54 protein-coding genes, 2 tRNA genes and 1 other RNA gene (2 of these 57 cut by a window edge) are annotated in these 57,671 nt (G+C 36.0%); 50 read left to right on the forward strand and 7 right to left on the reverse strand.

Annotation, left to right across the window (positions count from 1 at the left end; translation table 11 throughout):
* The 3 genes in view from E4O01_RS03725 to E4O01_RS03735 are tightly spaced (at most 19 nt apart) and all read right to left on the reverse strand, a layout consistent with a single transcriptional unit that may run on beyond the window.
* Window positions 1–430: the 5' portion of a FecR family protein gene (locus E4O01_RS03725; RefSeq protein ID WP_253694513.1), read on the reverse strand. The gene continues 266 nt to the left of window position 1, outside the view; only the first 430 of its 696 coding nucleotides appear in the window; its start codon is at window positions 428–430; the stop codon falls past the left edge of the window.
* 19 nt (window positions 431–449) lie between these two features.
* Window positions 450–1,610, reverse strand: a complete 1,161-nt coding sequence (locus E4O01_RS03730; RefSeq protein WP_253694514.1) for a hypothetical protein — start codon at window positions 1,608–1,610, stop codon at window positions 450–452.
* Entirely contained in the window at window positions 1,611–2,057 is a 447-nt protein-coding gene (locus E4O01_RS03735; protein WP_253694515.1) for a hypothetical protein, read from the reverse strand.
* A gap of 146 nt (window positions 2,058–2,203) precedes the next feature.
* Here E4O01_RS03735 and E4O01_RS03740 point away from each other — a divergent pair, with 146 nt between their 5' ends.
* From E4O01_RS03740 to E4O01_RS03810, 15 genes are all read left to right on the forward strand, one after another.
* Window positions 2,204–3,967 (forward strand): ATP-binding protein, encoded by a 1,764-nt coding sequence (locus tag E4O01_RS03740; RefSeq protein ID WP_253694516.1) that lies wholly within the window; start codon window positions 2,204–2,206, stop codon window positions 3,965–3,967.
* 111 nt (window positions 3,968–4,078) lie between these two features.
* Window positions 4,079–4,534, forward strand: coding sequence for a transcriptional regulator NrdR (nrdR, locus tag E4O01_RS03745; RefSeq protein WP_253694517.1), 456 nt, complete (start codon window positions 4,079–4,081; stop codon window positions 4,532–4,534).
* 37 nt (window positions 4,535–4,571) lie between these two features.
* Window positions 4,572–6,698: a ribonucleoside triphosphate reductase gene (locus E4O01_RS03750; RefSeq protein WP_253694518.1), complete on the forward strand. Its 2,127-nt coding sequence runs from the start codon at window positions 4,572–4,574 to the stop codon at window positions 6,696–6,698.
* Window positions 6,699–6,742: 44 nt separating this feature from the next.
* Window positions 6,743–7,699 (forward strand): FtsH protease activity modulator HflK, encoded by a 957-nt coding sequence (gene hflK / locus E4O01_RS03755; protein ID WP_253694519.1) that lies wholly within the window; start codon window positions 6,743–6,745, stop codon window positions 7,697–7,699.
* A gap of 4 nt (window positions 7,700–7,703) precedes the next feature.
* Window positions 7,704–8,759: a protease modulator HflC gene (gene hflC / locus E4O01_RS03760; RefSeq protein WP_253694520.1), complete on the forward strand. Its 1,056-nt coding sequence runs from the start codon at window positions 7,704–7,706 to the stop codon at window positions 8,757–8,759.
* Between the two features lie 114 nt (window positions 8,760–8,873).
* A complete protein-coding gene (locus E4O01_RS03765) occupies window positions 8,874–9,500 on the forward strand; it encodes a periplasmic-type flagellar collar protein FlbB (protein WP_253730173.1) in 627 nt (208 codons plus the stop codon).
* 30 nt (window positions 9,501–9,530) lie between these two features.
* Window positions 9,531–10,991, forward strand: coding sequence for an MBOAT family O-acyltransferase (locus tag E4O01_RS03770; RefSeq protein WP_253694522.1), 1,461 nt, complete (start codon window positions 9,531–9,533; stop codon window positions 10,989–10,991).
* A 13-nt stretch (window positions 10,992–11,004) separates the two neighbouring features.
* Window positions 11,005–12,360: a DUF459 domain-containing protein gene (locus E4O01_RS03775; RefSeq protein WP_253694523.1), complete on the forward strand. Its 1,356-nt coding sequence runs from the start codon at window positions 11,005–11,007 to the stop codon at window positions 12,358–12,360.
* A gap of 97 nt (window positions 12,361–12,457) precedes the next feature.
* Entirely contained in the window at window positions 12,458–13,312 is an 855-nt protein-coding gene (gene ispE / locus E4O01_RS03780; RefSeq protein WP_253694524.1) for a 4-(cytidine 5'-diphospho)-2-C-methyl-D-erythritol kinase, read from the forward strand.
* A gap of 65 nt (window positions 13,313–13,377) precedes the next feature.
* Entirely contained in the window at window positions 13,378–13,665 is a 288-nt protein-coding gene (spoVG, locus tag E4O01_RS03785) for a septation regulator SpoVG (protein ID WP_253694525.1), read from the forward strand.
* A 76-nt stretch (window positions 13,666–13,741) separates the two neighbouring features.
* Window positions 13,742–13,814, forward strand: a tRNA-Gln gene (locus E4O01_RS03790).
* A gap of 71 nt (window positions 13,815–13,885) precedes the next feature.
* A complete protein-coding gene (locus E4O01_RS03795) occupies window positions 13,886–14,515 on the forward strand; it encodes a 50S ribosomal protein L25 (RefSeq protein WP_253694526.1) in 630 nt (209 codons plus the stop codon).
* A 111-nt stretch (window positions 14,516–14,626) separates the two neighbouring features.
* A complete protein-coding gene (gene tilS / locus E4O01_RS03800; protein WP_253694527.1) occupies window positions 14,627–15,991 on the forward strand; it encodes a tRNA lysidine(34) synthetase TilS in 1,365 nt (454 codons plus the stop codon).
* Between the two features lie 2 nt (window positions 15,992–15,993).
* On the forward strand, window positions 15,994–18,030 hold the full coding sequence (locus tag E4O01_RS03805) for a tetratricopeptide repeat protein (RefSeq protein ID WP_253694528.1): 2,037 nt from the start codon (window positions 15,994–15,996) through the stop codon (window positions 18,028–18,030).
* Window positions 18,023–19,726: a S1C family serine protease gene (locus tag E4O01_RS03810; RefSeq protein WP_253694529.1), complete on the forward strand. Its 1,704-nt coding sequence runs from the start codon at window positions 18,023–18,025 to the stop codon at window positions 19,724–19,726. The genes E4O01_RS03805 and E4O01_RS03810 overlap by 8 nt, the downstream gene beginning before the upstream one ends.
* Window positions 19,727–19,739: 13 nt before the next feature.
* On the opposite strand, the gene E4O01_RS03815 is transcribed toward E4O01_RS03810, so the two are convergent.
* Entirely contained in the window at window positions 19,740–20,984 is a 1,245-nt protein-coding gene (locus tag E4O01_RS03815) for a S41 family peptidase (RefSeq protein ID WP_253694530.1), read from the reverse strand.
* A 133-nt stretch (window positions 20,985–21,117) separates the two neighbouring features.
* Between E4O01_RS03815 and E4O01_RS03820 the strand changes: the two genes are divergently transcribed.
* The 13 genes from E4O01_RS03820 to E4O01_RS03880 all read left to right on the forward strand — a co-directional run bounded on the left by E4O01_RS03820 (window position 21,118) and on the right by E4O01_RS03880 (window position 33,940).
* Window positions 21,118–21,573, forward strand: a complete 456-nt coding sequence (locus E4O01_RS03820) for a PepSY-like domain-containing protein (RefSeq protein ID WP_253694531.1) — start codon at window positions 21,118–21,120, stop codon at window positions 21,571–21,573.
* Window positions 21,574–21,730: 157 nt separating this feature from the next.
* Window positions 21,731–23,518: a DNA primase gene (gene dnaG, locus E4O01_RS03825; protein ID WP_253694532.1), complete on the forward strand. Its 1,788-nt coding sequence runs from the start codon at window positions 21,731–21,733 to the stop codon at window positions 23,516–23,518.
* Window positions 23,511–25,373 (forward strand): RNA polymerase sigma factor RpoD, encoded by a 1,863-nt coding sequence (gene rpoD / locus E4O01_RS03830; RefSeq protein WP_253694533.1) that lies wholly within the window; start codon window positions 23,511–23,513, stop codon window positions 25,371–25,373. Before dnaG ends, rpoD begins: the two co-directional genes overlap by 8 nt.
* A 29-nt stretch (window positions 25,374–25,402) precedes the next feature.
* Window positions 25,403–26,233 (forward strand): zinc ribbon domain-containing protein, encoded by an 831-nt coding sequence (locus tag E4O01_RS03835; RefSeq protein ID WP_253694534.1) that lies wholly within the window; start codon window positions 25,403–25,405, stop codon window positions 26,231–26,233.
* 8 nt (window positions 26,234–26,241) lie between these two features.
* An RNA gene (rnpB, locus tag E4O01_RS03840) (RNase P RNA component class A) lies at window positions 26,242–26,587 on the forward strand.
* 18 nt (window positions 26,588–26,605) lie between these two features.
* A complete protein-coding gene (locus tag E4O01_RS03845; RefSeq protein ID WP_371819612.1) occupies window positions 26,606–27,541 on the forward strand; it encodes a tetratricopeptide repeat protein in 936 nt (311 codons plus the stop codon).
* A 17-nt stretch (window positions 27,542–27,558) separates the two neighbouring features.
* A complete protein-coding gene (locus tag E4O01_RS03850; protein WP_253694536.1) occupies window positions 27,559–28,593 on the forward strand; it encodes a rod shape-determining protein in 1,035 nt (344 codons plus the stop codon).
* Between the two features lie 9 nt (window positions 28,594–28,602).
* Complete coding sequence (gene mreC / locus E4O01_RS03855; RefSeq protein ID WP_253694537.1) at window positions 28,603–29,466, forward strand: rod shape-determining protein MreC; 864 nt, start codon at window positions 28,603–28,605, stop codon at window positions 29,464–29,466.
* A 2-nt stretch (window positions 29,467–29,468) separates the two neighbouring features.
* Window positions 29,469–29,978, forward strand: coding sequence for a rod shape-determining protein MreD (gene mreD, locus E4O01_RS03860; protein WP_253694538.1), 510 nt, complete (start codon window positions 29,469–29,471; stop codon window positions 29,976–29,978).
* Window positions 29,975–31,834 carry a penicillin-binding protein 2 gene (gene mrdA / locus E4O01_RS03865; RefSeq protein ID WP_253694539.1) on the forward strand — a complete coding sequence of 620 codons (1,860 nt, stop codon included), beginning with the start codon at window positions 29,975–29,977 and terminating at the stop codon, window positions 31,832–31,834. The genes mreD and mrdA overlap by 4 nt, the downstream gene beginning before the upstream one ends.
* Window positions 31,831–33,132: a rod shape-determining protein RodA gene (gene rodA, locus E4O01_RS03870; protein ID WP_253694540.1), complete on the forward strand. Its 1,302-nt coding sequence runs from the start codon at window positions 31,831–31,833 to the stop codon at window positions 33,130–33,132. Before mrdA ends, rodA begins: the two co-directional genes overlap by 4 nt.
* Before the next feature lie 75 nt (window positions 33,133–33,207).
* Window positions 33,208–33,384 (forward strand): hypothetical protein, encoded by a 177-nt coding sequence (locus E4O01_RS03875; RefSeq protein WP_253684850.1) that lies wholly within the window; start codon window positions 33,208–33,210, stop codon window positions 33,382–33,384.
* Window positions 33,371–33,940, forward strand: coding sequence for a hypothetical protein (locus E4O01_RS03880; RefSeq protein ID WP_253694541.1), 570 nt, complete (start codon window positions 33,371–33,373; stop codon window positions 33,938–33,940). The genes E4O01_RS03875 and E4O01_RS03880 overlap by 14 nt, the downstream gene beginning before the upstream one ends.
* A gap of 55 nt (window positions 33,941–33,995) precedes the next feature.
* On the opposite strand, the gene E4O01_RS03885 is transcribed toward E4O01_RS03880, so the two are convergent.
* Window positions 33,996–34,068 (reverse strand) — tRNA-Met (locus tag E4O01_RS03885).
* 52 nt (window positions 34,069–34,120) lie between these two features.
* Window positions 34,121–35,116, reverse strand: a complete 996-nt coding sequence (locus tag E4O01_RS03890) for a phosphate/phosphite/phosphonate ABC transporter substrate-binding protein (RefSeq protein ID WP_253694542.1) — start codon at window positions 35,114–35,116, stop codon at window positions 34,121–34,123.
* Between the two features lie 76 nt (window positions 35,117–35,192).
* Between E4O01_RS03890 and E4O01_RS03895 the strand changes: the two genes are divergently transcribed.
* Window positions 35,193–36,248 (forward strand): aldose epimerase family protein, encoded by a 1,056-nt coding sequence (locus E4O01_RS03895; RefSeq protein ID WP_253694543.1) that lies wholly within the window; start codon window positions 35,193–35,195, stop codon window positions 36,246–36,248.
* Here E4O01_RS03895 and E4O01_RS03900 read toward each other — a convergent pair.
* Window positions 36,245–37,672, reverse strand: coding sequence for a hypothetical protein (locus tag E4O01_RS03900; protein WP_253694544.1), 1,428 nt, complete (start codon window positions 37,670–37,672; stop codon window positions 36,245–36,247). The two genes, E4O01_RS03895 and E4O01_RS03900, sit on opposite strands and share 4 nt — an antisense overlap.
* A 138-nt stretch (window positions 37,673–37,810) precedes the next feature.
* On the opposite strand from E4O01_RS03900, the gene E4O01_RS03905 reads away from it, so the two are divergent.
* The 21 genes from E4O01_RS03905 to E4O01_RS04005 form a co-directional block, all read left to right on the forward strand.
* A complete protein-coding gene (locus tag E4O01_RS03905) occupies window positions 37,811–39,115 on the forward strand; it encodes an NCS2 family permease (RefSeq protein WP_253694545.1) in 1,305 nt (434 codons plus the stop codon).
* Window positions 39,116–39,540: 425 nt separating this feature from the next.
* Window positions 39,541–40,818 carry an integron integrase gene (locus E4O01_RS03910; RefSeq protein WP_253694546.1) on the forward strand — a complete coding sequence of 426 codons (1,278 nt, stop codon included), beginning with the start codon at window positions 39,541–39,543 and terminating at the stop codon, window positions 40,816–40,818.
* Window positions 40,819–41,252: 434 nt separating this feature from the next.
* A complete protein-coding gene (gene comJ / locus E4O01_RS03915) occupies window positions 41,253–41,687 on the forward strand; it encodes a competence protein ComJ (RefSeq protein WP_253687609.1) in 435 nt (144 codons plus the stop codon).
* 107 nt (window positions 41,688–41,794) lie between these two features.
* On the forward strand, window positions 41,795–42,469 hold the full coding sequence (locus tag E4O01_RS03920; protein WP_253694547.1) for a hypothetical protein: 675 nt from the start codon (window positions 41,795–41,797) through the stop codon (window positions 42,467–42,469).
* A 119-nt stretch (window positions 42,470–42,588) separates the two neighbouring features.
* Entirely contained in the window at window positions 42,589–43,386 is a 798-nt protein-coding gene (locus E4O01_RS03925) for a TM2 domain-containing protein (RefSeq protein ID WP_253694548.1), read from the forward strand.
* Between the two features lie 121 nt (window positions 43,387–43,507).
* A complete protein-coding gene (locus tag E4O01_RS03930) occupies window positions 43,508–44,203 on the forward strand; it encodes an aspartate/glutamate racemase family protein (RefSeq protein WP_253694549.1) in 696 nt (231 codons plus the stop codon).
* A gap of 164 nt (window positions 44,204–44,367) precedes the next feature.
* Complete coding sequence (locus E4O01_RS03935; protein WP_253694550.1) at window positions 44,368–44,976, forward strand: hypothetical protein; 609 nt, start codon at window positions 44,368–44,370, stop codon at window positions 44,974–44,976.
* A gap of 738 nt (window positions 44,977–45,714) precedes the next feature.
* Window positions 45,715–46,107 (forward strand): VOC family protein, encoded by a 393-nt coding sequence (locus E4O01_RS03940; protein ID WP_253687589.1) that lies wholly within the window; start codon window positions 45,715–45,717, stop codon window positions 46,105–46,107.
* 171 nt (window positions 46,108–46,278) lie between these two features.
* Window positions 46,279–46,596 (forward strand): TfoX/Sxy family protein, encoded by a 318-nt coding sequence (locus tag E4O01_RS03945; RefSeq protein ID WP_253687590.1) that lies wholly within the window; start codon window positions 46,279–46,281, stop codon window positions 46,594–46,596.
* Window positions 46,597–46,912: 316 nt separating this feature from the next.
* Window positions 46,913–48,253: an InlB B-repeat-containing protein gene (locus tag E4O01_RS03950; RefSeq protein WP_253694551.1), complete on the forward strand. Its 1,341-nt coding sequence runs from the start codon at window positions 46,913–46,915 to the stop codon at window positions 48,251–48,253.
* 1,058 nt (window positions 48,254–49,311) lie between these two features.
* On the forward strand, window positions 49,312–49,647 hold the full coding sequence (locus E4O01_RS03955) for a TM2 domain-containing protein (RefSeq protein ID WP_253694609.1): 336 nt from the start codon (window positions 49,312–49,314) through the stop codon (window positions 49,645–49,647).
* Between the two features lie 50 nt (window positions 49,648–49,697).
* A complete protein-coding gene (locus E4O01_RS03960) occupies window positions 49,698–49,958 on the forward strand; it encodes a DUF2752 domain-containing protein (RefSeq protein WP_256484110.1) in 261 nt (86 codons plus the stop codon).
* Window positions 49,959–50,064: 106 nt separating this feature from the next.
* Complete coding sequence (locus E4O01_RS03965; RefSeq protein ID WP_253694612.1) at window positions 50,065–51,057, forward strand: hypothetical protein; 993 nt, start codon at window positions 50,065–50,067, stop codon at window positions 51,055–51,057.
* Window positions 51,058–51,855: 798 nt separating this feature from the next.
* Window positions 51,856–52,395 (forward strand): ClbS/DfsB family four-helix bundle protein, encoded by a 540-nt coding sequence (locus E4O01_RS03970; protein ID WP_253694556.1) that lies wholly within the window; start codon window positions 51,856–51,858, stop codon window positions 52,393–52,395.
* 164 nt (window positions 52,396–52,559) lie between these two features.
* On the forward strand, window positions 52,560–52,724 hold the full coding sequence (locus tag E4O01_RS03975; protein WP_253694557.1) for a hypothetical protein: 165 nt from the start codon (window positions 52,560–52,562) through the stop codon (window positions 52,722–52,724).
* A complete protein-coding gene (locus tag E4O01_RS03980) occupies window positions 52,724–53,125 on the forward strand; it encodes a type II toxin-antitoxin system VapC family toxin (RefSeq protein ID WP_253694558.1) in 402 nt (133 codons plus the stop codon). The genes E4O01_RS03975 and E4O01_RS03980 overlap by 1 nt, the downstream gene beginning before the upstream one ends.
* Before the next feature lie 1,030 nt (window positions 53,126–54,155).
* The gene (locus tag E4O01_RS03985; protein WP_253694559.1) at window positions 54,156–55,070 is read left to right on the forward strand and encodes a restriction endonuclease; all 915 of its coding nucleotides are present in this window, start codon (window positions 54,156–54,158) and stop codon (window positions 55,068–55,070) included.
* A 257-nt stretch (window positions 55,071–55,327) separates the two neighbouring features.
* Entirely contained in the window at window positions 55,328–55,948 is a 621-nt protein-coding gene (locus E4O01_RS03990) for a hypothetical protein (protein WP_253694560.1), read from the forward strand.
* 350 nt (window positions 55,949–56,298) lie between these two features.
* Entirely contained in the window at window positions 56,299–57,075 is a 777-nt protein-coding gene (locus tag E4O01_RS03995) for a hypothetical protein (protein ID WP_253694561.1), read from the forward strand.
* A gap of 142 nt (window positions 57,076–57,217) precedes the next feature.
* Window positions 57,218–57,574: a hypothetical protein gene (locus E4O01_RS04000; protein WP_253694562.1), complete on the forward strand. Its 357-nt coding sequence runs from the start codon at window positions 57,218–57,220 to the stop codon at window positions 57,572–57,574.
* Window positions 57,575–57,588: 14 nt separating this feature from the next.
* Window positions 57,589–57,671, forward strand: the beginning of a protein-coding gene (locus tag E4O01_RS04005; RefSeq protein ID WP_253694563.1) for an HNH endonuclease. 199 nt of this gene lie beyond the right edge of the window; the window shows 83 of its 282 coding nt (coding positions 1–83); it begins with the start codon at window positions 57,589–57,591; its stop codon lies off the right edge, out of view.

Consider the following 57,671-nt stretch of genomic DNA (forward strand, 5'->3'; position numbering starts at 1 on the left):
TTCCGACTAAAAGACCGTCTGAGCTGATTTCTCCCGATGTTCCTCGAACTGAAGCCGTTGCAACCGGAGTTTTTACCTTAAATTCTACTCTTTTTGTAGAAGCCGGTTTTACATCAGCCTTTACTGAGCCTACATTCAAGTATACTTCTGAAGAAACTGCCTCATTTTTTTGGGTTATTTCTTCAATGGTAAGCCTTGTCATAGGTCTTACTGTAATGACCGATCCGTCAATCTGTAAAGTCAATTCCGATTTAAAGCCCGTCGAAATCATACTTCCTGATGTAATTATATTTCCTGCTGCGGCAGGAACCCATCTTCCGCCTTGTTTAATTTCCGCTTTTCCTTTTACGGCAATAACCTTACCGTCCAATGCTAAAAGGGAGCTTGATATAAAACAAAATAAACCGATAACAAAAAAAATCTTTTTCATATTTTTCTCCTTAAATATCTTAGAATGAAATGATACCTTTTAATCCGAGCCGGGTATCAATCTTTCCTGTTTTTTCTACAAACATACCAAAGTCCGCATTTAATGCAATATCTTGAAGTATTGTGTAATTTACTGAGGTATTCCATTCGAAGCCCGCAAAATTACCTACCTTTTTGGGTTGACTTGATGTATAGGTCATAAAAGAACATTCCGTGCTCAAAAACAAATTTTTTACGGGTTTTATACTTCCGTTTAAGCTTGTTTTCCATAAATCTTTTGCTTCCATGAACTTGACTTTTGAAGCATTTGACAGGGTAAAAGATGTAAATTCTCTTCTTCCTCCGCAAAATATCTGAGTTTTTAAACCTGCTTTTGAATCATACTTGTTAAAATAATAGTTAAGTTCTCCCGATACAAAAACTCCTATCCCGATCTTCTTTTTTTCTCTTGTCAGTATTGAAACGGATCCCGAAACAAGATAGAAAAGTCCTTTTGCTATAGGGCCGTTTAATGAGATAGAAGCATAGTTGTTTGAGGCTTTTGGAGTATTTGTGGCTACAAAAGAATTTATATCCAAGTCTACTGCATGACGTAAAGCTCCAAAGGGTATATGGAATAAGGCCGACATATGAACAAAAGAAGGGGCAAGATTGTAAATCTTGGTATCTTTTTTTGATATGGATTTTATACCGGTTGCGGTGGTTGGGTTTGCGTAAGAATTTAAAAGTCCCGTATATCCTAAATTAAAAAATGTTGAAAATTTAGGCATTTCGTATGCTATATAAATACCGTCAATGTTTTGGTTTAAAATAACCGATGTAATGTCAGCTGCATTGTATCTTCCGGCATCAATACTCAAACTATTACTGCCTATAGGGATCAGGAATGAGAATTTAAACATATCCAGGTTAGCAATATGATTTATATCTAATTTTCCATTGGGTTTGATAGGCTTTTTTAAATTCATCAGGTACGAGGATTGGACAGCAAAGTTATAATTTCCATCTTTATCAAGGTTTTGCTTTGCCCAAAGAGATAAGCTGTCAAAATGAGTTAAACTTATATCGCTTTTTTGGGAATTAAGATTAAGACCTGTTTTTAAGATTCCTCCTCCCTCAAAAGCAGAGAGATTCAACGAAACAATTAAAAATATAAATATAAAAGCTCTTATTTTTTTCATTTATTTCTCCTTATCGGCTTTGGGCATTATTTTTGACAATAAATTGATGCCGTTGAAGGGGCTGATTGTTGAAGACGGCACGGATTTTTGAGGTATTATCTTCATAATTTTAAGCTGCCTAAAAGCATAATGCGGATTTTTTGCAGCCCTGTACCATAAGCCTTGCTCTATAGCAGAGTATTGTAATGCCAAATTGGAAAATTCATCCAGCCTAATAGGCTCGTCATGTTTTTTGTTTTTAAACATTTTAAGACCCTTAAATTTATCGAAAGCTGCCGCATAAGAATCATTCTCATTGACCTTTTCGGCTGCTGTTCCTACAAGATAGCAGGCCTGTCCTTTCGTTAAAACTTCGGATGATAAAATTTCATCGACTTTTTCTGCCGATTGTGCAAAAATGATAATTCCGAAACTTAAACATATTAAAATAAAGCATATCTTCTTCATACAATACCTCCCAAATTCATCTCAACTTCTACTAATTATATCACAAAAAAGTAAAAATAACAATCTAATTGTAAATTAAAAAATGCAATTATTTTCTTCTTGAAATTTTATTTTTTTTGTTGTATTGTGATATAGCGGGAGGGGTTATGGCAGCCGGAAAACAGCTTATTAAAGAAAACAGTGCATATATTGACAATTTACCTGATTGGGCGCAAGAACTTTCGGTAAAATATTGTTCAAAAACGGCGAACCTTTATTTTGTACATGGAAATATAAGAGATTTTTTACCTCATCATGTAACAGAGTACGGTCACAATTTTCTTTTTGTGAAGATAAGGGATTATATTTCGGAAGTGCTTTTCGGAAATCAAAATATAATAGTCTATTATGATAAATCGGGAGGTATTTCCTTTTGCTCCTCTGATATGGAAAAAGATTATCTTGAAACCATGCATAAATACTATCCCGATGTTCCGGCTGAAGATTTTTTGTCGAGAAATCCGGAAGAAGCTTTTTCTTATCTGGAAAGGTATTTTGTCCTTAATTTCGGAAAAAATTTGCGTATTGTTCTGATAATAGACTATGCCGAAACCATAATTCCGGCCGATGAGATAGGAAATTTAGATGAAACGGACAGGTACTGTCTTGTTACTCTAAATAGATGGTCGCATGAACCTTCTTTTACCCGTGAGGATATTTCGATAATAATGCTTACCGAAAACCTTACCGATTTAAATCCCCGCCTTACGGCTTCTCCTTCAACAATAAAGGTGAGAATACCTCTTCCTGAAGCTTCAGTAAGGGTAAACTTTTTAGAATATTTAAGGCAGACTGAAGGGATTCTTTTGACCGAAAGAGGCCTGTCCCCTGAAAGAATGGGAGCTTTAACCTCAGGTTTAAACCTTCTAAACCTCTATCAGCTTGTAGCCGAGTCCTATCAGGATGATAAGCCCATAAGTTTGGACTATTTGGCAACCAAAAAGAGGGAAATCATTGAAAATGAAGCCGGAGGTCTTTTGGAATTTATAGATATAGATTATGATCTTTCCCTTGTTTCAGGGCATGATTTTGTAAAGAAAAGGTTTAAATTTGCAGCAAAGGCCTTAAAGGCTGCAAGAACGGATGTTTTACCGATGGGCTATCTTATTTCAGGTCCCATAGGAACGGGCAAAACCTTTATAGTGTCTGCCTTTGCAGGCGAAATAGGTATTCCCATGGTGAGACTGCGAAACTTCCGTTCCCAGTGGCAAGGTGCTACCGAATCGAATCTTGAAAAAGTCTTAAATATTTTGCGTGCAATGTCGCCTGTGGCCGTAATGATAGATGAGGCTGACGTTGTGCTGGGAAACCGGACTTCAAACGATATTTCCGGTACTTCAGGAAGAGTTTTTGCTCAAATAGCAAATTTTATGGGAAATACGGCTTACAGGGGAAAAATAATTTGGTTTTTGATTACCTGCCGCCCCGATTTGATTCCTGTGGACTTAAAGAGGCAGGGGAGAGCAGAAGAACATCTTGCTCTTTTCTATCCTGAAAATGATGCAGAAAGATTGGATCTCTTTGAAACCCTTCAAAGAAAACTCAGGATTAAACTTCATGAGGTAAATTTAAACTCGGTAATAAAAAAGATTAAATTCGATGTATCGGGTGCAGACATAGAAGCTATTTTGGTGCGCGCAAAGATGAATGCAACAGTAGAAGGCCGGGCCATGGTCATTCAAAAAGACTTGGAGGAAACTATAGCTGATTTTGTTCCTCCTTCTTATCCTTATGAGATAGAATTACAAAATTTGGTTGCCGCAATAGAGTGCACAAGTAAGGAGATGGTTCCTAAAAAATACCAATCCATGCAGCGCTCTGCAATGTCCTCGGAAATTTTCGAGTTAAAGCAGCTTTTAGGCGAAAAATAATTAGATATCGGCTTGACACGCTATATATAGTGTGATATCTTGTATCGTATATACAGATACGCTATTTTTGGGAGCTGGGATGCATTTTAAAGTCATCCTGTAATTTTAAGTATGAGATGTCCGCATTGCGGTAACTGTGACGACAAGGTTATGGAATCAAGAACTCTGGCTCAAGGGGATTGTATAAGAAGAAGACGGGAGTGTATCGCCTGCGGTTACCGCTTTACAAGCTATGAACATATTGAAGAAAAGCCGTTTATGGTGATCAAAAAAGACGGCCGAAGGGAGCCTTTTGACCGCAAAAAACTTGAAAAGGGTATTGAGCGGGCTCTTGAAAAACGGCCCGTTTCTTTAAATGCCATAGAAAATATCGTTACCGAAATTGAAGATCAAGCGGTTTTAAGTTCAGGTCTTAATAAAGAGATTGAGACCACCGCTTTAGGCGAAATGGTTTTATCCCGCCTTTATTCCGTGGATAAGGTAGCGTATATACGGTTTGCTTCCGTTTATAAACAATTCAGCAATTTGGATGAATTTGTAAACGAGGTAAAAAAAGCCCGAAAATAATTAAACGATGTAAATAAATTGGGAGGTAGTAAAAGTTATGGAGGAAAAAAACACAAATCAAACGGTTTTTCCTGAATGGAGGTCCTTTTTAGGAACAATGGAGAAGGCAAAACCCAAAATTTTGTGTTCGGTTGTAAAACGTTCAGGAGAAATTGAGGCTTATAACCGCAAAAAGATAGAAAAAGCCATCAATAAGGCTGTGACTGCCGTTGAAGGATGCTCAAATGATGAAAAGGCTGCTTTTTTAACCGATAAGGTTGAAGAAAAGTTAAAGTCGATTATGGCATCGCGTTATGCGCATTCAATTCCGGCAATTGAAGAAATTCAGGATGTGGTAGAGCTTGTTTTAATAGAACAGCAGGAAGCCCGGCTTGCAAAGGCTTATATCCTTTACAGGGCAAAGAGGGAGGCTGTGCGCGATGCGGAAAGCCTCATGCTCAATATCAATAGTACTATGGACGGATATTTGAGTCAGTCCGACTGGCGCGTAAAAGAAAATGCCAACGTAAACTTTTCTTTGGGCGGTCTTATTCTTCATAACTCCGGAACCATTACTGCAAACTATTGGCTTAAAAATATTTATACACCGGCTATTGCCGAAGCCCATGTTACGGCTGCCTTTCATATCCATGACCTTTCAATGTTTTCGGGCTACTGTGCAGGCTGGTCTTTGCGTCAGCTAATTCAAGAGGGCTTGGGCGGTGTTCCCGACAAGATTACCTCAAAGCCTCCAAAGCACCTGTCTACTCTGATTCAGCAGATAGTCAACTTTTTAGGCATCATGCAAAACGAATGGGCCGGAGCTCAAGCCTTCAGCTCCTTTGATACGTACTTGGCTCCTTTCGTAAAAAAAGATAATATGAGCGAAACAAGCGTAAAGCAGTGCCTTCAAAGCTTTGTTTACGGCGTAAATACGCCCAGCCGCTGGGGCTCTCAAGCTCCCTTCACAAATATAACCTTGGACTGGGTATGTCCTCCCGACCTTGCAAATCAAAAAGCCATTGTCGGAGGCGAAATGCAGGATTTTACCTACGGCGAATGTCAAAAAGAAATGGATATGATAAATAATCTCTTTATTGAGCTCATGCTTGAAGGGGATGCTGCAGGAAGAGGTTTTCAATATCCCATTCCGACCTATAACATAACCACAGATTTTGACTGGTCAAGTCCGAATGCAAAATTGCTTTTTGAGATGACTGCCCGGTACGGTACGCCTTATTTTCAAAACTTTATAAATTCCGACTTAAACCCGGGGGATGTGCGCTCCATGTGTTGCCGGCTTCAACTGGATAAAAGGGAACTGCGTAAAAGAGGAGGCGGTCTTTTCGGTTCGGATGAGTTTACAGGCTCCATAGGGGTTGTTACCATCAACATGCCTCAAATAGGATATCTCGCAAAAACCGAAAAGGACTATTTTGACCGATTGGACTATCTTATGGATATAGCAAAGCAAAGCCTTGAGATGAAGCGTAAGGTAATCGAAAAGCTCTTGGAAGGCGGCCTTTTCCCTTATACAAAAAGATATTTACATCATTTAAATAACCACTTTTCGACTATAGGAATTTGCGGTATGAACGAGTCCTGCTTAAACTTTTTGGGAGAGGATATTGTGAGTGCAAGAGGAAAGGCCTTTGCCGAAAAGGTTTTAACATACATGAGAAACCGCCTTGCCGACTTCCAGGAAGAAACAGGCAGCTTGTTCAACCTTGAAGCCACTCCGGCAGAGAGTACCTCTTACAGACTCGCACGCCACGATAAAAATCAGTTTCCCGATATAATTACTTCAGGGGATGCCGAACCCTATTACACCAATTCAAGTCAGCTTCCCGTTGCCTACACTACCGATGTTTTTGAAGCCTTGGATCATCAAGAAAGTTTACAGCGTAAGTATACGGGCGGTACGGTTTTTCACATCTTTTTGGGAGAGGCTATCAAGGATTGGGAATCATGCAGGGATCTGGTTAAGGCTGTTGCAAACAATTACCGCATTCCTTATTTTTCCATTTCGCCGACATTTTCGATATGCCCTGTTCACGGTTATCTTGAAGGCGAGCATTTTGAGTGCCCTTATTGCAAGCGTGAAAAGCAGGCGAAGCTTGAATTAAAATTGGCTGAACTTGAAAAAGAAAAATCTGAAGTGTTAAGTACGGTTTCTAAAAATTAAGGTTTTTAGAAAGAAAAAAAATAAATTCTTCATGGAGGAAAAAAATGAAGCAAAAAAAGGTTGACCCTTCAAGGGTTTTTGGAGCTTTACGTACAATAATAATATTGATAGTGATAGCTCTTATAGCCTTTTCGGGGATAAAGGTTATCCCTACAACAGATAACGGAGTTGTTACCCGTTTCGGTAAATATACAAGGACCCTTGCTCCGGGGCTTAACTTTGTAATTCCCTTTGTAGATCAAGTTTATAAGGTTCCTATTAAGACCGTTCAAAAGGAAGAATTCGGATTTAGAACATCGCGGTCGGGAGAAAGAAGCGAATATCAAAATTCAATGCTTCACGAATCTTCGATGCTTACAGGAGACCTAAACATTATAAATGTTGAATGGGTTATTCAGTATAAAATAGTTGATCCTAAGGCCTGGCTTTTTAATGTAGAAGAATCTCAAAGAAATAAAACAGTCAGAGATGTTTCAAAATCCGTTGTCAACAGTTTGGTAGGGGATAGGGCTATTATGGACATAATCAGCTTGGACCGCGACAGCATCGCAGTTTTGGCTCAAGAAAAAATGAATGAAAAATATAAGCAGATGGGACTTGGGATTTCCGTTTCATCGGTTCAGCTGCAAAACATTGTTCCGCCTGAGGAAGTTCAAGCTGCCTTCGAGGACGTAAACATCGCAATTCAAGATATGAATAGGCTAATAAACGAAGGAAAAGAAGCCTATAATAAGGAAATTCCTAAGGCAAAGGGTGAAGCTCAAAAGATGATTGAAGAAGCAAGAGGTTATGCTTCCGAAAGGATAAACAAGGCTAAGGGTGATGTTGCCCGATTTAATGCCGTTTATTCCGAATATGTAAAGGCTCCCGACATTACGAGAAGAAGGCTCTACCTTGAGACTTTGGATTCTATTTTTAAAAATAATGAAAACGTTACGCTCATAGATAAAAACTTAAAAAGCTTTTTACCTTTAAAAGATTTAAATAAGGGAGGAAATTGATTTTATGGAAAACTATGAAAATGTAAATACCGAAGATGTTCAATATGAAAAATCTTCTTCCAAAAATAAGATAAAGCCCGAAAAAACAAAAAAAGATAAAAAAGGACTCGGATGGTTTTTCTTTGCAGTTATTATAATTGTTTTATTTTTATTCTTAAAGCCTTTTTATATTTTAAATGAGGGAAATGTTGCCATCATCACAAAATTCGGTGCTGTTGTAAAGACCGAAAAAGAAGCCGGCCTTCATTTTAAAATGCCCTTAATTCATACCGTAAACAAGTATACGGCTAAGCTCCTGCGCTTGGACGGTGATCCTCAAAAAATTCTTACTTTAGAAAAACAATATCTCAAAGTAGATACCACCAGCCGATGGCGTATAGTTGACGTAAAAAAGTTTTATGAATCTCTTACCACCTATGAAAGTGCTTATTCCCGCCTTTCGGATATTGTAGATTCATCGGTTAGAGACATTATTTCGGTGAACAGTCTTGCCGACGTTGTTCGAAGTTCCAATATTATAAATGAAAGCAAAAACAATGAAGAGTTTAACCTTGAAAATGCCGAAGTTGATCTAGGCTCGATAAAAACCGAAAAGGTAAATTTTCCCGTGATAAAAAAAGGCCGGGAAGCTCTTGCAGATGAGATTTTAAAAAGGGCAAACAGTCAGCTTGGAGAATTCGGTTTGGAAGTGGTTGACCTGATTTTTAAAGGAATTAAGTATTCGGATGAGCTTGAAAATTCCGTGTTCAGCCGAATGATAAAGGAAAGAAACCAGATTGCAGGAACTTTTAGATCGACGGGCGACGGCGAAAAACTTAAAATCTTAGGAGAATTGGAAAACGAAAAAAGGACTATTTTGTCTCAAGCTTATGCCGAGTCAGAAAGGATAAAGGGCGATGCGGACGCAAAGGCTGTTGCAATCTATGCAGAAAGCTACGGCAAGTCTCCCGAATTTTACAGCTTTTGGAAGAGCATGGAAATTTATAAAAATTCCTTGCCCGAAACCGAAAAGATTTTGTCCACTGATATGGAATATTTTCAATATCTTTATAAGCATTAACCTTAGAAAAAGTTTTTCCGATACTGTATAGGAGGTTTGATAAACAGTTCGGCACAAATGGTGCCTTGCTGTTTATCTGACGAGTTTTAAAAAATTTTTATGGGGGTAAAAGTTTTGAGAAGAAGCGGAACTATAGGAAGAATTATTGTTCTTTTAATATTGATTATTTTACTCATATTCGGAGGCCTATTGTGGTTTGATTATTTAGGCCTAATCAGCTCAAGGAGCCTTTTTTCTCCCGTTTACTCCCTTTTCGGTCTAAAAACTGCTGAGGGCATTGCTCCATTAGATGCCGATGATATGGCAAATTTAGAAAATGACCGTTACGAAAAACGCCTTTTAGCTTTAGAAGTGCGTTCGCAAGAATTGGATAAACGGGAAGAAGATGTTCAATCCAAAGAAAATGAACACAAACAAATAGCTGAGGAACTGGATGACCGCAGGGCTGCTATTGAAGAAAAAGAAAAAAATTATAACCTTTTAGTGGTGGAACGGGATGCCCGTGAGGCAAACATAGTTCAAATAGCCAAATATATAAACGGTATGGTTCCCGAAAAAGCTGTTGACAATCTTCTTTCCATGGATGATCAGGATGTAATAGATGTGCTTAGGGCTGTAGAAAGGTTAGCTGCAGAAGAAGGTAAAAATTCTTCAGTAGCTTATTGGTTTTCTTTGATGCCTCCTGCACGTGCAGCTGAGATTCAGCGTAAGATGGCAAACAAACCGGTAACATTTCCGTAATGGAAATTTGTTGATTTATAAAAAGTAAAGATGTTTTTCCCGACAATTTCTTTTGCCGTTTTTTTTCTCTCAGTCTTTTTTTTGTATTGGTATGTTTTTAGGCAAGAAAAAGAGCGTAAAATTCTTTTGACTGCTGCTTCTTATTTCTTTTATGCAATGTGGGATTGGCGTTTTTGTATCCTGCTTTTTATTTTTACTCTTGTAAACTATTTTTACGGCTTTCTCCTCGATAAAGAAAAAAATTATGCGCCCAGAAAAGCTATCGTTATTATAATCTGCGTGCTGGACATTTTATATCTCGGATTTTTTAAATATCTATACGGATTACTTTCATACTTAAACCAATTTTTCCCCGGTATGTATGAAGCTTCTCCTTTTTTAGCATGGTCTCTTTTGATTCCTGTCGGAATTTCTTATTATACATTCCGTTGTATGAGTTATGTATTCGATATCTATCTTTGTAAGATAAGGCATGTCAAATCTTTTTGGGACCTTTTACTTTATGTATCGTTTTTTCCCCAATTATCTTCAGGCCCAATTGTTCAGGCCGAATATTTTTTTAAAGATCTGCCAAGAGCTCTCAACTGCGATAATGAAAAAGGGGTAAAACCTATAGCCTTTGATCATGCAATCGTTCTTTTAATTTCAGGTTTATATAAAAAAATGATAATTTCTAATTTTTTAACCATCCTTGTGACAGATAAAATTTTTGCTAATCCTTCGTTTTATAATACATGGGAACTTATTTTTGGTGTACTATGTTATACGATTATTATCTATGCCGATTTTTCGGGCTATACCGATATGGCGATAGGTATAGGAATTCTTTTAGGTTTTAATACACCTGCCAATTTTAACCGGCCCTATCTTTCAAAATCGATTACCGAGTTTTGGAGAAGATGGCATATAAGTTTTTCTTCATGGCTTCGCGATTATCTGTATTTCGGTCTAGGAGGTTCGCGTTTCGGGCTTGCCCGGACTCTCTTTGCTCTTTTTTTTACCATGGTCATTGCCGGTTTTTGGCACGGAGCTTCATGGACTTTTTTAATCTGGGGCACCATGCAGGGAACAATGCTGTGTATCGAAAAGATAATTTCCGAAAAGAAAAAAGCTATGTTTCTTGAAGAAGAAGTTTCGGTTCCGAAAAACAAATTAAATAGAATTGCTTTTTTAAAAATTCTATCGGTCTTTATTTTTATAAATATCAGCTGGCTTGTGTTTTTTTCGCCGTCACTTTCAGAGTTGGGATTGTATTTAAAATCTCTCGGCAATATTTCAAAGCCTTTTCAAATTATAAGGCCTTTTATTCTGTTGGTATTTTTTGCAGGTCTTATTTTGCAGCTTCCTTCAGAAAATTTAAGAAAAAAAGCTTTTACGATATATAACCGGCTTCCGATGATTATTAAGGTAGTTATTACCGTGAGTTTCTTATCCGTTCTTTACACGGTTTCTACTTCCGGTATTCCTCCTTTTATTTATTTTGCATTCTAGGTAAAAACGGTATATGAAACTACAAGATACAATAAAAAAAATAAATGACGTTTTTTCTCTTAAAAGTAAAAAAAAGATTTTTTATTCTGCCAACAAAAGTATTTTGTTTTTTTTGATTTGTATTTTTCTTTTTATGCTGCTTTTAGGAAGGTCTTTAAAAAATTTTTCATCCAAAATAAAAAATCCTTATGCCTCTAAAATATTTGAGGTATGTGTCAAGCCTGTTTCAGACTTATCGCAAAAACTTAAAATTGATAATTTTATTCCTTCGGCAAGAGTCTTTTTTTTAAGGTATGCAGGTTTAGAAGGATTGAGCGATTGGGACTCTTTTTATTATATGGGTACTGCCGAACCAGCCAATGAAGAAAGAATTTCGGCATTGAAAAATCTTGGAGAAACTGAAGTCTTATTGCCGGATGAAAGGATTGCGGTAGAAAATCTTGAAAAAACGGAAGATACCGAAATCGTAAAAAAAATGATGGAAGAGCTTGAAGCAAAACTCCAAAATATGAATACTCTATTGGATAGTTTAAAAAACATTGAAGCCGCCAGAATTGCCGAACTTGAAAAAATAAGGCTTGAGAAAAAAGCTTTGGAGTTAAAAAAGGAAGATACTCCTCAAACTGCTATTAAAGATGACGTTAAAGAAGAAGAATCAAATGAGGAACCGGTTGAGGAACCTAAAAAAGTTTATACTTATAATACGGAAAAACCCTTGCGTATCCTAATGATAGGAGATTCTCAAATGCACAGTATTGCAGCAGGTTTTTTAAGGCTTACAGGCCAAAACTCTTCCGTAAGGGTAAAAGAAATTTCGGTTCACTCTTCAGGCTTTATAAGAAGCGATTATTATAACTGGCCCAAAAAGCTAAAAAACGTATTTGCCGACAGCAAAAATGACCCATTCGATATTGCCGTTATTTTTTTAGGTATGAACGACTATCAGAACTTTTATGCCGACAATGGAAAAGTCTTGGTAAAGGAAACCGAGAACTGGGAATCGGCCTATAAAGAAAAAATAAAAACACATCTGGATATCTTATTTGAAAACACAAAAAAAGTGTATTGGCTGGGTATGCCGATTGTCCGGGATAAAATATACAATGCTCAATTGCTGTATATTGACGGCTTGCAAAAAAAAATTGCCTCCGAATATTCCGAAACCATACTTAATAAATTCTCCTTAAGCGGTATCGCTCCCGGAGAAGGAGTTCCATACAGTGATACGGTCAAAACGGCTTCAGGTAAAAAAATAAGGCTCATGAAAGATGACGGTCATCACTACACAATTTCCGGCGGCGAATATGTTATGACTTCATTTTTAGAGCAGCTCTATAAAGATTGGGATGTAGAACCCTGCACGCCTTAATTATACCCTAAAACTGCTTAAAATGCTCTCATAATTTAAATAAATTTCCCTTATTTTCTATTGACAAAACTTTATAATTAGGTATAATGCTTAGGACATGATTAAAAGTGCGATTAGCCTTGAGGCTCATGCAAAAATTAATCTGCATTTGGAAGTTTTAGGGAAGAGAAAGGATGGATTTCACAACATTGTGAGTGTTTTTTCTCCTGTTTCCCTTGCCGATGAACTTTTAATGCAAAGAATGCCGGATAAAAAGGTATGTGAGGTGTTGTCGCCGTTGGCTGAACTGCCTGTAGAAAACACTATCACAAAGACTTATGAAGAATTTAAAAACTTTACCGGTATTTCGGACGGCGTTTCAGTCAGGATTCTAAAAAAAATACCTGAAGGAGCCGGTCTCGGAGGAGGTTCTTCCGATGCTGCTGCCGTTTTGCTGGGACTCAACGATATGTTTTCTGCCGGTTTACGGAAAGAAGACCTAAAAACTATCGCTTTGAAAATAGGGAGTGATGTTCCGTTTTTTTTGGAGAACGGGGCTGCCATTGTAAAAGGTCGAGGAGAAGAGATAAAAAGAGTATCTCTTTCTTCAAACTATTTTGGAATTTTACTTTATCCCGAAATAAAGAGTTCGACACCTAAGGCATACAGCCTTTTAGGCCGCAGCGAATCGGATATTGTGGACTCGGCTTTTAATCCTGAGCTTTTTTGCGGCAAAGATTGCCGTGAATGGCCTTTTTTTAACAGCTTTGAGGATGTTCTTTTTGTTGAATATCCTGAGATAAAAAAGGCAAAACTAGACCTTTTGACTTACGGAGCCGATTTCGCTCTTATGAGCGGTGCAGGTTCTTCTGTTTTTGGGCTTTTTAAAGATGAAAAAACCGTAAAAAATGCTTATTTAAAGCTTTTTACCGAATATCCAATATGTTTTTTCTTCTTGTTACTTGCGTTCTGATAGAAAGCGTAGTAAAATATTGGTAGGTAGAATATTGCCGATATTATTATGCAAGGAGGACGCCGATGGAAATTACAGAAGTCCGTATTCAGAGAGTTAGTCCCGGGAATAGTTTAAAAGCTTATGCTAATGTTACTTTTGATGATTGCTTTGTCCTTCATAATGTAAGAGTGATTGAAGGAAACGACGGTTTGTACATTGGAATGCCGAGCCGTAAGTTGAGTAATGGTGAGTTTAAAAATATAGCTCACCCAATCACATCCGAATTTAGGGAGAAGATGACAAAGGCTGTTTTGGAGGTGTATGAAAAAACACCTGCTCTTACTGAGCAAGTTGCAGAAACAGCTACATAGTCATGGCAATCGATTTCTTAAGTAATGTTTTTTCTATGATTTGGATACAATTGTGCTTTTGCTTTTGTATATATTTTGGGACGTCGGCAAGTGGTAAGCCAACGGCTTTTGGTGCCGTCATTCCGTAGGTTCGAATCCTACCGTCCCAGTATTAAGTCCGCTTTTTTAATAGCGAACTTGTTGCAAACTAAATAATTGGTAGTAGAGGAGTTCTGGGGTTATGGAACAGAGACTGTTAAATGCAAATGAAAGATCGACATACGGTAAAAGTGCCGCTGTTAAAATGAGAAAATCGGGACGAATTCCTGCAGTAATGTATGATAGGCACGGCAAATCCGTTTCTCTTGATGTTGATGAAAGAGAATTTATGAAGCTTTTTAAGGTTGTTACCGAAAGTACTATAGTAACATTGAGTGCATCCGGAAAAGATTATGAAGTTTTTATTAAGGATTTTCAGCATGATATTGTTAACGATAGGATTATGCATGTCGATTTTTATGAAGTAGAAAGAGGAAAGGCTTTACGCACAAAGGTAAAGATTAGACTTGAAGGTTCTCCTGAAGGAGTACGCCATGGCGGTATTCTTGAAACAGGTATTACCGAACTCGAACTTGAGTGCTTGCCCAAAGATTTGCCTCCCAGAATTATTGTTGATGTTTCAGCTTTGGATGTAAACCAATCGCTTCATGTAAGGGATATTAAACTTCCTGAAGCCGTTACGGTTTTAACGAGCGACGATATAACCGTTGCCGCCGTCAAATTTGCTGCTGCTGAAACTACTGCTCCTGCTGCTGAAGCCGAAGGCGAAGGCCAAGAAGCTGCTCCTGCCGCTTCTGAAGAAGCCAAATAAATTTTTAACTTTATTTATAAACTAATAGCCTTCCGACTTGTTTGCTTTTAAGTTCGGAAGGCTTTTTCATTTGCTGTTGACCATTTTCACAAATTATGTAAAATCTATGGTATGTCAAGATCGTTTTTAAAAAAAGTACTGCATAGCTTTTACTCTGCGGCCGGTAAAAAATCTTCCGAAGGCCTAAGGTTATTGCTTGCCGTTTCAGGCGGTGCCGATTCTATGGCAATGCTTTCGGCTTTTTTGGAATTAAAAACGATTTTAAATGCCGAGATTTTTGTATTAACCGTAAACCACAATATACGGCCCGAAAAAGAAACCTTAGGCGATGCCGAATTTGTTTTGAACTTTTGCAAAAATAAGTGCCCATGTTTTCTGGCCGAAATTCCCAAAAATAAAATATTTGAAGAAGCCGGAATTAGAAAAATGGGAATTGAAGATGCTGCCCGTTTTTTACGCTATAATGAGTTTGAAAAAAACGCAGCTTCTATCGAAGCCGATTATATTTTGACTGCTCACAATAAAAACGATTATTATGAAACCGTTTTGATGAGATTTTTTCAAGGATCGGAGCCTGAGTCTCTTATGGGAATTTCTCCTAAACGCGGAAAATTTATAAGACCTATGCTTGATATCGGCAGATTTGAAATAGAGGAATATTTAAAAGAACAGAATGTGCCGTGGAGAGAAGATTCGACCAATATGGAAAATTCTTATCTTCGAAACAAGATTCGGCACAATCTTGTACCTGCCTTGAATATCTGTTTTGACGGCTGGCAAAGCGGTTTAGATAAAAGTTTAACTAAGATTAAAATGCTGAACGATTTTGTCCTTCAGGCTCATAAAACGAAAAAAGAAAAATGGATATTGGAAAAAGACCCAAAAGGAAAACTTTATTGCCGATGCAGCCTTCTTTTTTTTGTAAACCTTGAAGAAGCATTAAAACTTAAATTTCTTCAAGAAGGTCTCATTCTTTTAAAAGGGAAAAGAAGAATTCCTTACTCGGTTTTCGATGATTTGATGAAAATTTCACATAAAAAAAAGATAATTTATTCAGGCGGATTTTGCATAAAAAATGAAGAAAACAATATCCTTCTTTTTAAGGCCGCAAAAGAGGTTGAAGATGCGGAACTCTTTTATTCCGTTTGGATCGATAAACCTTGCGATTTTAATACTCCTGCCGGAAATTTTAAGGCCGTAAAAAAAGATGAAGGCTTTTTTTTGATTCACGAGAGCGACAAAACTTGCGGTATAGGCCCGTTTAAACCTCCTTTTTGTGTGCGCTCACGTCTTTTTGGAGACGAAATTCAAACATCTTCCGGCTCAAAAAAATCGGTAAAAAAAATTATAAATGAATGGAATATAACCTATGAAAAACGGAATATTTTGCCGATAATAGAGGAGAGTGGTGTAGTTAAAGGGATATACGGAGCCTCTTTCGGTAAAAAAAATTGGTATGTTGTAGGAGTGGAGTAAAAATGACATCCTGTAAATTTTATGATTTTAAACTCAAATATAAGATTTTAGCCTTTTTTCTTTTGATTTTTATGGGGCTTTATGCAAATCAAACCGAAGGTGTAAATTTATCTGCCGCTCTTTCATGCTTACAGAATTCGGCCAGACTTTTTACCGAAGAAAAATGGAAAGAAGCCTTATTTGAAGCCCAGCTCGGCGAAGTTTATGATCCGAAAACTGCCGATTTTTTATATATTCAGGCTGTATGCAGTTTAAAATTAAAGATGCCCAATGCAGATATTTTAGACAAAGCTGAAGCCTCTTGTGCCGACGGAATGATTTGGCGTTTATACGACATAAATGCCGGCCGTTTATTGGCAGCTCAAGTTAATGCCGGAATGCTGAAATACGGAGAAGCTTTAAAACTTGTAAACAGTCTGCCCTTTGAATCGGCTGAGGGGGATTATGTAAAGGCCGATGCTCTTTACGGCTTGGGGCGGCATGATGAAGCAAAACGTTTAATCTCCGACGCTCTTGACCGCTGGGCATTTGATTCCCGCTTTGCAAAATTGTTCTTTTTAAAAGAACGCGGTAAAAAGGTAAGTTTATTCGGGAAAAAATTGGCTGAGCATATAATCTCTCGTCTTTATGTGTGGCAGGATGAGGATCCTTCTCTTCTTCTGCTTGCAAGTCCTTTCGAAACAAAATCTGAAGATAATATCAGACGTTTAAAATTATACAGAGGAATGTATCTTCCTTTTACCGAATCTCATGATCTTTCGGATCTATACAACCGCTCATATTCTACACTGCTTTGTTTAAGATACGGTATAATCGATGAGCAAACTGCCGTACACGAATTTTTGTCGGCTAAAGTGTATTATTTTAATCCCATTCAAAAAGAATATCTTCTCACTCCGGCCATGTATGAATCTCATTTGGTTGAACTTTTACGCTTGGTTGTAAATTCCGGATTGAGAAATGAACTTAAAAAATTTCTATCCGTTTATGAAGGTTTGATTGTAGATGATGCAAACGGAGATTTGATTATCGATTCTAAAATTTACTATGAAAACGGCAGACCTTGGTGTGCGGAATTCGATACTTTTCAAACAGGTTATCCCGAATATACCGTAGAATGCAATTTTGGAATTCCCTCGGTAATTCATGGTAAAAAAAATGAATACTCGGCGTCTTATGATGCTTATCCTGCCGTGAAAATTTTTACAAAAAACAATAAAAAATATACGATGCGGCCTCTCGATTTAAACTGGTCGCCGATAGAATTAAAAGAACTGGATTTAAAACTATATAATATCACCCAAAAGCAAAATTCCTTTTTTTCGTTAAAAGTCGATAAAAATGTTAGAACGCCCGGTGAGGGAACTCTTATTTATTCTTCTGCATTTTCCGAAGAAACTACATCCTACATGGACGGAGGAATAAAGAAAGTATTTTTCGATAAAGGTATTCCTATAAAGGCGGAAGTTACTGTATATGGAGGAGTATATTCTCAAACCAATTACAGAAACGGCCGGCCGGTTTATGAGCATGTAGATAAAAACGGAGACGGTTATTTTGAAACAAGGATTGAATATAATTCGAATGAAACATTAAAGCGGATAGATATAGATTTAAATAAAAATAAACTTTATGAATATTCCGAGCATTATGAAAAAAACGGATCGGTTGCAAAATTTTGGGATAGTGATGAAGACGGAGTTTTTGAGATTAAACATGTTCAATATGAAAACGGAGATTCTCAAACGGAGTGGATGCATCCGAAATTCAATAAAAAAATACGTGTCAATTTTAAACAAGGTACTCCGGTTAAATTGTTTGACGGAAAGCAAAATCTGACCATTTTACCCACCGATAAGGGGAATTTATTTTGGCTTAAACGAAGTCCTACAAACATCGAAAAAGTCAACGAAAAAATAGTCGAAATATTTAACCAAACGGCTCTTCCGGTTGTTTCGTATATATTCAGTGTAAATGATATTGAAGTTTACGCAGTTCGTTCGGGAGGGTTTATTTTTGCGGAAATTATCAATGAATAAAGTATATATAAGTTGTTTTTTTGTTCTCTTATTGTTTTTTTCTTGTACTTCGACTAAAGAATTTTCATATGTGGATTATTCCGACAGATCCAGCGTATTGTATCAAGTTGAATATACCGAAAAACTTTTAAAATCAGGTGAGATAACTCAAGCTTTAATCCGTTCCCAAATTCTTTGTCGCAATACAAAAGATTTTAAAGAAGTTGATGATTTAAACTTAAATGCCGTAAAAATGGCGGAAGAGGCTTTTTTTAAAAGTATAGATGAAAAAAATTGGGATGAGGCTGTCCGTTATTTTAGATCCCTTACGGCAATAGGAAAACGTCCGCCGCAGTGGACTGAAGAACGCATTTTCGATGAGATGCGTATTGTATGGAAAAAAAACTCCGATATTCCTCTTTTAAACTTAAAAAACAAGAAAAATCCGGCAGCCGGCGGTTCGGCATCTTTTCCGCAAAATATAGACGATATGATAAAGGGCACTTTGACTGTTTGGGTTGATAAGGGAGCCCGCATACAAAAAGGTTTTGCTTCGCCTGATATAGTTATAGGTTCCGGTTTTTTTATAGACTCCCGCGGCTACTTTATTACCAATTATCATGTTATTCAAAGCGAAGTGGATAAAAAATATAACGGTTATTCAAGGCTTTATATAAAATCTCCCGATAACCCCAATGTAAAAATTCCTGCGAGGGTAGTCGGCTGGGATCCTTTGTTTGACCTTGCATTGGTAAAAACCGAGTATTCTCCCAAATTTATTTTTAATCTTGGTTCTTCAAAAGAATTAAGTGTAGGAAGCCGTATTTATGCGATAGGTTCTCCTGCCGGTTTGGAAAAAACTCTTACTTCGGGTATAGTTTCGGCAAAATACCGCAGGCTTTTTTCGATGGTTGACATAATGCAAATCGATGCTGCCGTCAATCACGGTAATTCGGGTGGCCCTATAGTAGATGATAAGGGTCTTGTTCAAGCTGTAGTATTTGCCGGTCTTGAAAGAAATGAAGGCCTCAATTTTGCAATTCCGGTTGAGCTTTTAAAGGCTGTCCTTCCTGATCTGTATAAGGGAGGAGCTGTAAAACATTCGTGGCTCGGCTGTCACGGGCAAGAACAAAAAGATAATCCTAAGATTGCAAATGGTGTTCCGAACGGAGTTCCGAACGGAGTTCTTGTAAATTATGTCCTCCCTGACGGTCCTTTTTCGATTTCGGGTATCAGTGAAGGTACGGTAATAAAAGAGATTAATGATATACCTGTAAATTCGGTTGAAGAAATACAGGCTAATTTATTGTCTATAGCCCCCGAAACTATTGTTCGTGTCAAAGGATATCAAAAAAATGAAGCCGGTATTTATGAAGAAAAAACTTGGCCGGTTTTATGCGCTCATAGGCCTTTGTATCCGGGAAATTCCGTTTTTAAAAAAGACAGCATTGCAAGGTCGATGCTTCCCGTTTTCGGCTTCAAGCTTGAATCTTTGGGTAAAAGAAATTCCTATAGGGTTGCCGGTGTAATACCCGGCAGTTTCGCTGCTGAAAATTCTTTCGGTATAAACGATTATATTGAGCTTAACGGAAAAAGATGGGATGAGGAAAATGAAGAAGTTATCCATGTACGTATTTATACAAAAAAGGTTAGAGCCGGTTACATGGAAAGTTTTATGGTTTTAAGTGCTTACCTCGATAATCCTTCTTTCTTTTAAAAAAATCGTGATTTTAATTTTTTTCGGATTTTTCTATTATTTCAAGACAGGCCTTTAAAGCATATTGTTGTTTTACAGGATAATCGGGGGCAGTGCCTGTTTCAGCATTATTTGAGCCGTCAGGGTTCATGGTATAAAACATGTCGTATTTTATAAGCATACCACTTTTGGGAAATTTCAGATAGACAGGATGAAGGGGTAATAAGCCCGCTCCGCCTGTATTTTCGCCGACAAGACTTGCAAAGCCTGTCTGCTTACAAAGGGCTGCGAAGGCATCCGAGGCAGAATAGCATTTTCTATTTATAAGCACCCATATTTTTCCGTCAAATTGAAAATCGCTTATTTCAGGCTCTACGGTGTATTCTAAATCATAGGCTTCTTTAAAAGAAGCTGCTTCTTCTTTATTTAAATTTTCCAAGAGCGGTAAATTTTTTCTCTTTGAAATTTTTGCAGGGAAAAGACCTCTATCTCCTTTTAAGAAGAAGGGAAGGTAGCGGTCTGAAAATTCTGAAGGGTTATAAAGAGCAATCATTTTAAAAGTCTTTGCTTCTTTTAACAGAGGAGAAACTAAAAATTTCTTCCATAAAAGGGTATAGCCTCCTCCGTTATCCCTTAAATCTATTATTAAATGTTTATATTTGTTTTTTGTTATTTCTTTTTGATACTTTTTAAAATCATTCCAATCAAAATTTTTTGTAGATAAAAATGTCGGTATTTTTATATAAAAAATATCATCTTTTATTTCTTTAAATAAAAATCGGCCTATATCTTCCGGTTTTTCTTCATGGCCTTGAAGTTTTTGCATATAGTCCGTATTACCGCCCACCCCTTTTTCATAAAAGGTCTCGACTCTTTTATCCTGCTTTATATAGTGAAAATCTTCATCTCTTTTGTCTTCTAAAGAAATTGTTTTAATATCTTTTGTATATGAGCGATAATCTACAATTCCCAAATGTCCGAAAAAATGATTGTCCGTAATTATGGAGCAGATTATATCGTAAAATTGCATATAGTCAATTTCGGTTTTTAGGTTTTTTAGTTTTTCGGCGTAATATGTTTTAATTGATTTTAAATCGGCTCCGTTTTTTATGCATGTATTTTTATTGGGATAACCTGTATCGATAAAATCCCAAAAATATTCGTAATCGGTTTTCATTTCTTTTAAGGGGATAAAACGCTCTTCATCGCTCTTTGAATAATTTGAGCAAGAAAATACCAATAAGCCGAATATAAAAAGTATAAAATATTTTTTTATCATACAATAATTATGAATGATAATTTTTGAATTGTCAAGTTGAATATTTCTTGCCTTTGGCCGGTTATTTTGTTATTATTACATTATCATTCATTCCGTAATGAGATGATAAACCATGTACACTTGGAGGTGTTTTATGAAAAAACAAGCCGGAATTTTTAAAAGGCCCGTTTCTCTTTTTGCAGTATTTTTACTTTTTTGCTCATGTATGCTCTATGGGAAAGATATGCTTATAAACTTTGCCGATTTGCCCGAAAAGGCTCAAAGTTATGTTAAAGCTCATTTTCCCGATGCAAAGCCCGTAAAAGTCGAAAAAGAAAAAGACGGCCTATCGGTAAAGTATGAGCTTAAGCTTGATAACATGATTGATCTTGACTTTAACTCGAAAGGCGAAATCACCGGTATTGACGGGAACTTAAAACTTCCCGATTCCGTTATACCCGAAAAAATTTTAGAATACGTAAAAAAGAATTATCCCGATAACCATATTACCGATTGGAATCTTGAAAAAAAGACCCAAGAAGTTGAGCTTGATAATGGGCTTGAGCTTAAATTCGATTTAAAAGGAAAGTTTTTGAGGATGGATAAATAGAGGGGGAAAGGGAAACTTGTTCTGAAAAAGGGGACATTTTTATTGTGCTAAAATAGGGGACTTTTCTATGGTGCATTGACACCGACCAAACTCTGTGCTTGATTTTTAAGCCTCTTTATAGTAAAATCACTTACCTAAAAAACTTAAGGAGAGTTAAATGCCTAAGATAAGTTCAAAAACAATCGATGCAGTAACCGAAATGACAGATATTGTATCCCTTGTCGAGAACTATACCCGGCTGGAAAAGCGGGGGACAAACTGGTGGGGCTGCTGTCCCTTCCATAACGAAAAAACTCCTTCATTTAATGTTGTTCCCGATAAAAGGATGTATTATTGTTTCGGCTGCCACAAGGGCGGCGGAACCATCAACTTTTTGATGGAGATGGAAAAGCTTTCCTTTACAGAGGCCGTAGAACGGCTTGCAAAAAGTGCAGGTATTGAGGTCATCTATGAGGGAGGGAGCTATGTTCCCGATGAAGGGGCAAAGCTTAAAGACGAAATCTTAGAACTTTACGGCAAGGTTGCAGGCAGCTTTCATTTTCTTTTAACTCAAAATCCTTTGGGGAAAAAAGCCCTCGATTACCTTCTTTCCCGAAATGTTTCTCCCGAAATAATCGAAAAATTTAATCTGGGTTATTCCCCTCAAGACAGACGCTGGCTTCATAGGTTTTTGCTGTCAAAAAATTACTCCGAATCCCTGCTGGAAAAAACCGGTCTTTTTTCTAAAAACTATAAAAATACGGCTTTTTTTTCGGACAGGCTTATGTTTCCGATTTGCGACCGCCATGGGAAGACTATAGCATTCGGAGGCCGTATTTTGGAAGGGGAGGGGCCTAAGTATCTAAACTCTTCCGATATGCCTCAATATAAAAAAGGGGAAACCGTTTTTGCCTTTCATCATGCCTTAGCCGAAATCCGCAAGTCCAAATCGGTAATTTTGTGCGAAGGCTACATGGATGTTTTAGCCTTTTTTCAGGCCGGAATCGAAAATGCCGTAGCACCCTTGGGAACGGCCCTTACCGAAGATCAGGTAAAACTTTTAAAGTCCTTTGCTGAAACTTTTTATCTTGCCTTTGATTCCGATTCGGCGGGGCAGGAGGCTTCCTACAAGGCAATTAAGCTTTGCCGCAGCCTCGGGGTAAATGTACGCGTCTTATACATGAAGGATGGGAAGGACCCTTCCGAAATTTTACAAAAAAAAGGAAAAGACGGCTTGAAATTTCTTTTGGACTGTGCTATAATAGATGATGATTATCTTATACAAATTGCGTCCATGAGGTTTGATATAAGCAGTCCGGAAGGTAAGGCACGAGCTATAGCCTTTTTATTTCCGTATATTGAGGTCTTGGAATCCGATATTCAAAGAGAGTCTGCAATTTCTAAACTTTCATCGGCCTTTGGTGTCAGTCAACAAGCAATTTTCGGCGATTATGTTAACCGCGAAAAAAAAGCTCTAAGGCATATAGTTGACGAAGTAAAACAAAAGCCGGTAGATATAAGAATGAATGCCGAGTTACGATTGGTGCTTGCTGTAGCTGCAAACCCCGATCTGTTTTCCCGTTTGCGTTCCGAATTGAGCTCCGATGATTTTGAGGATTTTTATGCCAGATATTTGTTTATTGTTTTAGAAGAATGTTATAGAGAAGGTGCCTATACTTATGCAAATCTAATGCACAGATGCGGTGAAGAAAAATTAAAGGATATTGTTTCTCAAACAATATCTAAGGGTGAATTCGCCGACAACTCTGAAAAAGTAGTCAGTGACGGCATAAATTTTATAAAACAAAATATTCTGCAAAAACAAAAAGACAAAATTATAGGCAGACTGAGATTATTACATGGAGAAAAGAATATCGATACGGTAAACTTGACAAAAGAACTAATGGAAGAAAAGAAGAGCATCGATATTCAACTAAAAAATTTAAAGGGAAAGGCATATGACTGATCTCGAAAAGAATCCTGCGATTATCAAACTTTTGGAGTATGCCAAAAGAAAGCGCACAATAGGATTGGGTGATCTTGATGATTTATTGCCCGAAGACTTAATGTCTCCGGAAACTATACCTGATATTCTGGATATTTTGGAAGCAGCCGGTGTTCAAATAAAAAATGAAGGGGTATCCGAAGCTAATTCGGAGGCCGATTCCGATTCACAAAACGGACAGGATGAAGATTATCGATTATTGGATGATGAGTATGAAGATGACGATGATGATGATATAAAGACTCCTTATTCCGATGATATTGAAGCTCCGTATGAAGAAAAAGAAAAGCCCAGACATGAGACGGCAAAAAAACTGGTAAGAACTGCTCATGAAGCAGGCGTGGATGATCCCATAAAGCTTTATCTGCAAGAGATAGGCAAAGAAGACCTTTTAACTGCCGATGAAGAAGTTTCTCTTTCGAAAAGCATGGAAGACGGAGAAGCTATCATAAAAAAGGTTATAAAAAACTCGGGTATTTTAATTCCGGAATTCTTCGTAATCGGACAAAAGGCTTTTTCAAAACTTGATCCTGCGGAATCAAATAAACCGCGTAAAGAGTTAAGTGAAGAAATGGCCGAAAAAAAGCGTCTTAAGCAGGTTTACGGCGACAGCTTGAGGAACATATATTCCGAAATAAAGCAATATATGTCTTTAAAAAAGCACTGCTATGACCGTGAAACTCTGGAAAGCTTTTCGGAAAGTCCTGAACTTCAAACTTTGCGGAAGAAGATTTTTAACAGTCTTAAACGTATTCACATTGAATCGGAGGAAATCGAAAAGATTTCGGACCGCTTTATTGAAGCTACCGAAAAGGTGCAGGATTATCAAAATAAAAAAGAGCGAAAAGAAAAACAGCTGGGCATTAAAAGCTATGCCGATTTAAGAAAACTGGGTAAGCGGCTTGCAATTCCTCGGGAAAGAGAAAAGCTCGAAAAAGAACTTAATATTTCGGCAAATGAAGTAAAAGATATTTATACTCAAATTCAGGTATTAACCCGCAAAATTCGCAAGATAGAGTACGATTTTGAGGCGGCCGTTGATGAAGTTATTGAGCTCACTTCCGAAATTAAAAACGGCCAAAGGATGCTTAAAAATGCAAAAGATAAACTTATAAATGCAAACTTGCGTCTTGTCGTTTCGATTGCCAAGAAGTACATCAACAGAGGCTTGCAATTTTTTGATCTTGTACAGGAAGGAAACATCGGGCTTATAAAGGCTGTCGAAAAATTTGAGTATCGAAAAGGTTATAAATTTTCGACCTATGCCACTTGGTGGATAAGGCAGGCTATAACCCGTTCTATTTCGGATCAGGCACGTACAATCCGTGTTCCTGTTCACATGATAGAGCAGATAAATAAGGTAAACAGGGAATCGCGTCAGCTTATGCAAAAACTCGGCCGCGAACCCAATGATGATGAAATAGCATTGCAGCTGGGCTGGTCAATCGAAAAGGTTAAACAGGTTAAAAATGTTGCTAGGGAGCCGATCTCTCTTGAAACGCCTATAGGTGAAGAAGAAGATACCCTTTTGGGAGACTTAATCGAAGATAAGGGTGTTGAAAATCCTTCAAACCGCACGGAACTGACTCTTTTGCAGGAACAGCTTGAAATGGTTCTTTCAAGTTTACCGGAACGTGAACAAGAAGTTTTAAAAATGCGTTTCGGCATCGAGGGCGGCTATCCTCTTACGCTTGAGGAAGTGGGCTTGTATTTTGATGTAACACGCGAAAGAATAAGACAGATAGAAGCAAAGGGATTAAGGCGCTTACGCCATCCCAAACGCAGCAGAAGATTAAAAGATTATCTTGATAATTGATTATTTTGACCATTAAAGGGGTGTAATTTATGGATAATGATGTATTGGAAAAATTGAGAGCTTTGCAGGACATTCTTGCTCGAAAAAACGAGCTTGAAACGGAAATCTTGGATGCGCCCAAGGCTCTTACACAGCAGGAAGAGCTTTTGGAAAAATTAAAATCCGGTTATATCGAAAAAAACAGCGAATATGAAGAGCTGCGCAAGGGTATTGCCGTATTGAAAGCCGATCTTTTTGAAGCTGAGCAAAAAAGAGAAAAAGCCGAAAAGGCAATGGATAATATCGAAACCCAGCGTGAATATGAAATCTTACAAAAAGAAATTGACGATTCTACTGCAAAAACTGAAAATATCCGAAAAGATTTGCAGAGACTTGAGGGTCAGTTTAAGATTTTGGACACGACCATTAAACAAGAAGAGGAACTCATCGAGCAGACCGAAAACGAACTTAAAGAGCATAAGCTCCTTTTGGATTCTGAGGTTGCCGAAAAGCAGGGCAAGGTTGAACATCTGAAAGAAGAGGAAAAAAAACTTTCTCCCGGCCTCAGCGATGAAACTATGTTTAAGTTCGACAGGATTATTAGAAATAAGCAGGGCGTAGGTATTGTTTCCGTTCAAGGGAACGTATGTATGGGATGCCACATGATTTTGCCTGCACAGTTTGTAAATGAGGTCAGATCCGGTCACGATATAAAATTTTGCCCCTATTGCAGCCGAATTTTATTTTATGAAGAATCCGAATTGACGACTGAGCAAGAAGCCTTTTTTAATGATTCCGATATGGGCGGGCTTGCCGACTTGGACGATTTATCGAATGATGACTTTCTTTCAAGTTTTGGAGGCGATAAAGACGAAGATTAGATAATTTTGGGATTAAAGGAACCGCTGCTTTTGCAGAGGAAAGTCCGGACTCCTTCGGAAACGATGCCGGCTAACGGCCGGGGAACGAAAACAAAAGTTTTTGTTCACAGACAGTGCAACAGAAAGAAAACCGCCGCGTTTTGCGGTAAGGGTGAAAGGGCGGGGTAAGAGCCCACCGCGTTTTCGGCAACGGAAACGGCAATGTAAACCTCATCGGGAGCAAGGTTAAGCAGTAAAGAATCTCCGATTCTTAATTTACGGGTTAACCGCGATAAAAGCCTGCTGCAAAGCAGGCTTAAGAAAGATGGTTCCGTCTGTTTTACAGAAACAGAATCCGGCTTATTAATCCCTTTTTTTAAAGGTATTGAAAATATGGAATATGGAAAAGAACGGCCGCATAAAAATTTCTCGAATAAAAAAAGAAGCATAAAAAAAATCTTTATATTTTTTCTTTTGCTTTTATGTTTAATTTCAGCCGTTTATTTTTTATATATCTATAGAAAAAATTATGCGGGGATACCTTCGATGAAAGAAGTGTATGCCGACTGGTCCGAAAAAAATTACGAAAATGTATATCAAAAAACCGAGACCATTTTAAAAAGAAGAGCCTATGATGGAGAAGCTCTCGCTTTGAGAGGGTTTGCCGCTTATTATATCTTTGCCGAGCAAACCGATTTTTCCGTAAGCTATTCGTATTTAAACGATTCCATTTTGAATTTGAGACAGGCTCTTTACTGTGTTTCAAAGTCCCAGCAAGCTAAGATTGCTTATGTTTTGGGAAAAGCTTACTATCAAAAAGGTTATTATTATGCAGACCTTGCTCTAAAATATCTGGATATTGCATATAATTCAGGTGAAAAATTTAAGGACTTATCCGAGTTTAGAGGAATGTCGGCTTCCGTTTTGGGAGACCCGGAAAGAGCTATAGATGCGTTTACAGAGGCTCTTTCGGATAATCCTTCGGATTTACTTTTTTTCGCTCTTGCGGAAAATTATGTTAAAATTTCGGATAAGCAAAATGCAAAGTTGTATTTATTCGAAACAATCGGTAAAACTAAAGATACACTTTTAGAATTAAAATGCCGATACTTATTGGGTAGTTTATTTCTTGAAGAAAATAAGATAGAAGATGCATTAAAAGAATTTAATACTATCCTTGAAAAAGATATGACATCTGCCGACGCTCATTACGGCTTGGGTGTTATATACGAACTTCAAGGAGATATGATAAAAGCTCGTGCCGAATGGCGGAAGGCTCTTAAATTTGATCCGCTTCATTCAAACACACGGGCTAAACTAAATTTATAAAAACTTTGGGGGATTAGATGGGCTTTTTTAAAAGATTTTCGACAGATATAGGAATAGATTTGGGTACATGTAATACCATTATCTATGTTAACGGAAAGGGTATCGTTGTAAATGAACCATCGGTTGTTGCCGTTGAAAGAGGAACAAAAAGAGTTGTGGCTGTCGGTTCCGAAGCTAAAAGAATGCTTTGGAAGACTCCGGGAAATATTGTGGCTATCCGCCCTTTAAAAGACGGTGTTATTGCCGACATGGATACGACCGAAAAAATGATTCGTTATTTCGTTTCTAAGATTTTACCCAAGCACCGCTTGATAAAGCCCAGAATGGTTATAGGTATTCCAAGCTGCATCACCGATGTTGAAAGCGGTGCAGTTTATGAAAGCGCCATGAAGGCAGGTGCCGGAGAGGTAAAAGTTTTGGAAGAATCCTTGGTTGCTGCAATAGGTGCAAATATTCCTATTCATGAACCTGCAGGAAACATGGTTTGCGATATCGGCGGAGGTACTACCGAGGTTTCGGTTATTTCGCTTTGCGGTATGGTTGTAACAAACGCCATCCGCGTAGGAGGCGATGAGTTTGATCAAGCCATAATTAAGCATGTCCGCTCCGTTGACAACCTTATAATCGGAGAACAAACTGCCGAAAGGGTAAAGATCAGCATAGGAAATGCTTCTCCCGAAAAGACAATCGAAAAAGTTGAGATTAAGGGCACGGATGCCATAACCGGTCTTCCCCGCCGATTGGAAATTGACTCTGTTGAGGTGCGCGAAGCCTTAAAAGAACCCGTTACGCAGATTGTCGAAGAGATTAAAAGGACTTTAGCTCAAACTCCGCCTGAACTTACGGCCGATATTGTTGAAAGAGGTATTGTAATGACGGGAGGCGGCTCCTTATTAAAAGGCCTTCCTAAACTTATAGCTAAAGAAGCCCGTGTTCCGGTAATTTTGGCCGAAAATCCTATGGACTGCGTTGCAATAGGCGCCGGAAGATATTATGAAGTATTTAGAGATATGACTGTTGACCGCAGCCTATATGACAGCTTAAATAACTAAGACGAGCTCATGAAGAAAAAACTTTCGTTTAAACTGAATCTTGAAGTTTTTCTTTTGATTTTATTTCTTCTCATCTCATCTATTTTTATGGCTTTTTCCGGAGGCTCCTTTATTTTGGATTTTAAGCAGTTGGCTTTTTCGGTAACTGCCGGAACGGAAAAGGCTGTTTATAATGTTTCCTCCTTTGTTGGTGAAAGCGTTTCTTCCGTAAGAGAGTTATGGGATCTAAAAGAAAAATACAATGAGCTTACAAAGCAGCTTGAAAAGTATGAACTTTTAGAGCGTTCCAATGCCGACATAAAAAGAGAAAATAACGAACTGCGTACTCTTCTCAAGTTTACGGATACAATTCAAATTGCAAATATACCGGCAGAGATAATAGGCTATGATCCGAATACTCTTTATTCCGGAATGATAATTAACAGGGGCGCAAAACACGGAGTCAGAAAAGACATGCCTGTTATAGCTTTTCAAAACGGTAACATGGCTCTTGTAGGAAAGATATTACAGGTAGGAAGAGGCTCTTCGATGATTATTCCTATCTATGACTATCAGTGCCATGTTGCAGCTAAAGTAGATTTGGTAAAACACCGCGGCATTGTAAGCGGTCAAGGCTCGGATGATTCTCCGCTGATTATGAAATACATCAAAAAAAGGGCAGGGGATGATATTAAGATAGGAGATAAAATAATTACATCCGGTTTTGATGATTCTTCTATTTTTCCAAAGAATATTCCTATAGGTTTTGTTTCTAAAATAAAAGCTCTTGATTATGAGACATCGCTCGAACTTTATATAAATCCTATAATAGACTTTTCTTGTTTGGAATATGTTTTTGTTTTGGATACTTCAAAAATGGAAAAGGAGTTTTAATAATGAGAAAAGTTATTTTGTGGACTTCTTTAAGCGTTTTTTTTATAACCTTGCTTCAAACGGCCGTTTTTTCGCATATATCGTTTTTTACGGTTTTGCCGGATTTGGTTTTGCTTACGGTTATTTATATAGCAATTTCAAACGGCTCCCTTTCAGGTTTGATTTGCGGGTTTATCGCAGGTCTTTTGGCTGATTTTTTATCTGCTTCTCCTATCGGGCTTCATTCGTTTATTTTTACCTTGACAGGATATATCGTAGGAAAATTTTACGGGATTTACAATTTAAATAAGATTATTTTTCCTTGCGTATTAGGAGGTTTGGCTTTTTTATCTAAGGTCTTACTTCTATTTATCTTAAAACTGCTTTTCGGACAGAATATTCATACATACAATGTTTTTTCGCTTAACTTTGCCATAGAGTCTGCCGTAAACATTCTTTTTGCTCCCTTGGTATTTTTATTTTTTAATCTCTTTCCTCAAGCCTTTAAATCAAAGGAGTACGGCACCATATGAAAAATAGCGAAGATAGTTTTAATTCACGGCTTAGGTTATTTTCAATTTTTGTATTTTTAATTTTAATAGCTTATACCTGTAAACTTTTTTCGATGCAGATAATTCATGGGGATCAGTTTAAGAAAAAATCTCAAAACATTTCAAAACGTACAACCGTTATACCGGCTCAGCGGGGGGAAATTTTTGATAGGGAGGCAAACACTCCGATGGTTTTAAATATCGATTCCTTTGCAGTTGATATTGTGCCGGGAGAAGTTCCCCGTCAGGAATTTGATACGATAATAAACAGTTTAAGTTCAATATTGAAAATTCCTGTTTCACAAATAGAAAAAAAACTACCGCTAAATGTAAGAAGAGATTTTAGATCGATAGAAATAAAATCCAATGTTGATTATAGCACAATCGTACAAGTTGCGGAGAATATAGATTCCCTTCCCGGAGTTTCATGGCATTCAAAGCCGGTCAGAAATTACGTAGATACCCGATCTTTTTCTCACATTATAGGGTACGTGGGGGATATTACTTCCGATGAATTGACTCGGTTTTATAATAAAGGATATACTTCAAACAGTATAATAGGCAAGGCCGGAATCGAAAAACAATATGACGAAATTTTACGCGGTACCGATGGGGTTGAATACCGGACTGTAGATGCCAAGGGCCGATATATAGAAAATACTACTGTTGTTACACAACCCAAGATGGGAAATAATCTTGTTCTTACCATCGATAAGAGAATTCAAAAACTTGCAGAAGAGGCTTTGGGGCCTAGGATAGGTGCTGCTGTAGTATTGAAGCCTGCATCAGGAGAAGTTCTTGCAATGGTTTCCTATCCTTTTTTTGATCAAAATATTTTCGGTAAAGAAATCACAAGCTCTCTTGCGAAAGAGCTGTTTGAAAATCCGAATAATCCGCTTTTGAACAGAGCTATAGATGCTTCTTATCCTCCTGCTTCAACTTTTAAAGTTATAATGAACTCGGCTATATTGAACGAAAAAGTTTTTTCTTCAGAGACAACGGTTCCTTGTTTGGGAGAAATTGAATACGGAAACCGTGTCTTCCGCTGTCATATCCGAAAGCCCGGTCACGGAAAACTGGCATTAAATGAAGCTTTGGCAAAGTCCTGTGATGTTTATTATTGGACAGTCTGCCGCGATTACTTGGGTGTTGAAAAAATTGTAGATTATGCAAAAAAGTTCGGTCTTGGGCAACCCACAGAGATCGATTTGCCGAAAAGCTCATCATTTGAGGGGTTTGTTCCTTCTCCTAAATGGAAGGAACGCCGGTTTCATGAAAAATGGCTTAATGGGGACACAATGAATATGTCCATAGGGCAGGGCTTTACAACTGCGACCCCATTACAGGTTGCAAATATGGCCTGCATGGTTATAAATAACGGAATAATCTATAAACCCCACCTTTTAAAAGAAGTAAGAGATCCTTCAACCGGTGAGGTGATAGAAACAATTAAACCTGAAATTCTTCATAAAGAAAATATCAGCAAAGAGGTTTTTGCTCAAGTAAGGTATGCTATGAATCTTGTTACAATTCAAGGAGAAGCCAGATATCCTATGAAAAATCCAATGTTCCGTTTTGCAGGTAAAACGGGAACTGCCGAAGTCGGCTTACAGGATAGATGGCATTCATGGATGGTTGCCTATGGCCCTTATGATGCTCCTCCTGAAGATATGATGGTTGTTTGTGTTATAGTTGAAGCTGTGAACGAGTGGGAGTGGTGGGCTCCATATGCAGCCAATATAATTTTACATGGGGCTCTTGCAAATCAAACCTATGATGAAACTATTGAATATTTGGGATTTAAATCTCTTCCTGCTGTTAGAAGGAGGAGTGAATGAACATACGTAAGATCACAAACTTTGATTATTTACTCTTTTTAGCCGTTGTTATTTTGTCGTTTATAGGTATACTTTTTATTTATTCTTCGGGTGTAAATTCGAGCGGCGAACTTGTCTCTACAGAATATACTAAGCAGATTTTATGGGCCTGTACGGGTATCGTTTTACTTTTACTTTCATGTATTTATGATTACAGGCGGATAAAAGACAGAACCTTTTTAATTTATATATTGGGAATAGTTTTACTCCTTTATACGGCTATTTTCGGAACCGTAAGGCATAATGCAAGGAGCTGGATAGGTTTTAAAAATCTGGGTATACAACCTTCGGAATTTATAAAATTGATTTTTATTCTTTTTTTGGCCTATTATTTGGAAAAGTCTCAAAATGAAGAGCCTCTTAGGCGTTTTATAAAGGCAATGGCAATAATGTTTATTCCTGTTGCCCTTATTTTAAAACAGCCCGACCTTGGAACTGCAAGCGTATATATTCCGATTTTTTTAATAATGTGTTTTATAGCCGGAATCCCTTTACGCTTTATTTTATATATATTTTTTCTCGGAATTTTAACTATCGTTTTTACTTTAATGCCTTTGTGGGAAGAAGTTATTTTAAAGACAAGCCATATAATGGCCGGCTTATTAAAACGTTCGCAAATCTCGCTTATTATTTTATTCGGTATGGGAATTTCGACCGTTGTTGCCATGATAGGTAATGTACTACTAAAGAAAAGATATTATTATTGGATAGCCTATGTTCTTTCCCTGGTTACCATAGCATTTGCAGGTTCGATAGTCGGGGTAAGAGCTCTAAAAGAATATCAAATGATGCGTCTGATTATTTTTTTGGATCCCGAAGTAGACCCGTTAAAGCACGGATGGAATATAATTCAGTCCATCACTGCAATCGGTTCAGGCGGATTAACCGGACGCGGTTATCTTATGGGCACTCAAAGCCATTATAGATATTTACCTGAACAAAGTACCGACTTTATATTCAGTATTTTATCGGAAGAATGGGGATTTTTGGGAGGCCTTTTTGTTTTTATTTTGTACAGTATAGTCTTTTTTAGATTTTTTCTTTCGATCAAGCGCTGTGACGATCTTTTTGGCAAACTGATTGTTTCAGGTATCTTGGCAATGTTCTTTTTTCATTTTTTTGTGAATGTGGGAATGGTAATGGGTATAATGCCTATCACAGGTATCCCCCTCTTGTTTTTATCCTACGGAGGCTCCTCCCTTTGGACAGCCATGATTTCCGTCGGTGTTGTCATCGGAATAAATTTGCGGCAATTGTAGAAAAATTAAAAATACTAAAAAAAGTATTGACAAAAGGCGGCCTAGGTGCTAGATTAAAATTAAGGAGAAAAAACTATGGATTATTCACAATTTAAACCGATAAAGCCTACAATACTACGCAACCCTGAAACAATAGCGTATTTTTGTAAATGTCAAATGAATCCTCCTACCGAAGAGCAAAAAGAAGCCGCCAGAAAATCCGTAGAACAATACAGCCGATTCTGGGAAGAATTGAATAATGAGCAAGATTGACGTATCAAAGCATCTTTCGGATTTTAAAATTGCTATTTTAAATAGTAAAACCGATGTATCTAATTTTATCTCAGAATACGGCATGTATACCGGCTTTATAAACTCCGCAAGCAGTTCCGGATCTTCCTTAGCTCTGGAATACGATAAATATGGTGTTGCTAAAACATATCTCATTTATCGAAAAGATGATATAGAAAAGAAAAACATCTGTGCTTATTTTTCTATAGGCCCCGATATGATAAGCTTCTATAGCGAAAATAGGCCCGATCATGTACCAACTCATATTGATACTGCAGGAGCTATAAAAATACACTACCTCGCCTCATCTTTAGACTTTGCAGAAAAATACAGTCATATAGTAAAATTTATCGTATCTATTGTTAAAAATTTAATAACAAAAATTTTAAATAAAAATCTTAATATCCGCTATATAGCCCTTGATGCTGATGACCAGTCCGGCAATAAGGATATTGTAAAAATCTATAAAAATGCAGGTTTTTATGTTGCAGGAAAAAGTTTTGAATTGGACTATATGATATACGATATTTATAGTTAAGTTCGTTTTGTATTTGCATAAAAAAGGCACTCAAAAGAGTGCCTTTTAATTTGGTTAGCAGGGAGAGGACTCGAACCTCCGACCTCCGGGTTATGAGCCCGACGAGCTGCCAACTGCTCTACCCTGCGATGTGGGGCAGAGTATAGCATATAAACATCATTATGTCAAGTCTTTTTTAACTTATTTTGTTAAATTTCTGATTTTATCGTACCAATCATCCGTGGTTTTAACGAGCTTGGTCTTTTCCGTATATTTGGGATACATGCCCTTCTTGTTCGAGTCTTTTATTTTAAAAATACCGGGGTTGTTTGCCGTTTTTTCGGATATAAGGGCTTCCTGTATTTTTTTCTGTTCATCAGCGGAAAGGGTATCGGTATTCATGACTATCGGGGCATTTAAGACCGGAATAGATTGAATTACGGTAATTTCGCTTCCGGGGAATTTTCCGAAGGGATCGACAGCCCCTTCAACAACCTTATAGGAGGCTCCTGTCTGATAGGCTTCCCCTTCAATCAAATCATATACGCCTATTGTTTGCGGAATTGCAAAGGCTGCCGCATCAGCATCTTTTCTAAAAAGGTTAACTTGAGAACCTTGATGAGAGCCTGCAAATAAGACCTTTGGAAAAATTGATGTGTTATGAATAAGCTCGTCGGTATTGTTTACCCCGAATTTTTTTACAAGCAGGGTTGCAGGAATTACAAATCCCGATGTAGAACTTGTCGAAACAAATGAAATATTTTTTCCTTTTAAAAGGGTCAAGTCATAATCGTTCCCGTTTTTGTATTTATTGGCATCTTCCGTTCTGACTGCTATAAAACTATAGTACAAAGCATCTTCTAGTGTACCGCTTGGTCCCGAATTGGTTGCTGCCGGAATGATGGCAGGATTTCTTTTATGGGCATTTATGTAGCCTTCGGCACCGATATAGGCCATGTCTGCATTGCCGGATATAATCGCTTCTAGTGCGATATTGTAATCTGTTGTCGTTTTTATTTCGACAGGACGGCCTACAGCTTCGCTTATGATTTCCATAAAAGCTTCTCTTGCATCCTTCATAGCCTCACTCGATTCGTTTGGTAAAAATACCATTGTAAGGGGCTTTTGAGCCTTGTCCTTAGTACAACCGAAAAATAGGCATGAAGCCAGTAAACATAGTATAATCTTGTGTTTCATAAAATTCTCCATGCCCGCATTCTATCATATAATCGAATAATATGCTATACTTATATTATATTGTGGGAGGACGGGTATGAAAATAACAACAACCGAATTCGGAACTTTTTCAAACGGAAAAAAAGCATTATTGTTTACAATTTTTAACGGAAAGATGATGTTGTGTTGTACTAATTACGGATGCTGTATTACGGGTATTCTTTTGCCTTCAAAAACCGGAGGCTTTGATGATGTTATTTTAGGATATTCGACTTTTATAGGCTATGTTAATAATTTTCCCCATTTCGGATCCTTCGTAGGCAGATATGCAGGCCGGATTTCAAATGCGGAATTTACATTAGGGAATCAGCAGTATCTTTTGACTCAAAATGACGGTGGAAAGCACTGTTTGCACGGCGGTTATCCGTCTTACGATAAAGTGCTGTACGAAGCCCAAACCTTTAAAAATAGTCAAGAAGCAGGAGTGTTGTTTTCCCGTATTTCTCCTGATGGAGAACAAGGTTTTCCCGGGAATTTACAGATTGACGTAAGTTATTCGCTTACACCTGACAATGAGATTATTATAAGATATAAAGCCGTGTCGGATAAGACTACTCCCGTTAATTTTACCAATCACAGTTATTTTAACTTAAATCCTGCCGGAATGCAGTCGAACGGTTCATATGTTTCGGTTTTAAACCATGAACTTCAAATATTCTCGGAACAATATCTTGAAACCAATCAAGAGCTTATTCCCAGCGGTAAATTCTTAAATGTAGAAAATACGGGATACGACTTTAGAAAGCCGAGGCTTTTAAGCGAAGGAGTGCAGGAAATAGGAGGAAGTTTTGACAATACATGGATTATAAAAAAAGAGGTAAGCGATCGAAAAACTTTGGCTGCAATAGTGAAAGAACCTGTGACAAAAAGGACTTTGACGGTTTACTCAACACAGCCTGCCCTTATAATGTACACCGGAGGTTTTTTAGAAAACGAATTAGGTAAAAACGGAGATGTGTACAATAAATTTGCCGGACTCTGTCTTGAAAGTCAGGCCTTTCCCGATTCTGTTCATCAGCCTCATTTTCCCAATACGGTGATAAAACCGGGTGAAGTTTATGAGCATGAAACTCTTTGGCATTTTGCGTTTTAAAAACGTATCGTATAAGCCAGTTTTGCTTTTAAAAAAGGTTTAGCTGTTTCCAATATTATTTCTCCCTTAAACGAGTTTAATGTTTGTCTTGTTTTCTTTATAAACTCGGCCTGAGCCGAAAAATTAAAGATTCCTTTTTCCCATAATATGTACGGTTTTTTATCCTTTTTTACTATTTTATTTTTTTGAGTAAAAGTTCCTGAAAGGTTTAAGTTTACGGCCTTATTAAATTTTATTTTAATATCCGATGAAAAAGCATAGTTTTTTACTATAAAAGGATTTATGGATTTTTTTTCCAATTTTCCTTTTCCTTTTATCGATAAGAGACTGCCGAAAAAAAGTTTGATAGGAATTTTTACTTGTCCTCCGATATTCCATGTTTTATCCTCATAATAAAGTTCTCCCTTAAACTTAAAATTGGAAAAACTTAAACCGATTTCCGTTCCGCCTGAATTAAAATTCTCATATAATTTTTTCTTTTCTAAATACTTGCGTAAAAAATTATATGAAAATCCGATGTCCAAAGCCCAAACCGAAATTTTCGGCTGAACGAAGGCCCTCAGTGTTCCGTCTCGTTTAAAAAATGTTCCTGTGTTAAACATAAAATATTCACTTTGAAAATTGTACTCGGCTTTTCCTAAAAAATTTATGCGCGAATTTGAAACTCCTTTTGTTCCGGATATTTTATCGTAAGGAATCTTTAAACCTCCTGCCAATAAAAATTTGGAAGAAGTCGAGTTTTCTTTTTCTTCAAGTATAAATTCTCCGGAGTAAAATTGATCATATTTCGGTTTTTCTAAACTAAATTGAGAGTAGTCGGAATTTTTCAATGAAGAAAAAAGACTTATGTTTAATGTAATTTTTTCGCTTTGGTTTTTATAGGCTGCACAAAGAGAAATATCCGGCCGCAGCTGTTTCGGTGTTTGCTCTGTAAAAAATACCAAATTGAAATTTTTTATTGCAAATTCCATTCCTGCACTTGCATCGAATTTTGATTTTGTTATTCCTATTAAATATTGAGGAATAAAACTTACTCCCTTGTAAAAGGGCTTTTTTTCGAAATTCTCTTTAAAATGCAAACGATTTAAAAAGGCAGATTTTGCGATACCTCCATAAAAGAAAGATAGGGCCGGATAAAGTTTTTTATTTTCCCGATAGAGTAGGGGAGTAAACTTTAAGCTGAAACCTTGAGGTATGACGGCATATTTGGGATGGCCGTCCCTAGTTTTTGCCGCTGCATGAAACTCAAAAAAAAGATTTTTTGCTTCTGTAGTCAATTCATAATTAAGAAAAATATCAATACTCTGCGCAATGGAAAAGGACGTTTTCCCGCCGGGTATTTCCGCATGTAAAAGGATGCCGCAGACAAATATCAGTCTTGGGCAAATCCTAAGAAATTTGATAAAAATATTTTTTGTCTTCATACTTATATATAGCTTTTTTTTACGTTTAAGAGTAATTTTTTAAATTATAATTTATATTTTTATGTAAAAAAATTAAAATTTGTATATTGCTGCAAATAAAAAATTGTGTTAAAATACGCCAAGGAGAATTTCGTAATTATGGAAAGATTTTTTAAACTCAAAGAGCACAATACTACAGTGCGCACCGAAGTTATTGCGGGTATTACTACCTTTTTGGCAATGGCTTATATTTTGGCCGTAAATCCGGGAATTTTAAGCGAAGCCGGAATGGACCGCGGGGCTGTTTTTACTGCGACCGCTTTGTCTGCCGCTATTGCAACCCTTGCTATGGGCTTTTTAGCTAATCTTCCTGTTGCTCTTGCTTCAGGAATGGGATTAAACGCTTTTTTTACATATAGCGTTGTTATCGGTTTAGGTTATTCCCCTGCAACGGCATTGACAGCCGTCTTTTTGGAAGGCGTTTTGTTTATTTTGCTTTCAATTGTAAATGTCCGTGAAGCAATTGTAAAATCAATACCCATAAACCTTAAAAAAGCCGTTGCTGCAGGTATAGGTATTTTTATTACCTTTATTGCTTTTCAAAATTCGGGCATAATTGTAGATAATCCTGCAACCCTCGTAGGACTCGGAGAGTTTACTTGGGGTTCTCCTGCCGTTTTAGCTTTAATCGGTTTAATTATAACTTGCGCTCTTTTTATTTTACGAGTACCGGGAGCCATCTTAATAGGTATCCTAATTACAACCATCATAGGTATTCCGTTAAAGATTACCGTTCCGTTTGGCGGCTGGGAAGGATGGTCTCCTATAAGCCTTCCTTCAGCTCCTGCAGTCTTTAATTTTGATTTTGCAAATGTTCTTTCTTTCAAATTTTTTATCGTATTTGTTTCATTCCTCTTTGTAGATATTTTTGACACGGTAGGAACCCTTGTAGGTGTTGCAACTCAGGCAAATCTCGTAGATAAAGACGGAAATATTCCCAAAATCAAGCAGGCCTTTTTATCTGATGCTATCGGAACGGTAGTAGGTGCCGCTCTCGGAACTTCAACCGTAACAAGTTACGTAGAAAGCACTGCCGGTGTTGCTGCCGGAGGAAGAACAGGTTTAACCTCTGTGGTTACAGCCCTTATGTTTATAGCCGCCTTGTTGTTTTCTCCGATTTTCTTATTGATTCCTGCTGCGGCCACTGCTCCTGCTTTAATAATAGTAGGCTTTTTGATGATGACCCAAGCCGGCGAAATAAACTATAAGGATCCTACAGAGGGTATTCCTGCATTTTTAACTATGATTATGATGCCCTTTACCTACAGCGTTGCTGAAGGTATCGTATACGGCGTTTTGGCCTATGTCATCTTAAAATCGATTAAAGGCAAGTTCAAGGAAATACCTCTTATTACCTGGATATTGTTTGTAATATTTATGTTAAGATTTTTTGTTAAATTTTAGTTAGGACTTTGAGAGTTTTGCTGTCAAGCAAAACTCTAAGATGAAAAAGGACTAAGGACGCACATTTTAATAACCGCCACGGACGGCGGTGATTCCGGCTTCGAGAGTTTTAGACAAAAGTCTAAAACTCTAAGATGAAAAATGTGCATGGATGCACATTTTTCATCAAAATACTTGCATAATCCGCGAAAATGTGACATAATTGATACCGATATGAGAAAATAACCGCTTATAGCATGTTACGGCTGCATAAAGCAGGCTTTTTCTTGCAATGTTTTATGTTCAGGCTGTTAAACCTATAGAAATTGAACAGCCATACATAAATTTTTTGCTTAGGGTTATTTAGCGGTTTATCAATCGCCATAATATACCATGGGAAAGGTGTGCTATAAAAATGTGTATCGTGTAGTTTTAAGGAGTCGTGTATGTTTGTTGAAATTAGACCTTTTGAAAATAAGGCTTTGTCGGTAAATTTTAAAGCGCAAGGAGAGAATTTTTCTAAAGTACTCCAAGCAATAAAAAAAGTACCGGGAAGAACTTGGTTACCCGATAAACAAATTTGGATTATCCCCGCCGACCGTAATTCTTGTGACATTTTGTTAAACAATCTTTATGATAATGGAATCTTTATGTCAGCAGATTCAGGGTTTACCGGTAAAAACTATACTTCTATCTATACGGGCTATACGAGAGTTTTGAATGCTGAAATTATTGAAGAAAATGATAATTCAGCCTCAACTTATCTTAAATCTATTTTACAAAAGCTTGATGAAGTTATCGCAGCCAAACATTACAGCAAGCGTACAAAGGAAGCATATAGATATTGGATAAGCCGTTTTATACACGAAAATAAGGATAAAAATCTTAAAACTCTTTCGGATAATGAAATAAATTCTTTTGTCAGCCGTCTTGCGGTAAAAGAAAAGGCAGCTGCTTCAACCCAAAATCAGGCTCTTGCCGCCATTTTATTTTTATACAAAAATATATTAGACTTGCAGGTAAAGAGTCCTGAAAATATAGTCCGTGCCAAAAAGCCTAAAAAGCTTCCCTCGGTGATGAGCCGAGAAGAAACAGCAAAGATATTTTCTCTTTTACCTGATAATGATTATAGTCTTTGTATCCGTCTGCTTTACGGAACCGGAATGCGGCTTATGGAAGCCTTACGGCTAAGGGTGCAGGATATAGACTTTGATAAAAACGAAATCACTGTACATAATGGAAAGGGAGCGAAAGACCGCAAAACGGTTCTTCCTGTTTCACTTAAATTTCCGCTTCAAAAGCATTTGGAAAATGTCCGCCATACCCATGAAGCGGATTGTAAGGATGGTTTCGGCTCGGTGCCTCTTCCTTTTGCTCTTGCAAAAAAATATCCCAATGCCGGTAAAACTTGGGCATGGCAGTGGGTTTTTCCCCAAGCGCGCCGATGGCGGAATAAGGAAACGGGCGAGCAGGGGCGGCACCACATCGACCCGTCAGTAATTCAGCGTACCCTGCATGAAGCTGTTTTAAAATCGGGTATTCCGAAATCAATTGGCTGCCACACCTTCCGCCACTCGTTTGCAACGCATCTTTTGGAAGCTGGTTACGATATCCGTACAATCCAAGAACTTCTCGGCCATAGCGATGTTAAAACAACGATGGTGTATACTCACGTTCTCAACCGAGGCGGCCTCGGTGTGCAAAGCCCCATAGACAGGATGTGAGTTTGTTTCTTTGCTCATTTAGTGAAGATAGGCCTAATCTGCCGACGGTGTTTTATATGGTTGGTTATTATGGTAGAAAAAATATGATTTTTGCTCTTTTATCAGTTTAGGTTGAAAATCATTTGTTTTTGTAGTATAGTGAGGAAGGGTCGAAGGAATGTTAGAATGACGCTTCGCGCGGAGCAAAAAATAATATTACAATCATATGGACTGGGAAAATATTTAATTTCTGATAAAATTAGCGGCAAAATGGACAATTTTATAAGAAAATGATTTTTCGTTATATGATATGTAAAAGTAGAATGATATTCTATGGACAATTAGATAGTATTTATAATGATTTTATTATTGGTGACTATGTAATTATTTCAGTTGTTATATTATTTGATTGTCTTGAAACAAAAAGCATTATAACATGCGATTAAGATAGTTAAATGGTTACAGTGGATATACTTTATAGGCAACTTGCAATATTTGTTGCCGATATGCCTAATCCTTATAATAAATGGTCATCAAAATCCCTTAATCAAGGTTTCGCATACCGGAAAGGATCTGTTTCATTTGATACAATTGAAGACGGTGAGTTTAAAATATTTATCAATGAAAAAGATAATTTAAAGATTAATGATATAATTCGAAAAATAATTGTTCCGTTAAAAACCAAAAATGGTTTTGAGCTTGGGTCAATTATTTCCACGATTAAAATTGATGCAAAACCAGGAGATTATTCAATTGAATATAGTCTTTATAAAAATAAAATAATTCATATCCAAATACGAAAAGAAGTTATCAGCCCAAAAATACTAATAATGCAAGATAAAGATGATATACAAGATATAGAACTTTTTTTGAATGAAGAAAAAGCTTAAAAAATATTCTAACACCCGCTTCAACCTGACATTGCGGAGAAGCCGCAAATGCAGGTTAAGCGAATGTTATACGGACGGCTCTCATGGAGCCGCTTAGGAGGGAAGAAATGAAAAATAAAAAGATTATGATGGTTTTTGGCATTATTTTATTATCTTTTAAATTATTTGCATATGATTATGGTATATTCTTTACGGACGATTACGGTAGATTTTTTAAAGGCGATTACAGTAAATTCTTTAAAGGTGATTATGCCAAGTTCTTTATGGGTGATTACAGTAGTTCAGGTTTTATAATTGTAGACTCTGAAACGAATATAGCGTATTATTCTGTTAGCCGCTCAAATACTGATGGCGTTGAAGTAGTCTGTAATGTGCAGGTAAATGATATTTCTAAAAAAAAGAATAAATATATATTTTCTGATAATACCACCTATACGGTGAATTTAGTCTTGTTTGAAGAAAAAATAGATAAAAAAGAAAATAGAAAGGTATTTCATTCAAGTCATGCATATGGTAATGAAAATTCAGCGCCTCATTGGGTTAAGAATAATAGCAATATAACTGGTGAAAAAATTTCAAGTAATATAGTTATAAAGACAAAAAATATTTCAACAAAACAAATTGAATTTTGGTTATGTGATAAGAATGGAAATAATTTACAACGTATCTATGGATATAATGAAAAAGAAACAGTAAGATTTTATATAGATGCTAAACGTCAGAAGATAATATTCATAAAGTCCGTTGAGCAGGGGAATGCTATAACGGAGATTGATTATTAAAGATGATGTAATTGCGTCTAACACCCGCTTCAACCTGACATTGCGGAGTAGCCGCAAATGCAGGTTAAGCGAATGTTAGGACGACACGCCTAAAGGCGTGCAAAATTTCAGGAGAATTAATGAATAAGTTTTCAAAAGTTACAGGATTAATTGCATTTTGGGTAGAATTAAGTTTAATTATTGCAATAATTCTTTTAATCTTTTTTCAAAAAAGTATTGCTGGAATATATTTCTCATCCTTAGATGAGTATAAAGATATATTTATTGTTCCATGGCAAGAAATTATTAAGAATTTTATTTTTTTATTTTTACTGGGAATTTTCTGTTTAAAAAGTAATTCAAATAAAAGAGTTTATGGAATTCTAATACTTTATTTTTATATTCTCATAACAATAATATTTGATAATCCTTTTTCGGCTTCTACCTCATTTATCGCTATGTCAAAGAAAGGGGTAAATTACCTTGCCTTTTTTTCTGCATTTAATTCTGCACAAAATTCCATTTTATATATATTTATTCTGATAAGAAATATTTCTTTTATTTTATCAGCGGGTAGTATGATTGTAAAAAACGAAAGCCGATATTTAGAGGTAAAAAATGATGAAAACATTTCACGAAAAAGTAGAACTTCTTTAATACTTTATTCTGCATTTTTAGGTTTTTTAGGAATTGATAGATTTTATATAGGACGAACGGTAATAGGTATTGGAAAATTATTACTGGGATTGATTACTATTACGGAATTTTTCTTCGTTTTTCGCTATTGGTATTCACTTCTTCTTGTAGATAGAAGTGTGCTTATTATATTATTAGTAGGTTTTGTAAGTATGTCAGTGCTTGTAAATAGCATAGATTTCATTCTTGCAGCTCTTGGAAGAATGAAAGATTCTGAAAAAAAGTTAGTGAGAAGTTGGTAGATTGTCCTAACACCCGCTTCAACCTGACATTGCGGAGTAGCCGCAAATGCAGGTTAAGCGGATGTTAGGTACGCGCCTTCGGCGGGCGAGGAAATATTTTAAAGAATCAATCGGAGATAATATGAAAACAGTTGGCTTAATTGGTGGTATGAGTTGGGAATCAACACTTCCATATTACGAAATAATCAATAAAGGAGTAAACAGAAAACTTGGAAGAAATCATTCAGCAAAATGCATTATTTATTCTGTAGATTTCCAAGAAATTGAAGAGTTACAATATTCTGGTGATTGGAATCGATTAAATGAAATAATCATAAAAGCTGGATTATGTTTGAAAGCAGCCGGTGCTGATTTTATCGTATTGTGTACAAATACAATGCATAAAGTTGTAGATGATTTTGATAATACTGTTGGATTGCCTTTAATTCATATTGCTGATGCAATTGGTGAAGAAATTACCAATAATGGCATAAAAAGAATTGGTTTGTTAGGAACTATTTTTACAATGGAACAGGATTTCTATAAAGAAAAGCTTATAAGTAAGTATAATTTAGAAGTTGTAATACCGGATAAAAACGATCGTGAAGTCATAAATGACATCATTTATAAGGAGTTAGTAAAAGGAATAATTAAAGAATCATCCAAAGAAAAATATTTTAAAATAATGGATAAAATGAAAGCAGAGCATGTTCAAGGTATAATTCTTGGATGTACAGAGATTGGTTTACTTGTTGATCAATATTCCATTCCTTTATTTGATTCAACTAAAATACATGCTACTAAAGCAATTGAAATAATGTTAGAAAAAATTACCTAACACCCGCTTCAACCTGACATTGCGGACGAGCCGCAAATGCAGGTCAAGCGGATGTTAGATTGACCTGCCTTGCGGCAGGCGGGTAACGGAACCAATCAAAGCATTTCTTTCGACTATAAAAATAATTGCAATGAAAAGGACATTGCAAGAAGGAATGTTGAAAGATGAAACAAAAAAGATTAGTTTCAATGATGGTTGTTCTAGTATTAATTATTAGTTTAGTGTTGGTTGCATGTGATAACGCTGTTAACCAACATAAAACTAAAGACATAGTATCTCAAAAATCGGAATTCTACTTTGAGCGAAAAATTAATACTCAGACTGTTGGTGGGGTAACTACGAAAAGTTTTGATACAATTACCAATAACGCTAGTATGATGTTTAGTAAAATTAATTATTCTGATGGGTCATCAACATATATTTTTTCCTACACCTTTTATAAGCAACTTCATGGCGATGACGCAATAAAAAAACACATCTTGACTGGTACATGGAAGCAGGATTCAAGTACCCAGCGTACTCTTACACCCGAAAAACTGGATTGGAAGACTTTTGATTCTACATCTTCTGGACTTCAAAAAACATATACTGTAAATCTTGCTAAGGTTGAGCTGAATGGATTTACTAGTTCATGGTATAATGGTTCATACTGGACAGCTACAATACCGAACAACCCTGATACTAATACAGGGCATGAGTATGAAGGTACAGCCTTATATTTAGCCTCAGACAATATTGATAATATGAAGCCAGGCATGTCCCTTCAATGGTAGTAACCCCTGTTTAATTTTTACCAAAACATTAACCTGCATACAAAAGTTCCGTAATGTATGCAGGTATGAGGTGGTGGTAAGTTAAAAATTAGTGTTGTATTTAAATAGATACAGAGGAATCCTATGAGCAAAAACAAACCAATAAAATCAAGGGAACCATGGCGAGCAATTAAATCCGAATAAAAAAAGGAAAAAAGGTGTCAGTGTTTTAGCAAAAACTGATGTTGAAAATGCGTTTGGTTTGTAAAAACTCAACACATTTTGGGTTTAATTCTTAAGGCTATATTAAAATTAAAAAATAAAGTAAAATAAAGAAGCTCCTGAAAAAAAGGAAAATTATACGGATAGTAAATAAAGGAATTAAGAGTAAAGGTGTAAAATTTAAAAATAGTTTGAACAAAAGGAATGCAGACTATTTTTAAATATACATTTAGAAATAAGGCATAAAAAATTTGAGCGAAATTATATTTTTGTTTTGAAAAGAAAATCTAACACCCGCTTCAACCTGACATTGCCTTTGCGGCAAATGCAGGTTAAGCGAATGTTGAACGGACGCTGTGCGTCCGTTCAACGGGGCGGCGGAACATCCGCCTGTCGGCCGGCGCACAGCGCCGTCCAACACGCGAATTAAGCTGACGGCGAAGCTCAAAAGCCTAAAGGCTTTCTCACTTCTTGCAGCTTATCCGCCGCCCCGTTAGGACGACACGCCTTTGGCGTGCGATGTTTTGGAGGAAATATATGAAATTAGATGGATTTGGTGTTTTTGTAAAAGATATGCCGACAATGGTTCGTTTTTACAGAGATGTATTGGGATTTGAAATCAAAGAGGCAGAAGATGCTTCAAATGTGTTTCTTGAAAAAGACGGTACACTGTTTCTATTTTACAGACGCTCAGATTTTGAAAATATGACTTCTACAAAATTCAATTATGCAGAAAAGATAAATGGGCATTTTGAAATTGCTTTAGGTGTAGAAAATTTTGCGGCAGTTGATAAAGCGTATAATGAAATAGTTGCAAAGGGCGGAAAATCCGTAATGCCACCTACAACAGAGCCTTGGGGACAGCGAACCTGCTATATTGCCGACCCCGAAGGAAATCTTGTGGAAATTGGTTCTTTTGTGAAAGAATAAGTAATATTTTTTCAGCAAGTTCGTATTGCTAAAAAATGAATTGAACTTTGGGGCGAAGCTATAGGCTGTTGTATTTTAAGTTTTTAGGAAATTAAAAAACATTTTCTTATAGAAAAGAAAAATATATAAATAACAAGTTGCTTTATGCCTCTAAAAGGAGGATAATAAGTAATGGCTTCTAGTAAAGATTACTTGGATTTTATGCTTGACCAGCTTTCTGATTTGGAAGATATAACTTTTCGACAGATGATGGGAGAGTATATAATTTATTATAGGGGTAAAATCATCGGCGGAATCTATGATAATCGCTTTCTTGTAAAACCTACAAAATCAGTATTGGAAAAAATGCCCAAGGCTCAGTATGAAGTGCCGTATGATGGTGCAAAGGAAATGATTTTAGTTGAAGAGCTAGATAACCGTGAATTTCTTAGGGAATTGATTTTTGCGATGTATGGGGAACTGCCAGAACAAAAGAGAAAAAGATCCTAACACTCGCTTCAACCTGACATTGCGGACGAGCCGCAAATGCAGGTTAAGCGAATGTTGAACGGACGCTGTGCGTCCGTTCAACGGGGCGGCGGAACATCCGCCTGTTGTCCGGCGCACAGTGCCGTCCAACATGCGAATTAAGCTGACGGCGAAGCTCAAAAGCCTAAAGGCTTTCTCACTTCTTGCAGCTTATCCGCCGCCCCGTTAGATTGACCTGCCTTATGGCAGGCAGGTGCGGAACCAATCGAAGCATTCTTTCGATCGATAAATCAAATAATTGCAATGAAAAGGACATTGCAAGAAGGAAGGTTGAAAGATGAAACAAAGAAAGATAGTTTCAATGATTGGAGTGCTGGTTTTCCTAATGAGTGTTCTTAGCTTATTATGTGGATGCCCTAATAATTCCGGGTATAAACCACCGGAACCTAAAAATCCTGAAAAGATATATGCATATATTTCCTATGACTTGTCAGGATGTACTTCAGCAGAGGAGGGAAATAATTTTTGGAAGCCAATCGGTAAAAAGGTTGAAAAAGGAGCCTTTTATCAACTTGCAGGCGGACAATCCGATTTCTGGAAACCTAGCGAAGTAAAACCTTTGAACGGGAAAGACTTTATCGGCTGGAGTGTAAATAAAGATGGCAGTACCAAAGATTATGATTTCGGACAAAGTATAAAAGTTGAAAAAGATATGACGTTTTACCCGGCGTATAGTAAAGATGCGTATGTAACCGTAAAGTACGATTTTTCATCATGCCGGAATAAACTATTTAGTTATAATGAGTATTGGCTATTGCCTGATAGCCGTATTGTTAAAGGTTCAAGTTTTACCCTTGCAAATCATAAAGATAAAGGTGTTGATAAAAGTGGAAACGAAGGAGTTTGGGATCTTTCATCAATTGAAGCCAAAGATGGAAGATATATTGTTGGCTGGAGTAAAAGTGCAGCAGGCAATACGAAAGATTATGATTTCGGTCAAAGTATAATAATAAATGAAGATACCACATTGTACCCTGCATTTTCAAAATATAAAGTAGGGGATATGATAAACGGTAAAACAGTGATATATCTCATTCGAAAAGCGATTACGGAGGAAAGCCTTGGTGATAGTTTTGATAGCCGACATAACAAGATTAAAAATTTTGATGTTAAGGGCAGTGATGGTACATATATTACAATAGATATTGACTTTGCAAATGCCTCAACTCATTGCAGTTGGACAAACAAGCATAAAGATGTTATGACATCAACTGCAATTGGAGCCGGTAAAAAAAATACCGAGCAAATCATAGAAGTACATAAAGATGATACATACTACACCGACGATACATATTATGTAACAAGATACTGTAAACAAAAAGCCGGCAGTAAAGCTTTCGTACCGTCATTAGGGGAGGCATTTCTTATAGTGGATGCCATTAAAAACTGGAAGATTGATAAAAAGAAATTTCCAAAGCAAACAGCAAACTCCTTTGGTGAAGTATGGTTTTGGACATCTTCGCAGACTTCTGTAGATAAAGCAAAAATAGTAACATTAAGCGATAATTCATTTATCCATGAAACCCATATAGAAAGGGATGAAGAAAAAAAGATAATAAATAGTGCCTATCTTTGTCCTGTATATTATTTTGATAAAGAAGGGAATGCTATCGAGTAAAAAATCTAACACCCGCTTCAACGCTGACATTGCCTTTGTCATGGAAATTGCTTATGCCGCTCCGCCGTTTGCACGGCTGTGCTTTTTTATGCAATTTCCACGCCAAGCCCTATACGGGTACGGCAATGCAGGTTAAGCGAATGTTAGACCGATGCCTTACGGCACGATAAACTGTAACTTTGAAAATGGAGTGCATTTTTTGTAAATTAAAGTGTAAAACCCAAATTAAAAGCTTAGGTTCTTTGAGTAAAGTTGTGTTTTATTATAATGGCTACTTGGATAAGGAAAATAGAACTTTTATCTGAGAATTTTAAAACTAGTTTAGGAATTCAACGAGTTAAAAGTCCTTCGGACGGTCTGGTAATTATGATAATTAACTTGGTAAGGAAAATAAATCTTGTATCTTAGGATTTTAAAACTTATTAAGGAAATCAATGAATTATAAGTCCTTCGGACGGTCATGGTGATTATTATAATTAATTTAGTAAGTAAAATTAAAGTTTTAATGTTTGATTTTTAAAGATTTAGTAATTAAAAGCTATATAGGTTAAAAAATAAAGTCTTATTGTTAAGAATAAGCTTATGATATTAAGAGAATATTATTTATAAAAGATTAGTTTTGTAAATAATATAGAATTATAGTTAAATAAATAGTTTTTAATATATGCGTTAAGTAATATGAAAGTTATATATGCAAATAATAAAGCTTTATAGTAAAATTTTAAGTTTTTTATTTATTAAATATAGTAATAAAAAGCAAAATAGTGTAAAATTAAAAGCACAATTGTTAATATAAGCGGTTAAATAAAATAAAAGTGTCTAACACCCGCTTCAATCTGCCATTTGTTTTGTCACGAAAGTTGCTTAAGGCGGTCATTGCTCATGCAATTCCCTTTTTCATGCAACTTTCGCGCCAACTTTGCCTTAACTCTTCGCGTCGGCAAAGACACAAATGCAGGTTAAGCGGGGCGTTAGGTTGACCTGCCTACGGCAGGCAGGTGCGGAACCGACCTATAACATTTATTTCGACTTAAAAATAAATTTATAGGAGGTCCAGAATGGACGCAAATAAAATTGATATGTTTTTTGTATCAAATGGGAAAAAATTGCCTAGCGAAAAAGCAGCAATTATTCGGGAAAAAATGGCAACTATCGATGATTCAAGATATGCTACAATAAGTTCAGTTGAGATGAAAGATCCCACAACAATGTTACTTATAAGTATTTTTCTTGGCGAATTTGGCGTTGATAGATTTATGCTGGGTAATACCGGGATGGGAATTCTGAAATTATTGACAGCAGGATTGTGTGGAGTTCTTTGGCTAATAGATGTGATACAGATTAGCGGAAAAACAAAGGACTATAATTACAATGCATTAATGCAAATATTATAAAAAAATGGCCAACTATAAATAGTTGGCCTTACAAATAAGAACTATATAATATGACCTGTATAGTAAGAGCGTTATTTAAATGCCCTTGCCCTACATGTGGTGTTACACGGGCAATGATTAGTTTATTAAAGAGTGATATAAAAAATTATTGTGATTATAATATAATGGGAGTTCCATTGTGTATTGCAACAATACTGATGGTTTTAGGGGAAAGGAAGAATAATAAGGCATATCAAAAAGTCAGTGGGTGCATATTCATAATTAACATAGTATATTATATTTATAGACTATATAGCGGAAATATTCCATAAAATAGAGACCTAACACTCGCTTCAACGCTGACAAACGGGACTGAGCCCGTTTGCAGGTTAAGCGAGAAGTTAGAGCGACGCCTTCGGCGCGGCAGAAGAGAAATATATGACTGATAACAAAATAATTGTTAAATATCTTGATAGCTCTACAGAAAAATTAGAATTTGTTTATGAATATATTAATACCAGTAGATACCAAGATGAGCTTATCAAAGACTATAATTTGTGGAATCAAATTTGTAGTTCGCTTTATGTAATTAATGATACTATATTAGCTATTAAAAGTTATCTTAGTAAGAAATATCCAAAAGATATTGGGCGAAAATACTTGTATACATATGGTATTCTCCAAGCACTGTTTACACAGCAAGATGCAGTAATTAATTTAACAGAATGTTTTAATGTCGAGACCAAAGTATGTGATGTATTTAGAGAAATCCGTAATTTACGAAACATTTCAATAGGTCACCCAACCAAGCTGGAAAGAAGAGAGGGTGTGTATTATGGATATATTTCAAGAATAACATTATCAAAATTCGGATTTGAATTATATAAAACCGATCAGGTAAAGAAACGAGACCAATTTATCACAGTTAAATTGGTAGAATTGATAAAAAAGCAAGCGATTGAAATAAATACCATAATTAGTTCATTATCAGAATATTTAATTGAACTGGATACCAAACATAAGTGTCAATATAAGGAAAATAAAATGGAAAATGTATTCCCAGACAACATGAGGTACTATTTTGAAAAAATTGGTGAAGGTTTATATTCTTCAGATTATGTAAAAGATGATTTTGCATTAAGCATGTTGAATTGCGTAAAACAACATTATGATGAATTTAAACAGAAATTAATTGAGCGGAAGGAATTTAGTGAATACATAGAGTGCGATTGGAATCAATATAATCATGCGCTTGAAAAGGTTGAAGGCTATCTCAAAAAGAACGATAAATTTATGAATGGAACAGATGCTAGAATTTATCTGTTTTATTTACGTGAAGTGCATAAGAGTTTTGTAGCTATTGCCAAAGAAATTGATGAAGAGTATGAAAAAATCTCTAACACCCGCTTCAACGCTGACAAACGGGACTGAGCCCGTTTGCAGGTTAAGCGGATGTTAGACAGATGCCTTACGGCACAATTAACTGCAACTTTGAAAAAATGGTGCGTGTTTTTTGTAAATTAAAGTGTGTAAAACCCAAATTAAAAGCTTAGGTTCTTTCGAGTAAAGTTGTGTTTTATTATAGTGGCTACTTGGATAAGGAAAATAGAACTTTTATCTGAGAATTTTAAAACTAGTTTAGGAATTCAACGAGTTAAAAGTCCTTCGGACGGTCTGGTAATTATAATAATTACTTTCTAAGGAAAAATAACTTTTATCTGAGTGTTTTTAAACTTTTTAAGGAAATCGACGAGTTAAAAGTCCTTCGGACGGTCATGGTAATTATTATAATTATTTGCTAAGTAAAGTAAAATTTTAGCTTTATAGTAAAATTGTTGATTTTTTAATTTAATGATGAAAAGCTGTATAGGCTAAAAAAAGTCTAATTGTTAAGAATAAGCCTATGATATTTTATAAAAGATTAGTTTTGTAAATAATATAGAATTATAGTTAAATAAATAGTTTTTAGTATATGCGTTAAGTAATATGAAAGTTATATATGCAAATAATAAAGCTTTATAGTAAAATTTTAAGTTTTTTATTTATTAAATATAGTAATAAAAAGCAAAATAGTGTAAAATTAAAAGCACAATTGTTAATATAAGCGATTAAATAAAATAAAAGTGTCTAACACCCGCTTCAACCTGACATTGCGGAGGAACCGCAAAGCAGGTTAAGCGAATGTTAGACGGACAGCTCTACTAGAGCTGCTTTGGGATAGGAGTAAATATGGCACGGGCAAGAAATAAAGATGATTTGCTTAAATTTGCAGCGGAAAATTATTCAAAATTGATGGATATTATTTCTAAAATGACTGAAAATCAAATGAACACGCTTTTTGATTTTTCCGGCGATAAAAGCAAAAAAGAAGCTCATTGGGAGCGCGATAAAAATGTTAGAGATGTTCTGATTCATTTGTATGAATGGCATCAACTTATGTTGAAATTCATAGAAAATAATGCTGACGGAAAAAGTAATATTCCGTTTTTGCCGGATGAGTATTCTTGGAAAACCTATGGAGCAATGAATGTCATGTTTTGGAAACGGCATCAGAATACAAGTCTTGAAAGTGCAAAAGCAATGCTAGCGGAAAGTCATAAAAAAATTCTTGCACTGGCTGAGAAATATTCAAATGAAGAGCTTTTTACGAAAAAATATTTTTCATGGACAGGAACAACTGATTTAGGTTCATATTTTGTAAGTACGACTTCAAGTCATTATGATTGGGCTATAAAAAAGATAAAATTGCATTGTAAAAAAATTATATAAAAGTAAATATACACGAGAAATGTGCTAAAGATTGCAGAGCAGCGATGCATTCCTGTAATTTTTTTATGTTATGGTAATTATAGTAGAAAAATTATCAGAATAATAGTATAATCATAGGCGGTAAGGAGGTTGTTGATGGTAGAAACAGCTCTTAAAAAAAAGCGATGGATTATTTTGCAATGCTTGATAACGAACAGGCACGAATGGTTATTTCATATATGGAAACAATTGAATGTTCCTCTGAAAAGCGAAATCGTACTCTTGCCGACCTAAAGGGTAAAATTCAGTTTGCTGATGGATATGACTATAAAGCAATGCGGAGTTCTTAATGGTTTTAGTAGATACTTCTGTGCTGATAAACTTTTTTCGTGGCAGGGAAACGGTCGGTACAGCATATTTTGAAAAATTGCTTGAGGAACAAAAGCATTTTTGTATCAATGAATTTATTTATCAAGAGATTTTGCAAGGTTCAAAAGACGAAAAAGAATTTGCTATTTTGAAATCTTATTTAATTGATGTACCGTTGTATTCGCTAAAACTCGGTATTCAATCCTTTGAAAATGCTGCTTGGTTGAATTTCCGTTGTCGTAGAAAAGGTGTTACAATTTGTAGTACGGTAGATTTGCTGATTGCAGAAACTGCGATTGAAAATAATATTCCGCTTCTACATGATGATGACGATTTTGCAAATATGGCTCGAATTATTACGGAGTTAACGCTGGCTGTGTAGATAAAAACGCCTAACACCTGCTTCAACGCTGACAAACGGGACTGAGCCCGTTTGCAGGTTAAGCGAATGTTGAACGGACGCTGTGCGTCCGTTCAACGGGCGGCGGCAGATCCGCCTGTCGTCCGGCGCACAGCGCCGTCCAACATGCGAATTAAGCTGACGGCGAAGCTCAAAAGCCTAAAGGCTTTCTCACTTCTTGCAGCTTATCCGCCGCCCGTTAGACAGATGCCTAACGGCACAATTAACTGCAACTTTGAAAAAGTAGTGTGTATTTTTTTGTAAATTAAAGCGTAAAACCCAAGTTAAAAGCTTAGGTTCTTTGAATAAAGTTTTGTTTTATTATAATATCTATTTTGATAAGGAAAAATAAACTTTCATCTGAGGATTTTTAAACTCGTTAAGGAAATCAACAAAATAAAAGTCCTTTGGACGGTCTGTGTTTATAATAATTATTTTCTAAGGAAAATAAAGTTTTATCTGAGTGTTTTTAAACTTTTTAAGGAAATCGACGATTTAAAAGTCCTTCGGACGGTCTGTGTTTATAATAATTATTTTCTAAGGAAAATTAAAATTTATCTAAGTATTTTAAACTCGTTAAGGAAATCGACAAAATAAAAGTCCTTCGGACGGTCTGGTAATTATTATAATTATTTGTTAATGAAAATAAAATTTTAGCTTTATAGTAAAATTGTTGATTTTTTAATTTAATGATGAAAAGCTGTATAGGTTAAAAAATAAAGTCTAATTGTTAAGAATAAGCTTATAATTTTAAGATAATATTATTTATAAAAGTTTAGTTTTATAAATAATAAAGTTTTACAGTAAAATTTTAAGTTTATTTATTAAATATAGTAATAAAAAGCAAAATAGTGTAAAATTAAAAGCATAATTGTTAATATAAGCGATTAAATAAACTAAAAGTGTCTAACACCCGCTTCAACCTGACATTGCGGACGAGCCGCAAAGCAGGTTAAGCGAATGTTATGTGGATGCCCGCGTGGGGCACTTTAGCATAAAAAAGGAGAATTAAATGATACCGGATTTTCAAACAGCAATGTTGCCTCTATTAAAACAGATGAATGATGAAAAAATTTATAATTCTAATTCTATTAGAGATGTGGCAGTTTCATATTTTAAAATCACAGATGATGAAAAAAATGAAAAAACTCCAAATGGTAAACAGTTGCTTTATTATAATAGAATTGCTTGGTCTATTTCATATTTAAGAACAGGTGGATTAATTGAAAGTCCAGAACGAGGAAAATATAAAATTTCTGAATTAGGAAAAACGGTATTACAAAATCCACCAGAAAAAATAACAATAAAATTCTTAAAAGAAATAAACCCAGATAAAAATTTATTTGAAAGAGAAAAAGCTCCTAAAAATGAAGAAAAAGAATTAGAAATATCAGAGGATAAAACACCTGATGAGTTAGTTGAAGAAGGTCACAAAAGAATTAATCAGGAATTATCCAAAATTCTGCTTCAAAATATAGAAGATGCATCCCCATATAAATTTGAAGAAATAGTAGTAGATTTATTAATAAAAATGGGTTATGGAGATTCTGATTTCAATAATGGTGAAATTACTTCAAAATCTGGAGATGAAGGAATTGATGGAATAATAAAAGAAGATAAACTTGGACTTGATAAAATATATGTTCAAGCAAAAAGATGGAAAAAAGATTCTAAAATTGGTCGACCGGAGATTCAAAAATTTGTTGGGGCTTTAGATGGTCAAAGAGCAAAAAAAGGAATTTTTATTACTACTGCTTTCTTTTCACAAGAAGCTATAAATTATGCCAATAATACTAGTAATGCAACTGTTATTTTAATTGATGGTCAAAAATTAACAGATTTAATGATAGAGTATGAAGCAGGAGTAACAGTAAAGGATATAATAAAAATCTGTAAAATTGATACAGATTTTTTTGTTGAGGAGTAAATCACATAACACCTTTTTCAAAGCCGACAAACGGGACTTGCCCGTTTGCGGTTTAAAACAATGTTGAACGGACGCTGTGCGTCCGTTCAACGGGGCGGCGGAACATCCGCCTGTTGTCCGGCGCACAGCGCCGTCCAACACGCGAATTAAGCTGACGGCGAAGCTCAAAAGCCTTTCGGCTTTCTCACTTCTTGCAGCTTATCCGCCGCCCCGTTATGACGACAGGCGCACTGGCCTGCCCTTTTTAGAAAAAATATATGAAAAAACTTTTTATAATATTATTAATTGGGTTTTTAAATATTAATCTTTTCGCTCAGGATTTTCCATTTCCACCAGAATTAAAATGGTGGATATTTGAAATTCAATCCATTGATAAAAATGTTAAAATCGAAAACTTTAAATTTTCCGAAAAACGTTCCATTCTTAATCAGGATGCACCAATATCATATAAAAACCGTTTATATCCTGTATTAAAAAAATGGAATTACTTTGGAAACGAATTTGCTTATTATGATATATACGCAAGTCTTGAAAAGAATAAAAGTGGCAAATATTCAATTTATGGAGAACCTGACTCAGCTTTCGGAATATTTGATAAAAATGAAAATTTACTTTTCATAGATTTTTTCGGGAGTTTAAAAGGAATAGATTCATTTTGCTGGGTAAGAGACAACAGAATTATTGCGGTTGGTCGAGATATAATAAATTCATATGAAGATGGATTGTCTGATATTGATTTTATAATCTATGATTATTACATAAAAAATGGCGGGGAAATTATAGTTAAAGAATATACCTATAATATAAAATCAGTAAATATGGCTAAAATAAAATTAAGGTGGGTTGAACAAAGAACCGATTACTTTGAAAATAATTAGCATGGTATATTTTTTAATCGAGTCAAGCTCGATTAAAAAATAAAATTAAACTTTAGGGCTTGGACGAAGAAGCGATAGTACGCGGCTTTACGCCGCTTAGGAAAAGTATAATAATAGAGGCATACGCTTCTAATGGTTGTACAGAATCTTCATAAAGAAAAAATGATTTAAGAAATCTGATTCTGTATAAGAAATCTGATTCTGTATAAGAAATCTGATTCTGTATAAGAAATATAATTTGTCATAACAAAGGTTCGTAGCCGACAGCGGGTCGAGCCCGCTGCGGTACAACCAGTTGTTATGCTTCTATTATATAAAAAGATTTGGTGTGTTGGCTTCGGCAGTTTAGATTGCAAGCTGTTGATTTTTGTGATATAATGAGGAAGGGTCGAAAGGGCGTTATGCTCACAAGCCTAAAAGCTTGGTATGAAGGGAATGTATTAAAATTGAAATTGAAAGAAATAGAAAAAATTGCTAAAGAAAATTATTCTGCTGCTAAACTTCAAAATAAATGGTATGAATGCATAAATTTTGCTTTCTATTTGTTAGATAAAAAAATTGAATCTGAAAACATATATATTTTAGCAGGCTTAGATTCAGATGATTATGATAGTATAAATAAATATTTTTTTGCTGTAATTAATGAACTTAAAGTAGTTAAAATAAATGAAGATATTAACTATAATTTTTTATGCTATTTAGGTAGAAAAATTCATAATGATGAAATTGAAGCGATATATGCACTTACAATATTAGAAAAAATGTATTATCAGACAAATGATGAACGATTTTGGGAATGGGTTGAATTTGGTGATGCGGTTGATTTACTTGAAGATGGAATTGCTTATTACGAATACGACATAAATAAAGATAATTTATGTGATTATATAAAAGAAAAGATCTTATTGGATATAGAACTATATAAAGAGAAAGTGCCTGATAATTTTTTTAAGATGAGTTTTTGTGAGAAATGTAATAAATTAGTGATTCCAAAAATTAAGAAAACATTATTTAAGAAGAAATTTTTCTATAAATGTAATAATTGTAACGCAACAAATGGTAAGTTTTTATGGTGTTTGGATAATAAAGGAAAAAAGCTTTATTTAGAAAGAAGAAATAAAGCATAACACTCGCTTCAACCTGACATTGCGGAGTAGCCGCAAATGCAGGTTAAGCGAATGTTAGGTTGACCTGCCTTGCGGCAGGCAGGTGCGGAACCGACCTATAATATTTATTTCGACCAAAAAATAAATTTATAGGAGAAATTTTATGTCAAATGAAGAAAAGAAAGGTAAAGCTTTCTTGAGCTTTATTCCGAAACTTGTGGTGAGTGCAATTTATTCTTTTTTGGTTGTTTATTTTTTCGAATGGAAATATGCAATATTTACTGCCCGTCCATTGCTTGAAGGACATTTTGGACTTGCAGTACTAGCATTTTTTTCTGGTATTATAGGAGCGTTTGCTATTCTCATGATTGTAAGTGCATGGCATAAACGAGTTACCGTTTTTACAAGAAATCCTATAACATATTTGTTTAAAATGTATGTTGGGTATCCATGTATCGGAGTTGTAGTTGGACAGATAGCTATTTTACTTGTTGCCGGTTTGGTGATGCAAAAAGCTTGATACAGAAGCGTTATATGAATAACTACAATATTCCTGCCGATTTGGAAGAAAAAATACGCAATCGAGATAATAAGTGCGTTTATTGCAGCAAGAGTTT

The organism is Treponema sp. OMZ 790, from assembly GCF_024181285.1.
In the GTDB taxonomy this organism is placed as follows: domain Bacteria; phylum Spirochaetota; class Spirochaetia; order Treponematales; family Treponemataceae; genus Treponema_B.

Bases quoted from the DNA above. Each gene is read 5' to 3' on its own strand.
- mrdA (WP_253694539.1), top strand. From the start codon at position 29,975: ATGAAAAATAGCGAAGATAGTTTTAATTCACGGCTTAGGTTATTTTCA.
- E4O01_RS03920 (WP_253694547.1), top strand. From the start codon at position 41,795: ATGAAAAATAAAAAGATTATGATGGTTTTTGGCATTATTTTATTATCT.
- E4O01_RS03850 (WP_253694536.1), top strand. From the start codon at position 27,559: ATGGGCTTTTTTAAAAGATTTTCGACAGATATAGGAATAGATTTGGGT.
- E4O01_RS03795 (WP_253694526.1), top strand. From the start codon at position 13,886: ATGGAACAGAGACTGTTAAATGCAAATGAAAGATCGACATACGGTAAA.
- nrdR (WP_253694517.1), top strand. From the start codon at position 4,079: ATGAGATGTCCGCATTGCGGTAACTGTGACGACAAGGTTATGGAATCA.
- E4O01_RS03985 (WP_253694559.1), top strand. From the start codon at position 54,156: ATGATACCGGATTTTCAAACAGCAATGTTGCCTCTATTAAAACAGATG.
- E4O01_RS03845 (WP_371819612.1), top strand. From the start codon at position 26,606: ATGGAATATGGAAAAGAACGGCCGCATAAAAATTTCTCGAATAAAAAA.
- E4O01_RS03910 (WP_253694546.1), top strand. From the start codon at position 39,541: ATGTTTGTTGAAATTAGACCTTTTGAAAATAAGGCTTTGTCGGTAAAT.
- spoVG (WP_253694525.1), top strand. From the start codon at position 13,378: ATGGAAATTACAGAAGTCCGTATTCAGAGAGTTAGTCCCGGGAATAGT.
- E4O01_RS03975 (WP_253694557.1), top strand. From the start codon at position 52,560: ATGGATTATTTTGCAATGCTTGATAACGAACAGGCACGAATGGTTATT.
- hflK (WP_253694519.1), top strand. From the start codon at position 6,743: ATGAAGCAAAAAAAGGTTGACCCTTCAAGGGTTTTTGGAGCTTTACGT.
- comJ (WP_253687609.1), top strand. From the start codon at position 41,253: ATGGTTACAGTGGATATACTTTATAGGCAACTTGCAATATTTGTTGCC.
- E4O01_RS03810 (WP_253694529.1), top strand. From the start codon at position 18,023: ATGAATAAAGTATATATAAGTTGTTTTTTTGTTCTCTTATTGTTTTTT.
- E4O01_RS03940 (WP_253687589.1), top strand. From the start codon at position 45,715: ATGAAATTAGATGGATTTGGTGTTTTTGTAAAAGATATGCCGACAATG.
- E4O01_RS03775 (WP_253694523.1), top strand. From the start codon at position 11,005: ATGAAACTACAAGATACAATAAAAAAAATAAATGACGTTTTTTCTCTT.
- E4O01_RS03895 (WP_253694543.1), top strand. From the start codon at position 35,193: ATGAAAATAACAACAACCGAATTCGGAACTTTTTCAAACGGAAAAAAA.
- E4O01_RS03750 (WP_253694518.1), top strand. From the start codon at position 4,572: ATGGAGGAAAAAAACACAAATCAAACGGTTTTTCCTGAATGGAGGTCC.
- E4O01_RS03770 (WP_253694522.1), top strand. From the start codon at position 9,531: ATGTTTTTCCCGACAATTTCTTTTGCCGTTTTTTTTCTCTCAGTCTTT.
- E4O01_RS03965 (WP_253694612.1), top strand. From the start codon at position 50,065: ATGACTGATAACAAAATAATTGTTAAATATCTTGATAGCTCTACAGAA.
- E4O01_RS03925 (WP_253694548.1), top strand. From the start codon at position 42,589: ATGAATAAGTTTTCAAAAGTTACAGGATTAATTGCATTTTGGGTAGAA.
- E4O01_RS03970 (WP_253694556.1), top strand. From the start codon at position 51,856: ATGGCACGGGCAAGAAATAAAGATGATTTGCTTAAATTTGCAGCGGAA.
- E4O01_RS03930 (WP_253694549.1), top strand. From the start codon at position 43,508: ATGAAAACAGTTGGCTTAATTGGTGGTATGAGTTGGGAATCAACACTT.
- E4O01_RS03740 (WP_253694516.1), top strand. From the start codon at position 2,204: ATGGCAGCCGGAAAACAGCTTATTAAAGAAAACAGTGCATATATTGAC.
- rodA (WP_253694540.1), top strand. From the start codon at position 31,831: ATGAACATACGTAAGATCACAAACTTTGATTATTTACTCTTTTTAGCC.
- E4O01_RS03905 (WP_253694545.1), top strand. From the start codon at position 37,811: ATGGAAAGATTTTTTAAACTCAAAGAGCACAATACTACAGTGCGCACC.
- E4O01_RS03890 (WP_253694542.1), bottom strand. From the start codon at position 35,116: ATGAAACACAAGATTATACTATGTTTACTGGCTTCATGCCTATTTTTC.
- rpoD (WP_253694533.1), top strand. From the start codon at position 23,511: ATGACTGATCTCGAAAAGAATCCTGCGATTATCAAACTTTTGGAGTAT.
- E4O01_RS03805 (WP_253694528.1), top strand. From the start codon at position 15,994: ATGACATCCTGTAAATTTTATGATTTTAAACTCAAATATAAGATTTTA.
- E4O01_RS03730 (WP_253694514.1), bottom strand. From the start codon at position 1,610: ATGAAAAAAATAAGAGCTTTTATATTTATATTTTTAATTGTTTCGTTG.
- E4O01_RS03820 (WP_253694531.1), top strand. From the start codon at position 21,118: ATGAAAAAACAAGCCGGAATTTTTAAAAGGCCCGTTTCTCTTTTTGCA.
- E4O01_RS03950 (WP_253694551.1), top strand. From the start codon at position 46,913: ATGAAACAAAGAAAGATAGTTTCAATGATTGGAGTGCTGGTTTTCCTA.
- tilS (WP_253694527.1), top strand. From the start codon at position 14,627: ATGTCAAGATCGTTTTTAAAAAAAGTACTGCATAGCTTTTACTCTGCG.
- E4O01_RS03980 (WP_253694558.1), top strand. From the start codon at position 52,724: ATGGTTTTAGTAGATACTTCTGTGCTGATAAACTTTTTTCGTGGCAGG.
- E4O01_RS03990 (WP_253694560.1), top strand. From the start codon at position 55,328: ATGAAAAAACTTTTTATAATATTATTAATTGGGTTTTTAAATATTAAT.
- E4O01_RS03835 (WP_253694534.1), top strand. From the start codon at position 25,403: ATGGATAATGATGTATTGGAAAAATTGAGAGCTTTGCAGGACATTCTT.
- E4O01_RS03875 (WP_253684850.1), top strand. From the start codon at position 33,208: ATGGATTATTCACAATTTAAACCGATAAAGCCTACAATACTACGCAAC.
- mreC (WP_253694537.1), top strand. From the start codon at position 28,603: ATGAAGAAAAAACTTTCGTTTAAACTGAATCTTGAAGTTTTTCTTTTG.
- dnaG (WP_253694532.1), top strand. From the start codon at position 21,731: ATGCCTAAGATAAGTTCAAAAACAATCGATGCAGTAACCGAAATGACA.
- mreD (WP_253694538.1), top strand. From the start codon at position 29,469: ATGAGAAAAGTTATTTTGTGGACTTCTTTAAGCGTTTTTTTTATAACC.
- E4O01_RS03945 (WP_253687590.1), top strand. From the start codon at position 46,279: ATGGCTTCTAGTAAAGATTACTTGGATTTTATGCTTGACCAGCTTTCT.
- E4O01_RS03955 (WP_253694609.1), top strand. From the start codon at position 49,312: ATGGACGCAAATAAAATTGATATGTTTTTTGTATCAAATGGGAAAAAA.
- E4O01_RS03935 (WP_253694550.1), top strand. From the start codon at position 44,368: ATGAAACAAAAAAGATTAGTTTCAATGATGGTTGTTCTAGTATTAATT.
- E4O01_RS03960 (WP_256484110.1), top strand. From the start codon at position 49,698: ATGACCTGTATAGTAAGAGCGTTATTTAAATGCCCTTGCCCTACATGT.
- ispE (WP_253694524.1), top strand. From the start codon at position 12,458: ATGATTAAAAGTGCGATTAGCCTTGAGGCTCATGCAAAAATTAATCTG.
- hflC (WP_253694520.1), top strand. From the start codon at position 7,704: ATGGAAAACTATGAAAATGTAAATACCGAAGATGTTCAATATGAAAAA.
- E4O01_RS03735 (WP_253694515.1), bottom strand. From the start codon at position 2,057: ATGAAGAAGATATGCTTTATTTTAATATGTTTAAGTTTCGGAATTATC.
- E4O01_RS03880 (WP_253694541.1), top strand. From the start codon at position 33,371: ATGAGCAAGATTGACGTATCAAAGCATCTTTCGGATTTTAAAATTGCT.
- E4O01_RS03815 (WP_253694530.1), bottom strand. From the start codon at position 20,984: ATGATAAAAAAATATTTTATACTTTTTATATTCGGCTTATTGGTATTT.
- E4O01_RS04000 (WP_253694562.1), top strand. From the start codon at position 57,218: ATGTCAAATGAAGAAAAGAAAGGTAAAGCTTTCTTGAGCTTTATTCCG.
- E4O01_RS03900 (WP_253694544.1), bottom strand. From the start codon at position 37,672: ATGAAGACAAAAAATATTTTTATCAAATTTCTTAGGATTTGCCCAAGA.